42 protein-coding genes, 1 tRNA gene and 1 pseudogene (2 of these 44 cut by a window edge) are annotated in these 57,671 nt (G+C 70.2%); 21 read left to right on the top strand and 23 right to left on the bottom strand.

Annotated elements, in window-relative coordinates; translation table 11 throughout:
* The 4 genes from OG446_RS32810 to OG446_RS32795 all read left to right on the top strand — a co-directional run.
* Nucleotides 1-1,256, top strand: partial view of an N-6 DNA methylase gene (locus OG446_RS32810; RefSeq protein ID WP_328897424.1) — the 3' portion only. Its footprint begins 883 nt before the window's first position; only the last 1,256 of its 2,139 coding nucleotides appear in the window; its start codon lies beyond the left edge, outside the window; the stop codon is at nucleotides 1,254-1,256.
* A gap of 79 nt (nucleotides 1,257-1,335) precedes the next feature.
* Nucleotides 1,336-3,453, top strand: coding sequence for a type I restriction-modification system subunit M (locus OG446_RS32805; protein ID WP_328897423.1), 2,118 nt, complete (start codon nucleotides 1,336-1,338; stop codon nucleotides 3,451-3,453).
* A complete protein-coding gene (locus OG446_RS32800) occupies nucleotides 3,450-4,721 on the top strand; it encodes a restriction endonuclease subunit S (RefSeq protein ID WP_328897422.1) in 1,272 nt (423 codons plus the stop codon). The genes OG446_RS32805 and OG446_RS32800 overlap by 4 nt, the downstream gene beginning before the upstream one ends.
* The gene (locus OG446_RS32795) at nucleotides 4,718-7,903 is read left to right on the top strand and encodes a type I restriction endonuclease subunit R (protein WP_328897421.1); all 3,186 of its coding nucleotides are present in this window, start codon (nucleotides 4,718-4,720) and stop codon (nucleotides 7,901-7,903) included. Before OG446_RS32800 ends, OG446_RS32795 begins: the two co-directional genes overlap by 4 nt.
* An 84-nt stretch (nucleotides 7,904-7,987) precedes the next feature.
* Here the strand turns inward: OG446_RS32795 and OG446_RS32790 are convergent, their stop codons facing one another.
* Together OG446_RS32790 and OG446_RS32785 are read right to left on the bottom strand one after the other, a co-directional pair.
* Nucleotides 7,988-8,188 carry a DUF397 domain-containing protein gene (locus tag OG446_RS32790; protein ID WP_328897420.1) on the bottom strand — a complete coding sequence of 67 codons (201 nt, stop codon included), beginning with the start codon at nucleotides 8,186-8,188 and terminating at the stop codon, nucleotides 7,988-7,990.
* The gene (locus tag OG446_RS32785) at nucleotides 8,185-9,051 is read right to left on the bottom strand and encodes a helix-turn-helix domain-containing protein (RefSeq protein ID WP_328897419.1); all 867 of its coding nucleotides are present in this window, start codon (nucleotides 9,049-9,051) and stop codon (nucleotides 8,185-8,187) included. The genes OG446_RS32790 and OG446_RS32785 overlap by 4 nt, the downstream gene beginning before the upstream one ends.
* Nucleotides 9,052-9,169: 118 nt before the next feature.
* Here OG446_RS32785 and OG446_RS32780 point away from each other — a divergent pair, with 118 nt between their 5' ends.
* The gene (locus OG446_RS32780) at nucleotides 9,170-9,724 is read left to right on the top strand and encodes an ATP-binding protein (RefSeq protein WP_328897418.1); all 555 of its coding nucleotides are present in this window, start codon (nucleotides 9,170-9,172) and stop codon (nucleotides 9,722-9,724) included.
* Nucleotides 9,725-9,857: 133 nt separating this feature from the next.
* Here the strand turns inward: OG446_RS32780 and OG446_RS32775 are convergent, their stop codons facing one another.
* The gene (locus tag OG446_RS32775) at nucleotides 9,858-11,174 is read right to left on the bottom strand and encodes a hypothetical protein (protein WP_328897417.1); all 1,317 of its coding nucleotides are present in this window, start codon (nucleotides 11,172-11,174) and stop codon (nucleotides 9,858-9,860) included.
* Between the two features lie 244 nt (nucleotides 11,175-11,418).
* On the opposite strand from OG446_RS32775, the gene OG446_RS32770 reads away from it, so the two are divergent.
* The 3 genes from OG446_RS32770 (at nucleotide 11,419) to OG446_RS32760 (ending at nucleotide 17,534) form a co-directional block, all read left to right on the top strand.
* Nucleotides 11,419-13,014 (top strand): serine/threonine-protein kinase, encoded by a 1,596-nt coding sequence (locus OG446_RS32770; protein WP_328897416.1) that lies wholly within the window; start codon nucleotides 11,419-11,421, stop codon nucleotides 13,012-13,014.
* Nucleotides 13,015-13,116: 102 nt separating this feature from the next.
* The gene (locus tag OG446_RS32765) at nucleotides 13,117-15,285 is read left to right on the top strand and encodes an AIPR family protein (protein ID WP_328897415.1); all 2,169 of its coding nucleotides are present in this window, start codon (nucleotides 13,117-13,119) and stop codon (nucleotides 15,283-15,285) included.
* 107 nt (nucleotides 15,286-15,392) lie between these two features.
* Complete coding sequence (locus OG446_RS32760) at nucleotides 15,393-17,534, top strand: UvrD-helicase domain-containing protein (protein WP_328897414.1); 2,142 nt, start codon at nucleotides 15,393-15,395, stop codon at nucleotides 17,532-17,534.
* A gap of 58 nt (nucleotides 17,535-17,592) precedes the next feature.
* Here the strand turns inward: OG446_RS32760 and OG446_RS32755 are convergent, their stop codons facing one another.
* Nucleotides 17,593-18,243 carry a hypothetical protein gene (locus OG446_RS32755; protein WP_328897413.1) on the bottom strand — a complete coding sequence of 217 codons (651 nt, stop codon included), beginning with the start codon at nucleotides 18,241-18,243 and terminating at the stop codon, nucleotides 17,593-17,595.
* A 245-nt stretch (nucleotides 18,244-18,488) separates the two neighbouring features.
* Here OG446_RS32755 and OG446_RS32750 point away from each other — a divergent pair, with 245 nt between their 5' ends.
* The 3 genes from OG446_RS32750 to OG446_RS32740 all read left to right on the top strand — a co-directional run bounded on the left by OG446_RS32750 (nucleotide 18,489) and on the right by OG446_RS32740 (nucleotide 23,420).
* On the top strand, nucleotides 18,489-18,968 hold the full coding sequence (locus OG446_RS32750) for a GtrA family protein (protein WP_328897412.1): 480 nt from the start codon (nucleotides 18,489-18,491) through the stop codon (nucleotides 18,966-18,968).
* Nucleotides 18,969-19,111: 143 nt separating this feature from the next.
* Entirely contained in the window at nucleotides 19,112-21,283 is a 2,172-nt protein-coding gene (locus OG446_RS32745) for a hypothetical protein (protein WP_328897411.1), read from the top strand.
* A gap of 421 nt (nucleotides 21,284-21,704) precedes the next feature.
* Nucleotides 21,705-23,420 (top strand): AAA family ATPase, encoded by a 1,716-nt coding sequence (locus OG446_RS32740; protein WP_443050294.1) that lies wholly within the window; start codon nucleotides 21,705-21,707, stop codon nucleotides 23,418-23,420.
* Nucleotides 23,421-23,462: 42 nt separating this feature from the next.
* Here the strand turns inward: OG446_RS32740 and OG446_RS32735 are convergent, their stop codons facing one another.
* Nucleotides 23,463-24,284 (bottom strand): maleylpyruvate isomerase family mycothiol-dependent enzyme, encoded by an 822-nt coding sequence (locus OG446_RS32735; protein WP_328897409.1) that lies wholly within the window; start codon nucleotides 24,282-24,284, stop codon nucleotides 23,463-23,465.
* A gap of 135 nt (nucleotides 24,285-24,419) precedes the next feature.
* Between OG446_RS32735 and OG446_RS32730 the strand changes: the two genes are divergently transcribed.
* The 7 genes from OG446_RS32730 (at nucleotide 24,420) to OG446_RS32700 (ending at nucleotide 33,048) form a co-directional block, all read left to right on the top strand.
* Complete coding sequence (locus OG446_RS32730) at nucleotides 24,420-25,154, top strand: response regulator transcription factor (RefSeq protein ID WP_328897408.1); 735 nt, start codon at nucleotides 24,420-24,422, stop codon at nucleotides 25,152-25,154.
* Between the two features lie 124 nt (nucleotides 25,155-25,278).
* The gene (locus tag OG446_RS32725; RefSeq protein ID WP_443050246.1) at nucleotides 25,279-27,288 is read left to right on the top strand and encodes an ATP-binding protein; all 2,010 of its coding nucleotides are present in this window, start codon (nucleotides 25,279-25,281) and stop codon (nucleotides 27,286-27,288) included.
* A gap of 124 nt (nucleotides 27,289-27,412) precedes the next feature.
* A complete protein-coding gene (locus tag OG446_RS32720; protein WP_328897407.1) occupies nucleotides 27,413-27,781 on the top strand; it encodes a sortase-dependent protein in 369 nt (122 codons plus the stop codon).
* 91 nt (nucleotides 27,782-27,872) lie between these two features.
* Entirely contained in the window at nucleotides 27,873-28,517 is a 645-nt protein-coding gene (locus tag OG446_RS32715; protein ID WP_328897406.1) for a class F sortase, read from the top strand.
* Nucleotides 28,518-28,664: 147 nt separating this feature from the next.
* Nucleotides 28,665-29,648 carry a sphingomyelin phosphodiesterase gene (gene sph, locus OG446_RS32710; protein ID WP_328897405.1) on the top strand — a complete coding sequence of 328 codons (984 nt, stop codon included), beginning with the start codon at nucleotides 28,665-28,667 and terminating at the stop codon, nucleotides 29,646-29,648.
* A 116-nt stretch (nucleotides 29,649-29,764) separates the two neighbouring features.
* On the top strand, nucleotides 29,765-31,372 hold the full coding sequence (locus OG446_RS32705) for an FAD-dependent monooxygenase (RefSeq protein WP_328897404.1): 1,608 nt from the start codon (nucleotides 29,765-29,767) through the stop codon (nucleotides 31,370-31,372).
* A 104-nt stretch (nucleotides 31,373-31,476) separates the two neighbouring features.
* Nucleotides 31,477-33,048 carry a hypothetical protein gene (locus OG446_RS32700; protein WP_328897403.1) on the top strand — a complete coding sequence of 524 codons (1,572 nt, stop codon included), beginning with the start codon at nucleotides 31,477-31,479 and terminating at the stop codon, nucleotides 33,046-33,048.
* Nucleotides 33,049-33,160: 112 nt separating this feature from the next.
* Here the strand turns inward: OG446_RS32700 and OG446_RS32695 are convergent.
* Nucleotides 33,161-33,248: transfer RNA gene (locus OG446_RS32695), tRNA-Leu, on the bottom strand.
* 246 nt (nucleotides 33,249-33,494) lie between these two features.
* Here OG446_RS32695 and OG446_RS32690 point away from each other — a divergent pair.
* Nucleotides 33,495-34,799, top strand: coding sequence for a DUF2254 domain-containing protein (locus OG446_RS32690; protein ID WP_328897402.1), 1,305 nt, complete (start codon nucleotides 33,495-33,497; stop codon nucleotides 34,797-34,799).
* A 60-nt stretch (nucleotides 34,800-34,859) separates the two neighbouring features.
* Here OG446_RS32690 and OG446_RS32685 read toward each other — a convergent pair whose 3' ends face one another.
* The 17 genes from OG446_RS32685 to OG446_RS32605 all read right to left on the bottom strand — a co-directional run bounded on the left by OG446_RS32685 (nucleotide 34,860) and on the right by OG446_RS32605 (nucleotide 56,644).
* Complete coding sequence (locus tag OG446_RS32685; RefSeq protein ID WP_328897401.1) at nucleotides 34,860-36,023, bottom strand: sugar phosphate isomerase/epimerase family protein; 1,164 nt, start codon at nucleotides 36,021-36,023, stop codon at nucleotides 34,860-34,862.
* 49 nt (nucleotides 36,024-36,072) lie between these two features.
* Nucleotides 36,073-37,470, bottom strand: coding sequence for a nucleotide pyrophosphatase/phosphodiesterase family protein (locus OG446_RS32680; protein ID WP_328897400.1), 1,398 nt, complete (start codon nucleotides 37,468-37,470; stop codon nucleotides 36,073-36,075).
* Nucleotides 37,467-38,642 (bottom strand): metabolite traffic protein EboE, encoded by a 1,176-nt coding sequence (gene eboE / locus OG446_RS32675; RefSeq protein ID WP_328897399.1) that lies wholly within the window; start codon nucleotides 38,640-38,642, stop codon nucleotides 37,467-37,469. Before eboE ends, OG446_RS32680 begins: the two co-directional genes overlap by 4 nt.
* 4 nt (nucleotides 38,643-38,646) lie before the next feature.
* Nucleotides 38,647-39,495 (bottom strand): TatD family hydrolase, encoded by an 849-nt coding sequence (locus OG446_RS32670; RefSeq protein ID WP_328897398.1) that lies wholly within the window; start codon nucleotides 39,493-39,495, stop codon nucleotides 38,647-38,649.
* Nucleotides 39,495-40,172, bottom strand: coding sequence for an EboA domain-containing protein (locus OG446_RS32665; protein ID WP_328897397.1), 678 nt, complete (start codon nucleotides 40,170-40,172; stop codon nucleotides 39,495-39,497). The genes OG446_RS32670 and OG446_RS32665 overlap by 1 nt, the downstream gene beginning before the upstream one ends.
* Nucleotides 40,173-40,193: 21 nt before the next feature.
* Nucleotides 40,194-41,048, bottom strand: coding sequence for a sugar phosphate isomerase/epimerase family protein (locus tag OG446_RS32660; RefSeq protein ID WP_328897396.1), 855 nt, complete (start codon nucleotides 41,046-41,048; stop codon nucleotides 40,194-40,196).
* Nucleotides 41,045-41,929, bottom strand: a complete 885-nt coding sequence (locus OG446_RS32655; protein ID WP_328897395.1) for an SCO3242 family prenyltransferase — start codon at nucleotides 41,927-41,929, stop codon at nucleotides 41,045-41,047. Before OG446_RS32655 ends, OG446_RS32660 begins: the two co-directional genes overlap by 4 nt.
* The gene (locus tag OG446_RS32650; RefSeq protein ID WP_328897394.1) at nucleotides 41,926-43,044 is read right to left on the bottom strand and encodes an inositol-3-phosphate synthase; all 1,119 of its coding nucleotides are present in this window, start codon (nucleotides 43,042-43,044) and stop codon (nucleotides 41,926-41,928) included. The genes OG446_RS32655 and OG446_RS32650 overlap by 4 nt, the downstream gene beginning before the upstream one ends.
* A gap of 153 nt (nucleotides 43,045-43,197) precedes the next feature.
* The gene (locus OG446_RS32645) at nucleotides 43,198-46,917 is read right to left on the bottom strand and encodes a ThuA domain-containing protein (RefSeq protein WP_328897393.1); all 3,720 of its coding nucleotides are present in this window, start codon (nucleotides 46,915-46,917) and stop codon (nucleotides 43,198-43,200) included.
* Between the two features lie 382 nt (nucleotides 46,918-47,299).
* Nucleotides 47,300-48,304, bottom strand: coding sequence for a sugar phosphate isomerase/epimerase family protein (locus tag OG446_RS32640; protein WP_328897392.1), 1,005 nt, complete (start codon nucleotides 48,302-48,304; stop codon nucleotides 47,300-47,302).
* Nucleotides 48,305-48,316: 12 nt separating this feature from the next.
* Entirely contained in the window at nucleotides 48,317-49,555 is a 1,239-nt protein-coding gene (locus OG446_RS32635; RefSeq protein WP_328897391.1) for a Gfo/Idh/MocA family protein, read from the bottom strand.
* 68 nt (nucleotides 49,556-49,623) lie between these two features.
* A complete protein-coding gene (locus OG446_RS32630; RefSeq protein ID WP_328897390.1) occupies nucleotides 49,624-50,664 on the bottom strand; it encodes a substrate-binding domain-containing protein in 1,041 nt (346 codons plus the stop codon).
* 76 nt (nucleotides 50,665-50,740) lie between these two features.
* Nucleotides 50,741-51,790, bottom strand: a complete 1,050-nt coding sequence (locus OG446_RS32625; RefSeq protein ID WP_328897389.1) for an ABC transporter permease — start codon at nucleotides 51,788-51,790, stop codon at nucleotides 50,741-50,743.
* Entirely contained in the window at nucleotides 51,787-53,319 is a 1,533-nt protein-coding gene (locus OG446_RS32620; RefSeq protein WP_328897388.1) for a sugar ABC transporter ATP-binding protein, read from the bottom strand. Before OG446_RS32620 ends, OG446_RS32625 begins: the two co-directional genes overlap by 4 nt.
* Before the next feature lie 229 nt (nucleotides 53,320-53,548).
* Entirely contained in the window at nucleotides 53,549-54,730 is a 1,182-nt protein-coding gene (locus OG446_RS32615; protein ID WP_328898489.1) for an ROK family transcriptional regulator, read from the bottom strand.
* Nucleotides 54,731-54,951: 221 nt separating this feature from the next.
* Nucleotides 54,952-55,629 (bottom strand): GntR family transcriptional regulator, encoded by a 678-nt coding sequence (locus OG446_RS32610; RefSeq protein ID WP_328897387.1) that lies wholly within the window; start codon nucleotides 55,627-55,629, stop codon nucleotides 54,952-54,954.
* A gap of 64 nt (nucleotides 55,630-55,693) precedes the next feature.
* Nucleotides 55,694-56,644: a beta-ketoacyl-ACP synthase III gene (locus OG446_RS32605; protein WP_328897386.1), complete on the bottom strand. Its 951-nt coding sequence runs from the start codon at nucleotides 56,642-56,644 to the stop codon at nucleotides 55,694-55,696.
* Between the two features lie 187 nt (nucleotides 56,645-56,831).
* On the opposite strand from OG446_RS32605, the pseudogene OG446_RS32600 reads away from it, so the two are divergent.
* Together OG446_RS32600 and fdhD are read left to right on the top strand one after the other, a co-directional pair.
* A pseudogene (locus tag OG446_RS32600) lies at nucleotides 56,832-56,942 on the top strand (2Fe-2S iron-sulfur cluster-binding protein); the annotation flags it as partial.
* 5 nt (nucleotides 56,943-56,947) lie between these two features.
* On the top strand, nucleotides 56,948-57,671 hold the 5' portion of the coding sequence (fdhD, locus tag OG446_RS32595; protein WP_328897385.1) for a formate dehydrogenase accessory sulfurtransferase FdhD. 125 nt of this gene lie beyond the right edge of the window; only the first 724 of its 849 coding nucleotides appear in the window; its start codon is at nucleotides 56,948-56,950; its stop codon lies off the right edge, out of view.

Below are 57,671 nucleotides of genomic sequence, written 5' to 3'. Positions count from 1 at the left end.
CGCCGCGGATCGAGTCGGAGCTGGCCTGGACGCAGCACGCCCTCGCACATCTGGAACCCGGCGGCTATGCCGCGATGCTGCTCCCGCCGGCCACGTCCACCCGTGCCTCGGGCCGCCGCATCCGTGCGGAGCTCGTACGCAGCGGAGCACTGCGCGCCGTTGTCGGTCTGCCCGTCGGCGCTTCGGCGCCACTGCACATCGGCCTGCACCTGTGGGTGCTCCAGCGCCCTGAGCCGGGGGGCACGGGTGGTGCGTCGGTGCTGTTCGTGGACGTGAGCGGGGACCAGCGCGACGGTGCTGCGGGGTCGCCGCAGGACACGCACTCCCGGCCCCGGACCCGTCGAGGCGGGGTGGACTGGGACGCGCTGTCGGCCGAGGTCCTGAGCCACTGGTCCGCGTACAGGCAGGCCCCGGACTCCTTCACCGATACCCCTGGCACGGCACGCGCCGTCGCGACGATCGACCTGGTCGACGACCTCGTCGACCTCACGCCAGCCCGGCAGGTGCGCACCGCGCCCGCCGACCTCGACCCGGCGGAGGTGGCGGGGCGCGCGCAGGAACGGCGCGCGCTGCTCGTCGCCTCCCTCCCCCAGTTGGAGAGCGCGGCGGGCGTCGGCCCCTGGGAGACGGTCGCCGAGTCCTCCCGGGCCTGGCGCACGGCGACGGTCTCCGACCTCGCCCGAGGCGGCGCGCTCTCCTTGCTACGGGCGGCGGTCCCCGGGACCCGCGGTGAGACCGGGGCCGGGGGCAACGGGGAACGCCTGGTGCTCACCGCGTCCGACATCAGCAGCGGCACCGGCCCCTCGGGCACACCGGAGGACCTGCGCACCGACGCGGCGCACACGGTCGCCCCGGGCGATGTGCTGGTACGCGGCGTAGCCGGCGGCAACGGCTTCATGGCCCGCGTCGCGGACGAGGCGGACGCCGAGGCCCTCCTCGGCCACCACATCCACCTGCTCCGCCCGGACCCGGCGCGGCTCGACCCCTGGTTCCTGGCGGGGTTCCTAGGGGCCGAGGCCAACATCGCCGGAGCCTCCACGGGCAGCACCATCCTGCACGTCTCCCCGGGCCGGCTGCGCGTACCGCTGCTTCCGCTGGAGGAACAACGCCGCTACGGGGCCGCGTTCCGCCACACCCACGAACTCCGCACCGCCGCCCGCCGGACGGCCGAGCTCGCCGAGGCCACGGCCCACGCGCTGCTCACCGGCCTGACGGCGGGGGCGCTGCGCCCGCCGCCGGAAGACCCGTTGGCCTGAACGGCAACGCGGCCTTCACACATCCACCACACTGAAGCGCAACCGTCCCGGCCGGTCCGGGTCCATCGAAGGGAACGCGTTGAACAGCAGTAAGCACACGGAGCTGGCGAACCACGCCTGGTCCGTCGCCGACCTCCTGCGCGGCGATTACAAGCAGTCCGACTACGGCAAGGTCATCCTGCCGTTCACCGTGCTGCGCCGCCTGGAATGCGTCCTGGAGCCGACGCGCGAGAAGGTCGCGGAAGCGGTCGTCCGGTGCAAGGAGCAGGAGCTCGACCCGGACTACTTCCTGCCACGTGCTGCGGGCCACTCGTTCTACAACACGAGCAGCCTGACACTGAAGTCGATCGCCGGTGACCCGGACAACGCGGCGACGAACCTCCAGATCTACATCGGCGCCTTCTCGCCGAACGCCCGCGAGGTGCTGGAGAAGTACGAGTTCGCCCAGCAGATCCGCAAGCTGGACAGCGCGAACCTGCTCTATCAGGTCATCGGCAAGTTCACGGACCTGGACCTGCGCCCCGAGGCCGTGTCCAACCACAACATGGGCTACATCTTCGAGGAGTTGATCCGCCGCTTCTCCGAGCAGTCCAACGAGACCGCGGGTGAGCACTTCACCCCGCGCGAAGTCATCAAACTGATGGTCAGCCTGCTCATCGCCCCGGACGGCGACGCGCTCAGCATGCCCGGTGTCGTGCGTACGGTCATGGACCCGGCCTGCGGGACGGGCGGCATGCTCAGCGCGGCCGAGGACCACATCAAGGCGTACAACAAGGACGCCACGGTGGAGGTGAGCGGCCAGGAACTCAACCCGGAGTCCTGGGCGATCTGCCGGTCCGACCTGATGATCAAGGGCCAGGACCCGGAGAACATCGCGTTCGGCAACTCCTTCTCGGACGACGGCCACAAGCGCGAGAAGTTCGACTACCTGCTGGCGAACCCGCCGTTCGGCGTGGAGTGGAAGAAGGTCAAGGAGGAGGTCGAGTACGAGCACGCGAACCTCGGCGACTCCGGCCGCTTCGGCGCCGGCCTGCCTCGTATCAACGACGGCTCGCTGCTCTTCCTCCAGCACATGATCTCGAAGATGAAGCCGGTGGACGTGAACGGCGGGGGCGGCTCGCGCATCGCGATCGTCTTCAACGGTTCACCCCTGTTCACGGGCGCGGCCGGCTCGGGCGAGTCGGAGATCCGCCGCTGGATCCTGGAGAACGACTGGCTGGAGGCGATCGTCGCCCTGCCGGACCAGCTCTTCTACAACACCGGTATCTCCACGTACTTCTGGATCCTGACGAACCGGAAGGACGCCCAGCACAAGGGCAAGGTCGTGTTGCTGGACGCGCGCGACCAGTGGGTGAAGATGCGAAAGTCGCTGGGCGACAAGCGCAAGGAACTGGGCGACGGTACGGGTGGCAAGCCGAACCACATCGGCGACATCACCCGCCTGTACGGGGAAGCGGTGGCAGCGGCGGCGGACGCGGAGCACCCGCTGCACGCCAAGGTGAAGGTCTTCGACAACACGGCGTTCGGCTACCAGCGGATCACGGTGGAGCGCCCGCTGAAGCTGCGGTTCGAGCTGACGGAGGAGACCCTGGCCGCGCTGCTCGCGTCGAAGCCGGTGCAGAAGTGGGCCGAGGAGCGCTTCCTGCCGCGTGAGCCGGAGCTCGCTGCCAAGGCGAAGGTCCGGCGGAAGCTCACGGAGGATGAGGAGGCCCAGTTCCAGAAGCTGGCCGATGCGGAGGTGTCGGTCCTCGGGGGTGCGTTGAGGCCGCTGCTGGGTAGCGAGTGGGCCACCAAGTCCGAGGCTCAGGTGGCGGTGCGGAGCGCAATGGCGGAGGCCGGCGTGCCGGGGCCGACGGGGGCACCGTTCGCCAAGGCTTTTCGGGATGCGGTGGGGGTGCGGGATCCGGAGGGGGAGGTTCAGCTCCTCAAGGGCGGTGCCCCGGAGCCGGATGCGGATCTGCGGGACTACGAGAACGTGCCGTTGGGTGAGGACGTGGAGGAGTACCTGAAGCGGGAGGTGCACCCGCATGTGCCGGATGCGTGGATTGACTACACGAAGACCAAGGTGGGGTACGAGGTTCCGGTAACTCAGCACTTCTACACATACGTACAGCCGAGACCGCTGGCAGATATCGATGCGGACCTCAAAGCTCTGGAGGCTGAAATTCAGACTCTTTTGAGCGAGGTGACGGGGTGAACACCACCGCACGGCCCTTCCCTCATGACGGCGCTCCACTCAGGCGCTTCGTGACCAGCATCACTGATGGACCATTCGGCAGCTCACTAACCAGCAGCCACTATTCCGATAGCGGCGCAAGAGTGATTCGGTTGGGCAACATCGGAACGGCCAGCTTTCGGAACGCTGACGCTGCATACATTCCGCTCGACTACTTCGAATCCCTACGACGACACGAAGTGAAGGCAGGAGACCTCCTCATTGCAGGGCTCGGAGATCTCAATAACCCTGTTGGCCGCGCCTGCCTGGCACCTAACACTGCGAGTCCCGCAATCGTCAAAGCGGACTGCTTTCGCGTCCGCCTGGACGAATCACGACTCTTGCATCGTTACGCGGCATGGGCTCTAAATTCCGCTCCAGTGACTCAGCGAGTGTCATCACTAGCACGGGGCTCCACCAGGTCAAGGATCAACCTGGAAGCAGCACGGGATATCCGAATCCCAGTACCCTCGATCGAGGAACAATTCCGCATCGCAGACTTCCTGGACACCGAAACGAGGAAGCTCGATAATATCGTCAATAAAAAGCGTCGCCTGCTGCACGTCCTGAATGAACGCATCGATAGCAGAGTGCTTGGGCACGTTGGCAGAAGCCGCCTGACGCTGCCGGAGACGGGCGATCCCACGCTTCCGATTCGCCGTCTGCTAACCAAGGTAATTAGACCACCCGTCGCAAACGAGGGTGTTATCACCGCCTTCCGTGATGGGCAAGTAACCGAGCGAAGTCTCCGCCGCTCAGAGGGCTATACCTTGTCAGCCACTACTGAGCCTCAGGGGCAGCACGTCCAAGTTGACGATGTTGTCGTGCATGGCCTCGATGGATTCGCGGGCGCCATCGGCGTGTCCGAGGCCAGTGGAAATTGCAGCCCTGTCTACCACATCTGCGTCCCTGCCTGCGGGGGCGATGGTCGCTTCCTCGCGAGACTTCTCCGACTCCTGGCGTTGCAGGGCTACCTTGGCAATTTCGCCACCAGCACTCGGGAACGAGCCGTAGACTTTCGAAACTGGGATCTTTTTGGGCGAATCAACGTCCCCGTAGTTCCTGCCGCCGAACAAGTCGAAATCGGGGCATGGATCATGCAGTTGCAACCCCTCTGCACTGCAATCGAAAGCTCGGAGAGACTCGCCTCCGAACGCCGCCAAGCCCTCATCACCGCCGCCGTAACCGGCCAGTTCGACGTCTCCACCGCCAGCGGCCGCAACGTAACGGACGGAGTCCCGGCATCGTGAGCCCCATACACAGCGAGTCCGCCTTCGGCGACGCCATCGTCGCAGCCATGACCGAGCGCGGCTGGCACGAGGCGCGACCCGAGGACTATCAGGCCGACCTCGGCCTCGACACCAACGAACTGTTCACGTTCCTCGGCGAGAGCCAGATCCGCGAGTGGGACGAACTCCTCGCCGTCTACGGCAACGACGTCAACGCCGCCCAGCGCGGCTTCGCCCAGCGCCTCGACAAGGCCATCAGCGAAGAGGGCCTCCTCAAGGTCCTCCGCAACGGCGTAAAGGACCGGGGCGTCCGTCTCCGCGTGGCCTACTTCAAGCCGAATCTGGTCGCCGACGACTCCGTGCTCGACGGCTACCGGGCCAACCGCCTCACCGTCGTACGCGAACTCGCCTACGCCACCAAGCAGGCCGACTGGAACAACCGGCTTGACCTGACCTTGTTCCTGAACGGCATCCCCGTCGCCACCGCCGAGCTGAAGAACCCGCTCACCCGGCAGGGCGTCGAGCACGCCAAGGAGCAGTACCGCGCCGACCGCGACCCCACCGAGCTGATCTTCACCCGCCGCGTCATCGCCAACTTCGCCGTGGACCCGGATCTCGTCTTCGTCGCCACCCAGCTCCGGGGCAAGAACACCCGCTTCCTCCCGTTCAACACCGGCTCCAACGGCGCTGGCCTGCCCGGTGGTGCCGGAAACCCGGCCCCGACCGCGTACGGCACCTACGCCACCTCCTACCTGTGGGAGCAGGTCTGGGCGCGGGACAACTGGCTGGACCTGCTTCAGCGTTACGTGCACCAGCAGAAGACCAAGACGCCTGGCGGCGGGACCACCAAGTCGACGATCTTCCCGCGCTTCCACCAGTGGGACGTCGTCAAGAAGCTGACCACTCATGCTTCCATCCACGGCGTGGGCCAGAACTACCTCGTGATGGCGTCCGCCGGTTCCGGTAAGTCGAACACCATCGGGTGGCTCGCCCACCGCCTGAGCGACCTCCACGCCGACACCGATCCCCGCACACTCGACCCCGACGCGCTCGCGACCGGCCGGATCAAGCCGGGCTCACCCGTGTTCGACAAAGTCATCGTCATCACGGACCGCCGCAACCTCGACGCCCAGCTCCGCGAAACGGTCGGCAGCTTCTCGCAGACCGAGGGCCTGGTCGTGAAGGTCGACGAGAAGCACGGTTCCAAGAGCGAGCAGCTCGCCCGCGCGCTGTCCCGCGACACGGGCAAGATCGTGACGGTCACCCTGCACTCGTTCCCGGCGCTGCTGGACTACATCCAGCGCAACCCGACCGAGATCAGCGGCACCAGCTTCGCGATCATCGTGGACGAGGCCCACTCCTCCCAGTCCGGCGACGCCGCCACGGCCGTGCGGGCTGCTCTCCGGGACCTCGGCCTGGACTCCGACTCGGACGACCAGGGCGCGACGGCCGTCACGCTCGACGAGAAGCTGAAAAAGAAGGCCGCGGAGCGCTCGCAGGCCGCCAACCTCTCCTACTTCGCCTTCACCGCAACCCCGAAGGCCAAGACGCTCGAACTCTTCGGCACGGAAGACACCGTGGACGGCAAGGCGGCCTACCGCCCCTTCCACACGTACTCCATGCGGCAGGCCATCGAGGAAGGGTTCATCCTCGACCCGCTGCGGAACTACGTCACGTACAACACGTACTGGAAGCTCGTGAACGAGAACCCGGACGAGCGCGAGGTGGACCCCTCCAAGGCCAACACCCTGCTCGCCCGGTACGCACTCACCCACGAGAGCACCGTCACCCAGCACGCCCAGGTGATCGTCGAGCACTTCCTGACGCACTCCCGCGGTCGGCTCGGCGGGCGGGCCAAGTCCATGGTGGTGACGGCCACGCGGCAGTCCGCCGCGGAGATGGCGCGGGCGATCAAGAGCTACATCAAGGACCGGGAGTACGACACCAAGTACCCGGACCTCGGCGTCCTGGTGGCGTTCTCCGGCTCCCTCACGGTCGGCGACGACACGGACGAGACGACCGAGGCCAAGGAGAACGGCGGCATCCCGGAGAGAGCACTGCCGAAGGCGTTCGCGTACACCCGGGCCGACGACAAGGCGGTCAGCGCGGGCGGGCGGGGGCAGCAGGAGTACAAGATCCTGGTCGTCGCGGAGAAGTACCAGACCGGCTTCGACCAGCCGCTCCTCACCACCATGTACGTCAACAAGACGCTGACCGGCATCTCCGCCGTCCAGACGCTCTCCCGCCTCAACCGCACGGCCGACCGCAAGACGCAGGCGGACCTGGCGGTCCTGGACTTCGTGAACGACGCGCAGGACATCCAGGACGCGTTCCGTCCGTACTTCGAGGAGGCCAACACCCTCCCCTCCGACCCGAACCTGCTCTACACCGCACAGAGCCGGGTCATGTCGGCCCCGATCATCTCCGAGTCGGAGATGGACGAGTTCGCCACCGCGTACTTCGCGGCGAAGGAGAAGGCGGCCGGCTCGCAGGCGAAGTGGGAGAAGCTGCACGCCGAGCTGTACCGGCTTCTCTCCCCCGCCGTCGCCCGCTTCACTCCCCTCCTGGAGAGCGAGGAGGACGACGATGTGGAGACGGCCGAGGACTTCCGCGCGGACCTCAACGACTACGTGCGGAAGTACGGCTTCCTCGCGCAGATCGTCCCCTACCGCGACCCCGAGCTGGAGCGGTTGCACCTCTACGGCCGCTACCTCCTCAACCGTCTCCCCCGCCGCGCGGACGGTGGCGTCGACATAGGGGAGATCGACCTCAGCCACCTGCGGGTGGAGAAGACCGGCGAGCACGACGTGTCGCTCTCACCCGAGGGAGCCGCCGAACTCCCCGGCTTCGGCGACGGCACGGGCGGTGCGGCGGAGGCGGAGAAGTCGCTGCTGTCTGAGCTGATCGACGCGTTCAACGCCAAGTTCGGCACGGAGTTCACCGAGGACGACGTCCGCAAGCCGTTCAAGAAGACGACCGAGGACCCGAAGGTACGGGCCGCGGCCGTCGTCAACGACGAGGCGAACTTCGGCAAGGTCTTCGACCGCGCCTTCGCCGACAACATGGCCGATCACATCGAGTCGACCGCCGGCATAGGGCGCCAGTACTTCGGCCCCGACAAGGACTTCCGGTCCAGCCTGGACCGCAGTGCTCGCCGGGCGGCGTGGCGGATGATCCGCCGCGAGGAGAACGTGGACGAGTAGTCCCGCCCCGCACGGACACGGGAGGGTCCTCCGTTGCGCCTACGCGGCGCGCGGCGGGACCCTCCCGTCGTCGTGTGGTGTTGGTCAGCCGGTGACGAGGCCGACGAACCCGGCCCACGCTTCTGGACCAACGGTCAGCATAGGGCCGCTGAGCTGCTTCGAGTCGCGGATGTGTACGTGGGTGGCTGCGGCGGCTACCTCGACGCACTCGCCGCCTTCGGCCCCGCTGTAGCTGCTCTTGAACCAAGCCAGCTCCCGCGTGGCAGGGCTACCGGTGGTGTTCATAGTTCTCCCAGCAACTTCTCGATGAATCCCAGCGACTCCCGCGGAGTGAGAGCCTGCGACCGGATGATCCCATAACGCGCCGCGACGGAGCGCACCTCATCCTTGTCGGTCAGCAGGATGCTGCGCCCCTGCACCTCCAGATACGCAATTTGGTCACCACTCTTGCGAGTAAGCAAGGTGAACGGTCCATCCAGTCCGGCATTGTCCTCCCGGTCGGTCGGCATGACCTGAACCTCGACACTGCGGTGCTGACCAACCTGCAGAATCCGCTCAAGGACGCCACGAAGCACTGGCCTACCACCGAACGGCCGGCGCAGAACGGCCTCCTCGACCACGAAGCTCACCAAGGGGGCCGGCCACCGAGTGAGAATCTCCTGACGCGCGATGCGAGCTGACACGCGCAGCTCGATCGTGTCCTCGTCCAGAAGGGGCCGCCGCATCGCCAGCAGGGCACGGGTGTACTCCTCAGTCTGGAGCAGTCCGGGCACGGCACTTACCGCGTACAGAAAGAGCTCCAGCGCTTGGGCCTCCAACCGTGCCGCGTCCCGGAAGAACGGCGGGTACTGCGCCCGCGCAAGCTCATCCTTCAACGCCAGCAACAAGCCCCCGGCGTCCAGCACCGGGTCCGCCTTGTCGATGAACGCCGGCTGCGGGATCCGCCGCCCCTGCTCGAACGACGCGATCGACTGCGCCGCGTAGCCCACCAGCTTGCCGAACTCGGTCCGGTCCAGGCCCGCTCGGAGCCGTAACAGCTTCAGCTGCCGTCCGAACGCCATCATCACTCCGGACCCCGGCTCGCCCTCCGGCCGTTCCCCGGTCTCCGCGCCCGTGCCCGGCTCCGCGTCGCCCCGTACCACCGTCATCGCCACCGCCTGTCCCACGCACCCACGTACGTACACGCAGACCGCCTCCGCGTACAAGCAGTCCGCGACGGCGCGTCACCCCTGGTCACGCTACGCCACTGAGGGCCACCGTGGAGTCATGACCAGCAATCCCTCACTCCCCGTGCGCCCACTTCCGACCGCCCAACGCCGCTTCCCGTGGCACCACTTCTCGATGCGCTTCAGCTCCACGCCCCGCGGCGCCCGCCTCGCCCGGCGGCTGGCCGGTGAGCGGTTCGACGCGTGGGGCATCCCGTACGGCAGCGACACGCATGACGCGCTGACGCTCGTCGTCGCCGAGCTGAGCGCCAACGCGGTGTGCCACGGGCTCGTCCCCGGCCGCGATTTCCGGCTGTGCGTGTCCGCCGAGGGCACCGCTCTGCGCATCGAGGTCACCGACACTCGCGGCGAACGCATCCCCGTCCCCACCGAACCGTCGGACGACTTGGACGGCGACGGCGGCCGCGGTCTCGTTCTGGTAGCCGCGCTGGCGGATCGCTGGGGCTGGTACCCGTGCACGGACGGGCCCGGCAAGACGGTCTGGGCCGTTCTGGGAACGGGGCCGGCGCGCCGACTCGACAGCCGCGCGCACCCGTTGCCCCCTGCGGCGCTCGGCCGCGGATCAGTCCTGCCGGGCGTCGGCGAGGGTGTGTAGCCCCCGTCGTCGCCCGTGCGGCACGCCTCCACGAGCTCGGCCGTGCCCTCGACTTGCCCGGGCAGCCGGATCACGGCGACATGATCCGGCTGCAGGCACACCGACAGCACCCACCCGCGTACTGCGAGCTCGCCTACACCGACGCGGACAGCGCGGGGAACACGACCACCGAGCCGTCCTTCTCGCGGGCGATCTCAATGGCCACATCCGTCGTACGGCTGTCGGCCGCCGCGCCGTCACCCAGCCTGCGGATCCGGTTGGCCGCGCGCATCAGGCGATCGACTTCAGCGTTGGTGAAGACGGGCCGCAGACCGCTCGGGCGTCCCAGCTCCAGCGTCGAAAGGCGTTCCAGGACACCGGTCATGCCCGACTCCAGTTCGTCGAGGCGCTGCTGGTCCTTCTTGAGGGCGCCGGCGAAGTTCCTGAACAGGTTGTCAGGGTCACTCTGGGCGTGCTCCACGGCCTGAAGGACGACGACGCGCCGCTTCAGCGCGATGGCCAGGGCGGCGAGTTCGAGGTGGGCGCGGAATCTGCCGCCTTCCTCGTCGATGCCGGGGAAGGACTTGGTCAGTGTGCCGATGTCCACGACCTTGCCCTCGGGCAGATTGTCGAGGGCGCTCCGCCACCGGGCGAGGCGGCGGTCAGCGGCGCCCAGTGCCGTGTTGATGGCGTGCACCGCCGAGTCCAGACCCAGCGAGAAGCCGAGCTTGCCCTGGTCGAGCAGAAGGGCGGTGGCCTTGTCGATGGCGTCGCGGCAGCCGTCGAGTTCGCTGTGCTCGTCGTCGAGCTTCTGTTCGTGCAGTTGCTCCAGCAGCTCCGTGATGTGCTCGATGGCCTGCTGGCGCTTCTGATCGACGTGCGCGCTCACGCCCACCGCCACGGCCATGAGCACGAGCGGCGCGGCCACGGTGAGCGCCACGCTGCCGCCGACCGCGACACCGGCCGCCGCACCGGCCCCACCGGCCGCGCCCGCTGTTGCCGTACCGACCGGAACGAACGTCGTGCCGGCGACGATCTTGCCCGTGGTGGAGTTCACGAGGGGGCCTCGGAAGCCGCAGACAATCCCCTTGGCCGCCATAGGACGGACGGCGCCCTGGCCGTACTGGGCGGCCACCTTCGCCGGGACCACCATGCGGAACAGGCACTCACCGGAAGCGGTCGCCCTGGCCGCCGCGGAGGATCCGCGCGCCGACTGCGTGATGAGCTGCGACAGGTGCTGCGCCAGGGGACTGACGGCGTCGAGCGACATGCCCTTGCTGCGGTCCAGTTGGCCGGGGAGCGGATGCGCCTCAAGTGTGGCAATCGGCTGGTCCGCCAAGCCGGCCAGTGCGCTGCGCAGTTCGCCCAGGCGCGCCGCTGTCATCGGCTCGTCCCCGACCACTTCGGGCACCCGTACGTCACCGGTCGCCAGCGTCCACACCGGAACGCTCGCCTTGCGGTAGTCAATCATCGTCTCCCCCAATTTTCCGACAACAGCGTACGGCCGACCTCCGACAAGAACGGCATGAACCTTGCGGATTCAACCACGGGGGACCGTTCCCACCCACCTGACCGGAAAGAGGCGTTCCGGACACTCCTGCACCGCCGGCGCTGGACTGAAGATCTCCTCACCAGGGACACTTGCCCTTCACCCTGCCGAAAGCCGGTCCATCCAGCCGCGCGCACCGGCCAGCACACGCACACACGGGGGCAATGTGCCGCAGCAGCAGCCGATCGCAGGTCGGTACGAGCTCCTGGAGCCCCTCGACAACGGCGGCATGGGGGACGTGTGGCGCGGCTACGACACCGTGCTCGACCGGCCCGTCGCCGTGAAGCTGATCCGGCAGCAGTCCGTCGGCGGCTCGCAGCAGCTCGCGGAGGAGTTCGCCAAGCGCTTCCGCCGCGAGGCGCGGATCACCGCGCGCATCCAGCACCCCGGTGTGCCGCAGGTCTACGACGCGGTGCTCGATGACACGTACGAGCGGCTGTTCCTGGTCATGGAGCTGGTGGACGGGGTGTCGCTGTCCGCGTACATCGCCCCGGACCGGCTGCTTCCGGTCAGTTGGGCGGTGGCCGTGGCGGCGCAGGTCGCCACCGTGCTCTCCTACGCGCACGAGGTGCCGGTCATCCACCGCGACCTCAAGCCCGGCAACATCCTGGTCGCCCGCGACGGGACGGTGAAGGTCCTCGACTTCGGGATCGCGGCGATCCTGCGGACCGATGTCACCAAGCTGACCGCGACCGGCACGCCCATCGGCACGTACCAGTACATGGCACCCGAGCAGGTGCGCGGCGGGCGGACCACACCGCAGACCGATCTGTACGCGCTCGGCTGCGTGCTGCATGAACTGCTCAGCGGGCGGCTGCTGTTCACGGCTGACAGTGAGTACATGGTGATGCACCAGCACGTGAACGGCGCTCCCACTCCCCTGCGTGTACTGCGCCCCGAGGTGCCGCAGGAGCTGGAGGATCTCGTCCTGCACCTGCTCCTCAAGGCGCCCGAGGCGCGGCCCGCCGATGTGCAGGACGTGTACGAGCGACTGCGTCCCTTCCTGCCGCCGCCCGGCCGGACGCCCATACCCGGCGAGGCCGGACCGGCGGGGGCGCCGGACCCGACAGGGGTCTTCCGCAACCCGTACGCGCCCCGGGCCCGCGCGGGGGCGGGCCGGCCCGCGCCCGTGACCGCCGATCCGGCTGCCGTACCCGCCGCGCCCGTCCCCGTTCCGGCGCAGTTGCGTGCCGAGATCGAGGAGGCGTACGCGCACTCCGACGCGCTCCTGGAGGAGGAGCGGTTCGCCCAGGCCGCCGAGGTGCTCGGGGAGATCATCGAACCCGCCGCCCGCGCGCTCGGCTCGGAGAGCCGGAGGGTCCTGGAGCTGCGGACCGGACGGGCCGCGATCCAGCTGCTCGGCGGGGACTACCGGGCCGCCCTGCCCGAGTTCGACGCGCTGGCGGACGCCTACGCACGCACCGACGGCCCCACCGGCGAGCGGGCCCGCGCCTGCCGCGCCCAGGCCGCACGCTGCCGTGCCAAGATCGGCCAGGTCACCGACGCGCTCGCCGCGCTGCGTGGCCTCCTCGACGTCGTACGCAATGTCGACAGCGATCTCAGCGAGGAGGCCGTCGAACTGCGCCGCGACATCGGCATGCTGCTGCTCGCCCAAGGACAGGCGACCGAGGCCGGCCGGATACTCCGGCCGTTGCACGACGACCTGTGTCTCGTCTTCGGACCCGCCGACGAAATGACCCAGGAGGTCGGCGAGGCACTGGCATTGTTGGGCCTCGGCCTCGGCCTCGACGATTCCGAGTAGTCGGAAATCTCTAGTACGTCCCGGTGGATGTGGAACGATCTTGCTGGTCAGTCGGTGCGGCGCGCCCAAGCGTGAGGGGTCGGGCCATGGGAGGGGCAGAGCATGAACAATCGGAATGCCGACAAGAGCGACGGCGACGTCATCCTGCAGGTTCGCCAGGTGGAGCAGGCACTGCGCACCGTCTACTTGGAACCGGGGCTGCTCGATGCCAGTGACCTGGAAGGGATGCGGCCGGACGAGCGGGAGCCGCGCCTGTTGTCACGCGCGCTGACAGCGCAGGCCGTGCGCATGGTTACAGGGTTCAGTCCGCGGGAAGCAGCCGGCACGGTTATTGACGGCCAGGCCGACAAAGGCATCGATGCCATCGCTGTCGTCGACGGGCCAGATCCGCACGTCTATCTGGTTCAAGGTAAGTGGAGCAAGAAGGGCGCAGCAAAGGGTGAGCGACTGGCTGTCATGGAGCTGCTGGCTGGTCTGCGGCTCATCGACGACGAGGACTTCGCCGCGTTCAATCCGCGCGGCCGCCAGCTGGCGGAGCTCGCCAAGACCGTCATGTCCAAAGGCCCTGTTCCGGTCACTCAGGTTGTCGTTCTCATGCGGGCAGACGACGTGGGTGAGGGGTTCCGTCATGCCTTGATCGATGGAGAGAAGGAGTTCAACCAGCACGGGGACGTGCTGAACCATCGCATCATCCTTGCCCCGGAAGTCTGGGCATCGGTCCGCAAGGACCTAGCTCCCCGGCCGGTTGAGCTCACGGCCGATCTGTTCCCATGGTTCGCGATCAGCGCTCCGTACGAGTCGTATCAAGGTGTCATCGAGGCTGAGCAGGTAGCCCAGTGGGTAGATCACGGATCTGACCTCTTCAACCTCAACATCCGCAATCCGCTTGGCAGAACTCCGATCAACAACGAACTGATCGACACCCTCAATGAGCAACCGGCTCACTTCTGGTACTTCAACAATGGCGTCACCGTGCTGTGCGAATCGGTTGAGAAGACGCAGCAATCCATGCGAACGCCCCACACGCGACCGCTCAGTCTGACGCTGCACAACGCCAGTGTCGTCAACGGCGCTCAGACCGTCAGATCCGTCGCCGAGGCGGTCGCCGGAGATGATGCCGCCGCTTCGGCGCAGGTCGGCGTACGGATCATCGTGACGGGCAAAGCCGCAGACTTCGCCAGACAGACAACTCAGGCCAACAACCGTCAGAACCGTGTGGAGGCGCGTGATTTCATCGCGCTCGACTCGGTGCAGGCAGCCATCCTTGACGAGATGCGAGCCGAACTCGGGCTGGAGTACAGCGTCCGACGCAGCGAGCTGGACCCGCATCCGGACACCGGCTGCTCGGTCGTCGAAGGGGCGTGTGCACTAGCCTGCGCGCATCCTGACAGCCAGTACGCGGCTCGCATCGCATCAACCCTGGACGTGTTGTGGGAGCGGGGAACGCAGGGGATCTACGACACCCTGTTCCGCCCGCAGCCGAGTGCCTACCTCCTGTGGAACACGGTGCAGGTCCTCAGAGAGGTCCGTCGCAACCTTCATCAACTACGGCCTCGCTACGAGGGACGAGGCGTCGCCCTCACCGAGCATGGGGCCTATCTGCTCACGCACTTGGTCTTCCGCAGGCTCGACACCGAAGCCATCGACGAGCCTGACCCAAAATTGGAGTGGGCCGCTCAAGCGATTGCGCGGACTCCGCAGCTGGTGGGTGAGCTACTGCCCGCCGTAGCCTCCACGATCGACGAGCTCTATACCGAGCGCTCGCAGATCCGGGCCGTGTGCGCGGATGTCGACCGCTGCCGCGAGATCGCGGATCAGGTACTCGGCGCCGCTACGGCGGCGGACGGAACCGCGCCTCCGGACAAGTACCGCCGCACACCTGCGCAGCGCAAGCGTCGGCGCCCAAATGCCGTCTCCGTCCTGATCGACAAGGCTGTGCTCTCCGAGGGTGACCCGCTCACCCTCACGACCGGGTACCCGCTGGAAGCCGAAGCCCTCCGGGATTGGCTGGCTGAGGACGAGAAGCGGTCGCGAGCAACGTGGCGCCCGCACCGCACCAAACCGATTCTCTGGGCCGCCGACGGCAAACCGTACTCACCCTCCGGACTGGTCTCCCTCATGTGGAAGCTCGCGCAGTGGGAGAAACGGCCCGTGGCCAACCAAGGAACAGCACGGTGGTCGACTGCTTCGGGCGAGACGCTCGCCGACCTGGCCTGGCGGATTCTCGACGAACTGGACGAGCCGGACGAAGGTTCGGAGCGCGTCGACTGAGTCTGACGGACGTCCCTGGGTGAGCCGCGGCGCTCCGTCCACATCGCGGCCGCCCAGGCGACCCCACCCGCCACCGCGCCCCGTACTTGAGTATGGAGAACTGAACCATGCCCCACCTCGCTTTCGACGTCGGTTTCTGCGCTCAGCTCGGCAAGCTCCAGGGGAGCGTGAAAGAGGGTGTGTTCAGCGCGTGGGAGAAGTTCGAACACCTCACCCTGGACCAGCTGTTCAAGGACCCCGGGCTGAAGCTGGAGAGTCTGAAGCGCGCCCGTGATCCTCATATCCGGACCATCCGGATCGACCAGGGGACGCGGGGTGTCGTCCTCGCGCCTGACAGCGGCGACACGTTCGTGCTGCTCCGCGTGATGCCGCACGACAAGGCGATCGACTGGGCCGTCAAGCAGAAGGCCAGCATCAACACCGTGACCCGGGCCGTCGAGATCCGCGACATCGCGATGCTCGACGAGCTCACCCCCGCGTACGAGCGCATCGCGCCCGCTCCCGACCAGCGGCTGTTCGCGAAGGTGTCCGACGGGGACCTGACCGCGCTCGGGATCGACGGGACGACGCTGCGTCAGGCCCGCGCCCTCACCAACCTCGAGCAGCTGGAGGTCTTCGCGCCGTACTTTCCACAGGACCAGCGCGAGGTTCTCGAATATCTCGCCGCGGGCTTCACCGTGGAGGAGGTGTGGCGGGACGTGGTGTCGGTCGGTCTCTCTGCCGCCCCCGCGGACACCACGCCCGTGGACACCGCAGACTTCGCGACCGCGATCCACCGCACCGGCACCCGCATCGCCCTCATCACCGCGTCCGACGAGCTCCGCGACATCCTCGACAAGCCGTTCGCCGCCTGGCGGGTCTTCCTGCACCCCTCCCAGCACAAGGTCGCCTACCGGGCCAGCTACTCAGGCCCCGCCCAGGTCACCGGTGGCCCCGGCACTGGCAAGACCGTCGTCGCGCTGCACCGCGTTCGCCATCTCCTCGGGTTCCTGCGCGACGGCGAGCGCATTCTGCTCACCACGTACACCAACGTTCTCGTCGACGCGCTGCGCAGCGGTCTCGCGGCCCTAGTAGAGGACCCGCACCTGCGCGACCGGGTGGACATCACCACCGTGGACGCGCTGGCAAGCCGGGTCGTCGCCACGTCGCGCCGCCCACTGCGGGGTGGCGAGGAGCAGACGCGCTGGGAACAGGCCGCGCGAGCCGCCGGCTTCACCGGCACGGCACAGTTCCTCGCCCAGGAGTACAAGCACGTCGTCCTGGCCCAGAACCTGCGGAGCCTGGAGGAGTACGAAGCCGCCGACCGGCCGGGGCGGGGCAGCCGGCTCCCCGTCGCCCAGCGGCTCGTCGTGTGGCGCACGATCCAGGCGTTCTCCGACGGCCTTGCCGCCGACGGCCTGCGCACCTACCTGGGTACGTGTGCGGAGGCCGCCGACCTCCTCGAAGGGCGGCAACCGCTCTACCGGCACATTGTCGTGGACGAGGCCCAGGACCTCCACCCGGCACAGTGGCGGCTGTTGCGCGCCGCCGCCCCGCCACGCCCCGACGATCTGTTCATCGCCGGCGATCCCCACCAGCGGATCTACGACTCGAAGGTGTCGCTGAAGGCGCTCGGCATCAAGGTCACGGGCCGTTCGACGAAGATGCGGAAGAACTACCGCAGTACGCACGAGATCCTGAGCTGGTCCACCGCACTGCTCGTCGGCCGACCCTTCGCACAGCTGGAGGACGACGACCGCAACGAGACGCTGCTGGGCTACCGCTCCGCACTCCACGGGAACGGTCCGGTGGTACACGGGGCCGCTTCGGCAGACGCGGAACTGGACTCGCTCGTAGCGCAGATCCGTGCCTGGACGGAGGCCGGTGTCAGCCCCGGCGACATCGGCGTCAGCGCACGCTTCAACAAGAACTGCGCCAAGGCGATCGAACGGCTGACGGCCGCAGGCATCCCCGCAGCGCCACTGCGGTCCGGAGCCGCCGAGGACGCGCCCACCGTACGCATCGGAACCATGCACTCCTTCAAGGGGCTGGAGTTCCGCTGCGTGGCAGTGATCGGCGTGCACGACGGGGCCCTGCCCTACCCCGGGGCCGTCACGTCGGCCGATGTGGACCGGCTCCAGCACGAGGCCGATCTCATGGCCGAGCGCTGCCTGCTCTTCGTCGCCTGCACCCGGGCCCGGGACGGGCTGTACGTGTCCTGGTCGGGGAGTCCGAGTCCGTTCCTGGTCGAGGCGGGGGCGGTGGCCTGAGTGACGGGCGTCCCTCCCCGCAGGGCCCGCGCGTCGTGCCGTCCAGGATCGGCCGCTGTCACGTGGTGGGAGACGTTTCGACCTTGAACATGGCGTGCTCCAGAGCCTCGTCGAACTCGAGGACCCCGGGCTGATCGTCGGGCACCATGAGGACTGTCGTGGCACGGACGAACTCTCCGGGCCTGGGTTCCGGCGCGTCGAGGAAGCTCTTCTTCTCCAGCCCTAGTTCGGCGCAGTCGACCCCGATCGCCTGGTCGACGTTCTCGGTCTCGCCGTCCTTGCCGGTCCAGCGTGCGTCGGCGAGGTACGTCGTCTTGAACGTCTGGTTGCTCGTGTTCTTCACTTTGAACTCAAGGCAGATGTACGTCGTCCCCGGATCGGCCGTCGCCGGTGACAGGTACTCACCCTGCGGGATCCGATGCGCCTGCTTCACGTCCGTCAGTGTCACCTCGGCTGAACTCGCCGGGATGTCGAGCACCTCGTTGGGCGTGACCGCCACAGGCAGGGTCTTGCCCTCCTTGAGCGTCCGCACGTCATCCGGGGGCGGGGTGGCGGAGGATGCCTCGGCCACCGGAGCGGCCCTCTCGGTTCCTGGCGCTGGTCCTGCGGCAGCCTCCGGCCCGCCGTACCCGACCAGCATGCAGCTTGCGGCGGCCAGCGCCATCAGCAGCGGGACACGATTACCGGGCCTGCCTCGTCCTTGGTACATGGCAAGGTTCCTTCCGACCATCCACCAGTCTGCGCCTGTGAGGCGCTCGCCGCAGTTCGGAGGCTCGACTGTCCGAGTCCGATCCCGTCCGGTCCCGCCGCTCGGGTGGGGGTTGTCCCCCAGGGCCCCTGGGGGACAACCCCCACGAAGGTAGGGGAGAAACCGGGTCGTGCGGAGGACGCCTGGTCCGTAGGTTCTGGAGTGGAATAGGCGCACCGCTTCACACAGCCTTCGGAGGCCCACTCGTGACCGCCCCTTCGCCCCACCCGACGCGCACGCTTCACCCGGCCCTGACGGCCTTCGTGCGCTTTGTCATCTGTGGTGGCGGGGTCGGGGTCGCCTCCAGTGGTGTTCTGGTCCTCCTCCACGACCGGATGCCGCTGGTGCTCGCCAACGCACTCGTCACCGTCGTGTCCACCGTGATCGCGACCGAACTGCACAGCCGGATCTCGTTCCGCAGCGAGCGCCGCGGGTGGGGTGTCCACCTTCAGTCGGGCTTGACCGTGGCGGTGAGTTACGCGTTCACGACCGGGGCCCTGTTCTGCCTGTACGCGGTCCGGTCCGAGCCTTCGGCCCTCGTTCAGCAGACCGTCTACCTGTCCGCGTCGGGGATCGCCGGCGCCGGGCGGTTCGCGTTGCTGCGGGTCGTCGTCTTCGGGGAGCGCACGGCGGGCGGGACCCGGAAGGCTCCGTTCGGCAAGGCTTCCGTGGCGATGGCTGCCTGAGCGCGACACCGGTCGGTGGATCAAGCCGCCGGCCACCTCGGGCGCATCCCCTGTCCTCGCCGCCGTTCGCGTCAACGAGGCGGTCGAGCGAGGCGAAGGAAACTCCTGTGCGTCAACTCGTACACCTCTGCGATCATCCACGGATGACGCACAGTCTCGAATCGCTGGTGATCCGGCACACCCACCGGCTCCCCCTCCCCAAGGCCTCTACCGGGGAAGGGCGCGCCGCCGCGCGAAGCCTCGATGCGGCGCTGACGTCCGTGGGCTTCAAGCTCTCGGCGGAGTTGCTGGAGCGGCTGTCGGAGCTGCCCGAGGCCACGGTCGTGCGGACTGCCGAGCAGACGCTGCTCGCCGTGTGCGAGATGGCGGGCGACCACGTCCGGCACAACGCGTACTTCATCGACTTTCCGGCGAACGTGCCGGGCACCGAAGAGTTCTGGATGTCGTGTGTGGCGAAGGCGCTCGGCGATGACACGACCCGCGAGAACGTGCTGACGCAGCTGGCGAACGGCGTGCTGGACCTGCTCAGTCTCCCCACGTACGGCCGCTACCAGCACACCTACGAGGAGATGCTCGCGGCACAGGACGAGCTGATCGCGTCCGCCGGTGACCGGGTGACCGTTCTGCACCTCGGACGGGAGCTGGAGGAGGAGGTCACAGGCCTGTACCTGGCCCTGGCGGGCAGTACGACGCCGCTGGGCGAGGAGCACCTGCGCGACCTCAGGACGCTCGCCGGGCATTGCGCACGCGGCCCCCAGCCGGAGTCGATCCCGGTCCGGGAGAACCGGGCGGTCGTGAACGAGGCCCGTCTCGCCGTCGGTTCCGACCTCCTGCTGGACACCGTCGTCGATGTGCTGCGGCTGGCCTGCGCGCTGTCGGGCGGCGATGTGACACTGCAGCAGCCGACCCGGTTCCGGGCCCTCTCACGGCCGGTCCGCCGTGCCCTGCTCGCCGGCCTCGACGCCGTGATCGCGGCGAACCCCGCGAAGCTGGCCGATGTGCACGCGTACCGCGAACCCTTCAAGCGGCTCGGCGAGCGCCTTCACCCGCACGAGTACCCGCGCTGGCCGCACGCTGCCGACGTGTTCGCGGTGGCGCGGGGCGAGAAGGAAGCGCGGACCTTCGACAGTCGTGTCGAAGAGCTCCTCGACTCGTACGACGTCCTCGGGGCAACGCGGTTGCTGAAGTCCGCACCCGGCAGGCTGTTCCGCGCCCTCGACCTCCTGCTGCGCATCGCCGCCGACCAGGAGGTACGGGACGCGGTGGTGGCCGCCGCGGTGGAGGTCGCTCCCGAGGTCTCCGGGCGGGTCGTGCTGTCGGTCCGCGAGCACTTCCAGAACCGGGAACACGAGACCGCCGCGCCCCGGATCTTCGTCAACCGCCGGGGTCGCGGCTGGGTCGATCACGACTTCCGGCCGCCGGTCCCCGCCGCCGACCGCGATCGGCTGATCATCGCGCTCGACGCCGAGATACGCCGCAGGCTCCCGGCACCGGGCCGGCTGCTGGTCGACCCCGACGTGCTCGACGTGGCGCTGCCGCTCAGCGGCAGGGCGACCGCGGGCGGCCTCGGCGTGCTGCCGCGCGGTTCGGTCTCGGCGGTCGACGGCGACCAGTTGCGCTTCTTCGTGTACTGGAAGGAGACCGGGAACCGGACCGACTACGACCTCTCGGCGCTGCTCCTCCACACCGACTACAGCACCGACTCCTGGCTCTCCTACACCTCTCTCACGGCTGTCGGGGGCGAGCACTCGGGCGATGTCACCGAGGCGCCCGAGGGGGCCTCGGAATTCATCAGCCTGTCCCTGGACCGGGTACGCAGCGCCTGCATCGTTCCGCAGGTCAACATCTTCTCCGGCGAGAACTTCGAGGAGGTCGAGGAATCGTTCTTCGGCTTCATGCTGCGCGACGGCGAGCAGAAGGGCCGGCCGTTCGAGCCGCGCACGGTACGCATGAAGTCGGACCTCCGTGGTGCGGGCCGGGTGGCGCTGCCCCTGGTGTTCCGGCGCGAGGACGACGGCCGCTGGCGTGCGAAGTGGCTGCACCTGTACCTGAGGGGCATCTCGTCGGCCAACCGGGTCGAGGAGAACCAGGTGTCGGTGTCCAAGGTGGTGCGCGCCGTCGTGGAGCGCGAGTACCTGACCGTGAGGTATCTGATCGGCCTGAGGCCGGCCGGCTCCCCGGCCGTGGATCTGTGGGACGCCGGGCGGCCTCCGGAGGAGCCGGTGACGTACATCGGCCTCGAACGCCCCGAAGGACTGCACCCGGACTCCCTGGTCATCACCCCCGAGAATCTGCGCGACTTGATCCCGGGCTGAGTGCTAGCGTTGGCCACGGCCAGGCCATGAAGGGGCTTCCTTCTCACTCCTCTCTGACACCGAGTTCCTTCGCTTTCCCGGCCCTCGACATCGCTCCGGGCGGCGTCCGCGTTCACCGCGCGAGCGCCGCCCGCATCGTTTTCCGCCCCGCTGCCCGCAGCGGGGACGGCCTCTCCGCTCCTGGACCCGTACGGCACCGTCACAGCCGGACCGGGCGGCGTGTGTCTGCCCCGCGCGCGACGGACACGCGCAGGAACCCGACGCGCGCACGTTGTTATCCTGACCAGCGTTCCAGGTCATCAGGGTGGGCCCCGTCGGCCGCCGGAGCGGGCTGCGCGCCCGTCGAGGGGAGAAGCCAGTGCAGGGTCCAGCCGCGAGCCGGGGTTCGGTCAGGAAGGCCGAGCAGGCGTGGAGCCAGGCGATGGCCCTGATGCAGCGCGGGGACACCGCGGGCGCCGGCGCGCAGTTCGCACTCGCCGCGACCCACGATCCCTCCGCCGCCGACGCGTGGCTGGGGCTGCACGCGACCGGTCAGCGGCAGGAGGAGGCGCTGGAGGGCATGCTCCGGTGTTCCGGGTCCTTCGGTGCGTTGCGGACGAAGTTCGGGCTGCCGCTGCGGTCCACGTTCCAGATCGGCCACTACGTCACCTTCCGTCTGGAGAACGCACGCGACCTGTGGCTGGCGGCCATGTCGTCGCTGCTGGACAAGAAGCGGGTCGACGAGGCGTGGGACGGCCTCAGGACCGCTCAACTCGACTGCGACGAGACCAAGTTCGTCTGCACGCGCTACGCGTTCGTCAAGGAGGACTGGGCCCTCGTACTGCGGTTCGCGACCGGGATCGGTGACGCGTTCCTGTACGACGAGGCGCAGTTGTACGTCGGCGCGGCACTGTTCGCCCAGGGCGTCTACCACGAGGCGCTGAACGTACTGGCGCCGCTGCCGCGGAAGCTGGAGACGGGCAGCAGGTTCGACGCCGAGACCAAGTACTTCATGGGGCGGTCGCTGGAGGAGCTGGGGCGTCAGGAGGAGGCGCTCAAGCGGTATCAGTACGCCTTCCGGTGTGCGCCGGGGCTCTTCGACGTGGATGTTCGCGCCCAGGCCCGGCCGGCTCCCGCCCCCGCAGCCCCGGCTCCCACGGCTCAGGACCTGGTTCCGCCGAGGCCGGCGCAGCCGGCCGCCCCCTCGCCCACCGTCCCGGCCCCGGCGGGGCCCCAGCCGTCACAAGGGAGTTCGGACAGCGCGGAGCCCGACGCCGAGGCGCGGGCCAGGCTGCTCGCCGAGGCGCAGAAGTCGCTCGACGGCATGATCGGCCTGGAGCCCGTGAAGCGCCAGGTGCTCACGCTGATCGCCCAGTTGCGCATGGCCGCGCTCCGTGAGGAGCAGGGGCTTCCCGGCGGGGCGCGGCCCCGGCACTTCGTCTTCGCAGGTCCGCCCGGGACGGGCAAGACGACCGTCGCCCGCATCATCGGCAAGGTCTTCGCCGGGCTCGGGCTGCTGAGTTCGGGGCACGTCATCGAGGCCCAGCGCGTCGACCTCGTCGGGCAGCACCTCGGGTCCACGGCCATCAAGACCAGCAAGGTCATCGACTCGGCGCTGAACGGGGTGCTGTTCATCGACGAGGCGTACGCCCTGTCCAACAGCGGGTACAGCGGCGGCGACGCGTTCGGTGACGAGGCGTTGCAGGTGCTCCTGAAGCGGGCCGAGGACGACCGGGACCGGCTCGTCGTCGTGCTCGCCGGATACCGCGAGGAGATGGCCGGCCTGCTCGCCGCCAACCCCGGGCTCGTGTCCCGCTTCACCACGCGTGTCGACTTCCCGTCCTACTCCGCGCAGGAGCTGGTCCTCATCGCCCGCTCCGTCCTGGCCTCCCAGGGCGACGAACCGGATGAAGGGGCGGTCGAGGTCCTCGGGACGTTCTGCTCGGCGATCGTGGACGGCGGGATGGCCGACACGGTGGGCAACGCCCGCTTCGCGCGGGAGCTGTGCCAGAAGGCCTCCGCGCAACGGGATCTACGGCTGTACGCCACGCATGCGAACAGCACGCCGACCCGTGCGGAGATGGTGACCGTGCTCACCGAGGACGTGGTGGCCGCACACCAGGAGCTCATGGAGTCGCACGAGAACAGCGGCGCATAGGGCTGCCGAGGTCGAGGATCCGCGCCCGTGTGTTCACTTCGCTCAGGGCGCCGTGAAGTACGCCGGGAACCGGGGCCCGAGCCACGGCTTGCGGCCCCACGCGAAGACGCGCCCCCGGGCCATGGCAGCCACCGGCGAGCTGCGGCCGAGCCCCATCAGCAGGAAGGTGACCGGCTCGATGGAGATCGTGCAGTCCGGGCGGTCGGGCAGCTCGTGCCCCACGGCCGCCGTGCCGTCGGTGAACGTCACGCCGAAACGGCCGCCGCCCCACAGCCGTACCGCGTAGCGGGCGTTCAGTCCTGCCGTGGTGGTGGCTTCGGTCACCCGGGGCATGGCCCGGACCATGAACGGGAGCGTCAGACGGACCCGGGCGGCGTCGACCATGTGCGGGCGCTTCAGTGCGCGGGCCAGGTCGTAGCCGTGGCCCAGCATGTGCGTCAGGAGGTACGAGCCCAGGACCGCGCGGTTCATCGGCCCCATCGGTGTCATCAGCGTCTCGTCCGCGGGGTGTCCGGTCGCCGCGTCCAGGCAGGCGGCCGCCTGCGCCACGATCATCGCCGCCAGGGGTTCCGCCGCGCGCTCACCGAATGCCGCGAGGGCCTCCTCGTTGGCCGCGGCGATGCTCTGTGGGCTGCCGTCGCCGTGGGCGTGCGGGTGCCCGGCCGCCACGTCGGCCATCAGCGCGTTGGCCTGCGCGAGGTGCGCGGCCACCTCCCCCACCGTCCAGGTCAGCCCCGGTACGGGAGCGCCGGTGTCGGGAGCGGTGCGCAACAGCTCCGCGATCTCCTCGGCCGTCGTGCGTATCGCGTCGGCCAGTCCCTCGGGCAGCACTCCACCCCTCTTCTGCCCCGCCTTCGGCTCCACCGCTCCACCGTCCTTCCGACGCCGCCCACGCGTCCGCCGTCCACTGCGGTTACCTGCGGGTACACAAGAGCAGTTCGCGGGTCCTCCCGGCAAGAGGTCGACGCCCACCGTTCGAACCCCTCTACGATCGGACGCGTGTGCGCCCATGTGATCATCGCCGAGGACGACGTGAAACAGGCGGAGCTTCTCCGCCGCTACCTCGAACGGGAGGGCCATGACGTCACCGTCGTCGGCGACGGCCTCGCGGCCCTCGACGCGGTCCGGCACCAGGAGCCCGACCTGCTGGTCCTCGACGTGATGATGCCTCGTGCCGACGGTCTGGACGTGGTACGCGTCCTGCGCGCCGAGCACCGGGAGTTGCCGGTGCTGATGCTGACGGCGCGCTCCACGGAGGACGATCTGCTGCTCGGCCTCGACCTCGGCGCGGACGACTACGTGACCAAGCCGTACAGCCCGCGCGAACTGATGGCCCGGGTCCGCACGCTCCTGCGCCGCAGCCGGCGTGCGTCGGACGCCGGGGAGACCGCGCCGGTGGACGCTGCCGTCCTGACGGTGGGGACCCTGGTGGTCGATCCCACCCGGCACGTGGTGTCGGTCGGAGGCGAGGCGGTGGAATGCACTCCGGGTGAGTTCAGGATCCTCGCCGCACTGGCGGCCGAGCCCGAGCGGGTCTTCACCCGCCAGCAACTGCTCGCGGAGCTGCACGGCTTCGACCGGTACATCAGCGACCGCACCGTCGATGTTCACGTCATGAACCTGCGGAAGAAGATCGAGCGCGCGCCGCGCCGGCCCACCCGGCTCCTGACCGTCTTCGGTGTGGGATACAAGCTGACCGACCCGGCGAAGGCCACGGCACGTGCGTCGTCGTAGCGAGGGGCGCCCCCGGCGCGGAACGCGCGGAGCGGCAACGGAGTCCGGGGCGTCGCGGGAGTCCGTTGCCGCACCGGAGTCCGGTGGAACCCCCGCCCCCGCCACGTCGCGGGCACGGCTGCCCTTGCGCAAGAGCCTGTTCGCCCGGCTGCTGGCCGTATCGGCGCTGGTGGCGGCGTGTTCGGTCGCCGCCACGGCTTGGCTCGCCGTACAGACGACGTCCGGCGCGATCCTCAAGGAGCAGGGGCAGAACCTCACCGCCGACGCCCGGATCTACCACAGCCTGCTCGGCTACGCGGCGGCTCATCCCACCTGGGAAGGTGTCGAAGGGACCGTGCGCGACCTGGCCGAGCAGTCCGGCCGGCGGATCGCGCTGACCACCGAACAGCGCACGCCGCTCGCCGACTCGGCCGCCCCGGAGAAGGCCGCGGCGCTGCCGGCCCAGGCGTCGGCGATCGTGGACCCGCTGTCGGTGGACACCGCGCTGGCCGCCGAGAACGCGGGCCCGTCCGGCACGCCGGCGGACCGGGTCGATCCGCGAGCCGTCGGGCCGTTCCGGCTGCCGGCCGCGGAACGTACGGCGTTGCGGCAGATCGCGGACCGGGGCGTGGCCTGCCTGAACGAGGCCGGGATCGCCTCCGACGTCGTCCGGACCGAGAGCGGGCGCCCGGTGATCCAGGTGGTGGGCAACGACCCGGAAAGGATTCAGGGAAGCCGCTGCACCACCGATGCCCTCGACGCACCCACCGCCACGGAAGAGCGGGCCCTGAAGGCCCTCAACCAACTGGCCGACGCCTGTCTGAAGCGTCAGGACCGCAGCGGCGTCCACCTGAAACTCGACCTCTCCTGGGGGCAGAGCGCGGAACCCGTGCCCACGGCGGTCCCCACCACGCCGCCGAGCGAGGCGCCGGGCCCCGTCAGCGGCATCGAACCGGAGGCCGCGCCGAGCCCCGCGCCGACCGAGACACCCAGCGTCATGGCGAGCACCGCGCCCTCGCCCGCCGTCGGCACCGGGGAGGACGACCGGGCCATCGCCTCCTGCGTGGGCACCGCCCGCCGGGAACAGCTCAGCTCGTACGTCGCCTCGCCCGCCCTGCTGTTCATCAGCGACACCGGCGGCACCACCGTCCCCGGTTTCGACCTCTCCCCGGCGAACACCGCCAGGATCGCCGGAGCGGCCGCCCTCGTCCTGGCCCTCACCGTGGGCGCTTCGGTACTCGTCGGCGCCCGGCTCGTCCGGCCCCTGCGCGCCCTGACGGGCGCCGCCCAGCGGATGCGGGACGGGGAGGACACCGCACCGGTACGGGTCACCGCGGACAACGAGATCGGGCGGCTCGCCGCCACGTTCAACGACATGTCCGCCCACCGCGCACGGCTGGAGTCCCAGCGCAAGGCCATGGTCAGCGACGTCGCCCATGAACTGCGCACCCCGCTCAGCAACATCCGGGGCTGGCTGGAGGCGGCGCAGGACGGGGTCGCCGATCCGGACCCGGCGTTCATCGCCTCCCTGCACGAGGAGGCCGTGCAGTTGCAGCACATCATCGACGACCTCCAAGACCTCGCCCAGGCCGACGCGGGCGCCCTGCGGCTGCATGCGGAGCCGGTACGGATCGAGGAGCTGCTGACCCAGGTCGCCGCAGCGCACCAGGCCCGCGCCGAGACGGCCGGGGTGGCCCTGACCGTGCCGCCGCCGTCGCGACCGGACCGCCCCGTGCCGGGGCTGACGGCCGATCCGGTCCGGCTCCGCCAGGCCATCGGCAACCTGGTGTCGAACGCGGTGCGCCACACCCCGGCCGGCGGCCGGGTGACGCTGCGCGCATACGGCTCCGCGTCGGGCGACTCGGTCCTCGTGGACGTGGCGGACACGGGCACCGGCATCCCGGCCGAGGACCTCGTCCATGTCTTCGACCGCTTCTGGCGCGGTGAGAAGTCCCGCAGCCGCCGCACGGGCGGCAGCGGGCTCGGTCTGGCGATCGTACGGAAACTGACGGAGGCTCATGGCGGGACGGCGACGGCGGCCAGCGTGCCGGGGGAGGGCTCGGTGTTCACCCTGCGCCTTCCGGCCGATCGACCGGAACACGCCCCCGTGGACGGTCCTGGCGCTGCCCCCGCGGACCGTCCCGGGCAGCCCTGATGCGATGACCACAGCGTTCTGACAGCTTCTTCATAACTTCGCGCCAGCCTGTCGGCACGCCTCGCGCCGCGGTGCGCCCCGCACCGCGGCGCCGTCGAGGCCGACCTGGAACGGAGCCATGTTCATGCCCCTGCGTACGTCTCTGCGTACCGCCGTCCTCACCGCTGTCGCGGTCGGCGCGGTCTGTGTCCCCGCCACCTCGGCGTTCGCCGACTCCTCCCCCACGCCCACGGCCACGCCCTCGGTCGCTCCCGCGTCGCCGAGTTCCGAGCCCTCCACCGCCCCGGCACCTCCCACCGCCACCCCGTCGGCCATGCCGTCGGAGGCCCCGTCAGTCATGCCCCGGGGCGGAGTCGCCGCCGGTGAGGAACCGTCCGGTGGCTCGGGCGACAACACCGCCACCGTCATGGGTTCCGCCGTGGCCGCCCTGCTGATCGGTGGCGCCGGAACGGTCGTTCTGCGCCGCCGCCACGCCGGCCGCAGCAACGGCTGACCACACCCGCAGCCGAACAGCCCGCAGTGGCGCCGCCCTTCACCTGGGCGGCGCCACTGCCGTCACCCGATCGTTTCAGGAGCCCGCTCTCATGTCCCGTACGTTCTCGTCCCTTTGGCGTGTGCGCGCCGCGCTTCCGGTGTACGCCTGCCTCGCGCTGGCCACGCTTCCCGCACTGACGGGCTGCTCCGACACCTCGCCGTCCAAGTCACCGGCCGCCGTCGCGCAGTCCCCCACCACGGCCGGCACCTCTGGCGCCGAAGCCACGGACACACTCCCGGCCAAGAAGCCCGCTCAGCCGCCGGCCCACGTCTCCATACCGTCCCTCGGGGTGGACAGCGACATCATGCGCCTCGGTCTCAACACCGACGGCACGGTCGAAGTACCGCCCGCCGAGAAGGGCATGACGGTCGGCTGGTACACCGGAGGCTCCGTACCCGGCGAGCCCGGGCCCGCGATCCTGATCGGCCACAACGACACCCATCTCGGCCGGGCCGTCTTCCACGACCTCAAGAAGATCACCAAGGGTGCGGACATCACCGTCCGCGACGAGGCCGGCGCCACGGTCCACTTCAAGGTCACCGGCCGCGAGACGGCGAGCAAGAACGCGTTCCCGACCGCCCGGGTCTACGGACGCACCGAGGACCGGGCCCTGCGACTGATCACCTGTGACGGAGCGTTCGACGCCCAGGGGCACCCCGTGGACAACCTCATCGTGTACGCGAAGAGAGTGTGACGGGTGAGGGGGCGGAGGCAGGCATCTGATGGACAGCGGTAGGAGGAGTGCCCGGCACTCGCCGTCTACCCATCGGTAACTCCCCCTGCTTTCATGGGGCCCGTACCTCACCACCCCCCAACTGCAACAGCAGAATCAGGAGTCCAGGTGCCCCACTCCGCGCTTCGCCGCATCTCCGGCGTGACCCTGTCCGCCGCGCTCGCCGCCGTCACCCTGACCATCGGCGCCCCGCACGCGTCGGCCGCCGCCGGCACTCCGTCCCTGCGGGTGCTCACGTACAACACGTTCCTGATGAGTACGAGCCTCTACCCCAACTGGGGCCAGGCCCACCGGGCGGCCGAGATACCGAAGACCGCCTTCTTCCGTGGCAACGACGTCGTCGTGCTCCAGGAGGCGTTCGACAACGCCTCGTCGGACGCGCTGACGGCCGGCGCCTCGGACCGGTACCCCTACCACACCCCGGTGGTCGGCCGGAGCAGGAGCGGATGGGACGCCACCAGCGGGTCCTACTCCGCCGCGACGCCCGAGGACGGCGGCGTCACCGTCCTCAGCAAGTGGCCGATCGTCCGGCAGGAGCAGCACATCTACAAGGACGCCTGCGGCAGCGACTGGTGGTCCAACAAGGGCTTCGCCTATGCCGAACTGGACGTGAACGGTGCCCGGGTGCACATCGTCGGCACCCACACCCAGTCCACCGATCCGGGATGCGGTGCGGGCGAGGCGGCGGAGATCCGGGGCCGGCAGTTCCGGCAGATCGACGTGTTCCTCGACGCGAAGGACATTCCCGCGTCCGAGCAGGTCATCGTGGCGGGCGACCTCAACGTCGACTCCCACTCCCCCGAGTACGCGTCGCTGCTGGCGAACGCCGGGCTGACCGGGGCGGACGCCCGCACCGGGCACCCGTACTCCTTCGACACCCAGGACAACTCGATCGCCGCCGACCGCTACCCCGACGACCCGCGCGAGGACCTCGACCACGTGCTGCACCGTGCGGGCCATGCGAAGCCGTCGGGGTGGACGAACGAGGTGGTCAAGGAGGACAGCGCGCCCTGGACCGTTTCCAGCTGGGGAACGGACTACACGTACACGAACCTCTCGGATCACTACCCGGTCGTCGCAGCCGCGCGCTAGGCGGCCGGACGGATCCGGTGCCGCCCCCGGCCCCCCGCTCCCCCGGCTCGCCGCCCGTTCGGCGTGGGGCGACCATGGAGGAGGGACCGGCAGGGGGCGAGGCGCGGGAGGCATCCATGGCGCACGACCACACCACTGACGTGATCGTCGTCGGCGCCGGACCGGTCGGGCTGAGCGCGGCCGCCGAGCTGCGCCGTCGCGGGGTGGCGTGCCGCGTCGTCGAGCGGCTGAAGGCCCGGCTCCCGTACGCCAAGGCCGTCGGCGTCCAGCCGCGCACGCTGGAGATCTGGGACCGGATGGGTCTGGTGCGGACCGTGCTGGAGGCGGCCGTTCCGATGCGTGGCCAGCTGATCCACGTCAACGGGAGCGAGGTGGCGCGGATCGGTCTCACGTTGCCTCCCGAGGTGCCCTACGGCTTCGCCGCGCTTCCGCAGTACGAGACCGAGCGCATCCTCGAGGAGTACGTGGCGGGCCTGGACACCCGCGTCGAGCGCGGGACCGAGCTGGTGTCGTTCACCCAGGACGCGGACGGGGTCACGGCACGGCTCAGCAGCGGTCCCGGGGGCGACGAGGAGGTCCGCTGCCGGTTCCTCGTCGGCTGCGACGGCGCGCACAGCACCGTGCGCAAAGGGCTGGGGCTGGCGTTCGAGGGCGGGGCGTTCGCCGAGGAGTACATGCTGGCCGATGTCGTGGCCGACTGGGACCTGCCGTACGGCTACGGGGTGCGCGCGAGCCACACCGGCGACGACGGTTCCACCGATGACCTGCTGGTCTGCATCCCGCTCCCGGGCGACGGCCGCTACCGGATGTCCATGCTGGTGCCGCCCGGACTCTCCGCCGGGGCGACGGGCGGAAGCGAGGTGGCGCACGGGCTGGAGGGCGGACGCGTGCCGGCGCTCGCCGACATCCAGGCCGTCGTCGACCGCCTGGCTCCCCGGCCGGCCTCCCTGTCCGGGATGCGCTGGGCCTCCGTCTTCCGCATCAGCCACCGGATCGTCGACCGGTACGGCGAGGGCCGGGTCTTCGTCGCGGGCGACGCCGCCCACATCCATCCGCCGACCGGGGCGCAGGGCATGAACACCGGCATCCAGGACGCCTGCAACCTGGCCTGGAAACTCGCCCTCGTCGTGCGCGGGGAAGCCGGTCCCGCCCTGCTCACCAGCTATGACGCCGAACGCCGCCCGGTCGGCGAGGAGGTCGTCGGCAGGACCGTCCGGCATGCGACCCGGGGCATCGAGAACGACGCCGACGACATGACGACGCTGATGCTCCGCGAGGCCCAGCTGCTCGTCGGCTACCGGGACGGGCCGATCGTGGGCGCCCCGTACGGTCCCGCCGACGCACCCCAGCCCGGCGACCGGGCCCCGGACTGCGCGGGGCTGACCACGCCGGTGGCCACCTACCCGCTGCGCCTGTTCGACGTCCTGCGCGGACTCACGGGACACGTGCTGGTGCGGTACGTGCGGGAGTACTCGGACATCGGGGAAACGGACGCGGGCGCGGCGGGCGGACTCCACACGGTCACCGTCGTGGGGCGTGACTCCCCGCCGGACGCTCCTGCGTACCGCGATGCCGCCGGTGAGTTCGCCAGGCTCTACCGCCCCGGAGGCCCGACCGGCTTCATCGTGCGCCCGGACGGGCAGCTCGGCGCACGCTTCCCGCTCCCGGGCACCGCGAAGGCCGTGTCCGGCTACGTCGCAACCCTCTCGGACCCCGCGCGGTGATGTTCCCGGGCCGGCGTACCCGAACGATCTTCCCGCCGTTCCCCTCCTGTTAGCCCTGCCTGGCTACTGTCCAGTCGCCCGGTCCGGCACAGGAGAGGTACGTCATGAACACCCCGGTCCACCGCACTCCGACCCGGCAGTCCGTGGCTGCCCCTGCTCCGACCCGGCAGAGCGGGAACCCGAGCCGGGCCGGAAGCGCGTCCCGCGTCCCGCTGGAGCGCCCGCTCCTCGAGATCCAGGCCGGGATAGGCAACCGGGCCGCGACCGCGGCGGTGCAGCGCGCGAAAGACGCGGCGGAGGGCAAGGCACCGGAGAACGCCGGCGCGTCCGCCGGTTCCCAGGGTTATCGCGACCGGATCGCCGCCGCCCTCGACAAGGCCAAGAGGCATCTCGAGTTCATCGACACCTTCGTCAAGGGCGTCCATGTCCCCGCCAACGCGGGCTTCTCCCAGCAGGCCTCCGCGACGGCGAACGACGGGCTCAAGCACTCCGCGGGTTCCTCGGGGGCCGCCGCCGCGTCGGAGAACCTGGTCACGGAGACCGCAGGGGCCGTGCTCAGCGGCATGGAGGCGGCCAAGTCCAGGAAGGACGCCGCCCAGCACAAGAGCGGGGCGGCCTTCCACGTCGCGGACAAGAAGGCCAACACCAAGACGGCTGACGCGGTCATCGGGGCCGCCGGGGCGGCAAACTACGCCCTCGGTATCGCCAAGGAGCTGACCAAGGCCCAGAAGGCCGCGCATGCCATGGGCGTCTCCGAGGCCGGCGGCATCGGCTCCGGTGTCGTCGGCGCGGTGAAGGGCGCCCGTGCGGCAGGCCGCGTCGGTCTCACGGCCCGCAAGTACCGTGCGTTGAAAGGGCTGGAGAAGCCCGACCGTACGGACGAGGGGGCACTGGCCCGGCTGAACCAGGCCCGGCAGACGGCCGAGTGGGCCGCGGCCGAGGCATACGTCACGATGGATGCCCACTGGGACCACGAGGGCGAGGACCGGGCGGAGCGCGTCTCCGAGGCCATCGAAGTGGCCTGGGCGGCGATGGGCACCGTCCGGGACGCCGCCAGGGAGCTCCGGCAGGCCGAGGACGCGAACACGCTGAACACCGTGCACACGTACGCGCTCGGCAAGCAGCGCAACAAGATGGGCAAGCAGGCGTTCACCGCCGTGGGCGAGTCCACCAAGGCCGCGGGCGGCATCGTGACGGCGGTCGCCGCCACCGCGGGAGGAGCCGGACTGGCGAGCAATCCGGTCGGCTGGGGCCTTGCCGCAGGTGCCGCGGGCCTCATCCTCGGCGTCACCGCCTACAAGGCCGGGCGCGCCGGCATGAAGCGGTACGAGGGGGCCCGCCACCCCGAGCGCTGGGCAGAAGGTGAGAACCAGAAGGAACCCGCCTCCCGGGAGGACGCGCTGAAGGAGGCCCTGAAGTTCTGGAAGAAGGTGGAGAACGGTGAACGCCAGGCCATGGCGCGGAAGATCTACGGATTGGCGGCGGGAGCGGACATCGCCGGGAGCGGCGACACGGCGGCCGGCCTGCGCGACTCGGCCAGGGCCCTTCTCGTTGCCCTCAAGGCGGGCCCCGCCCAGCAGCGGCTGACACCGGAGGAGTGGGCGGACTCTCTCAACGATCCGGCGAAGAGCGCCGTTTGGATCAAGGAGATCGCAGAACAGCTGTCCTCGGCCTGAGGGCAGGGCCAAGCCCCGGTGAAGCCGCCCCGCCCCGAACCGTCCCCGGGCGGAGCCGCCCCGGACCGGACCAGGAAAAGCAGAAGGACCCCTGACGAACAGGGGTCCCAGCTGGTGTCCGAGGGGGGACTTGAACCCCCACGCCCGATAAAGGGCACTAGCACCTCAAGCTAGCGCGTCTGCCATTCCGCCACCCGGACCAGGTGGTCGGCCCCGGTTTCCCGCGGCGACAAAGAAAACAATACCAGGGGTTCGGGGTCGCTCTCACCTGCTTATCCGGTGGTCTTCGCCCAGGTCAGTGCGGTGCGGGGGCCCCGGCGGGAGACAGACGGGATCCCCGGGCCTCGGTGCGCACCCTGCGTCGGCGGTCGCGCACAGACAGTACGACCGGAGGGTCGGCGACGGCGTCCGCCGTCGAGCGGCCGGGCCGGGTTACGTTCGCGGGCATGAGTGATCGCGGCTACCGGCCACCCCGCGCGTTGTCGCCCTTGCGTGAGCATCTGCGTGAAACGTTCTGGTTCGCTCCGACCCTGACGCTGATCTGCGCCGTCGTGCTCTGGCTCGTCGCCTCGGCCGTCGACGAGCAGATCGTGGCCTACCTCCAGGACCAGCGGGCGTACGACGAGATCTCGGACCTGGTCTCGATCGCCGAGGACACGAAGACGATCGTCGTCACCGTCAGCTCGGCGATGATGACCTTCATCGGTGTGGTCTTCAGCATCTCGCTGGTGGCCGTGCAGATGGCGAGCGGGCAGCTCACCCCCCGGGTCGTACGGATCTTCGTACGCAGCCGGATCAGCAAGCTCACGCTCTCCGTGTTCCTGGCGACCTTCGTGTTCTCGCTGCTGGTCCTGAGCTCCTACGAGAGCACGGTCGATCCGCGCCGCGTCGTGTCCGTCCCCTTTCTGCAGAGCATCCTGACCGCCCTGCTCGTCGGGCTCAGCCTGCTGCTCTTCATCGCCTACGTGAGCTCCACGCTGCGCCTGATGCAGGTCGGCCCCGTCGTCGACCGCATCACCCGGGACTCCTTCCATGTGCTGCGGCGGATGCCCGTCGGCGGGCCTCGGGAAGGGGTATTGCCCGCCGAGAGCGGGCAGATCCCGCACGAGGGACAGGCCGGTGTGCTGCGGGATGTGAACGTGGCGCGGCTGGTCCGGGTCGCGCGGAAGCAGGGTGTGGTGCTCCGGCTCATCCCGCGGCTCGGGGACTTCGTCGTGCCGGGCAATCCGTTGCTGGCGGTGCACGGAGGGGCCGCGCCCGCCCGGCGCGCGTTGCGGTACACGGTGTGGGTCGGGGTCGAGCGCACGCTCCACCAGGATCTGGCGTTCGGGCTGCGGCAGCTGTCGGACATCGCGCTGCGGGCCCTGTCGTCGGCGGTGAACGATCCGACCACCGCTGTGCAGTGTCTCGACCGGATCGTCCAGTTCCTCGCGGCCGTGGCGAAGCTTCCGCTCGGCGTCGTCCACCACCGGGACCGCCGGGGGGAGGTACGGCTCGTGCAGGACGTACCGGGGTGGGCGGACCTGGTGGATCTCGGGTTCGAGGAGATCCGGCGGTGCGCGACGGACAGTCCGCAGGTCACCCGGCGGCTGCTGGCCGGGATCGACGACCTGGTGGCACTGGCCGGCCCGGAGAGGCAGGGGCCGCTGCTCCGGCACCGTGCCCTGCTGGTACAGGCGGTGGAGCGCACGGTGCCGGATGCCGCCGAGCGGGACTTCGCCCTGCTGCCCGACCGGCAGGGGATCGGCTGAGGGGACGGGGTGCGGGTGCGGCCCGCCCCCCCCATGGGAGGGGGCGGGCCGCCGTCGGTTCTACTTGCGCAGTGCCGCCATGCCCTCGTAGCTGATCCGCGCCTGCTTCAGGGACTGCGCGGGGTCCGTGGAGCTCGGTGCGGTGTCCTGCTCGACCATCGGGTTGCGGTACTGCGCCTGCCCCACGCGTCGGAAGAAGGTGCGGTAGTCGATGACCCCGGTGCCGAACGGGACCATGTCGTAGCCCTGGCCGTTGGCCGTGTTGATGATGCCGTCCTTGGCGTGGAACAGCGGGTAGCGCTTGTTGTGGCTGCGGACCACGGCCGCGGGGTCGAAGATGTTCTCCTGAACCGATCCGTCGAGCGCGGTGTAGGTGTGGAACTTGTACTGGGCGACGTGCGCCCAGTAGACGTCCATCTCCAGCCATACGGTCTTGGGGTCGGTGACCTTGAGGAAGTACTCGAGCTTGCGGATGCCCGAGCTGCGGGTGGGCCGTCCCTGGGCGTCCAGCGGACCGCCGTCGAGCAGGAAGCCGTAGGCCGCGTCGTGGTTGTGCGTGTACAGCTTGATCCCCGCACGGTGGGCGATCTGCCCCAGCGCGTTCCACTTGTCGGCGGCCACGTCCCAGTCGGCGCGGAAGGCGCTGCCGGTGGGGTCGCCACCGGTGCCCATGTGGTCCATGCCGAGGATGTTGGCTATTTCCAGGTGCCGCTTGAACTGGTCGAGGTCGCTGGAGCTCAGGGGCCAGGACCCCGGGATGAAGCCGTGGTTGCCCTGGGCCCGCAGTCCGTACTCGTCGAGCCAGGAACGCAGCAGCTTCGCGCCTTCCACCGATTCCAGGTTGTTTCCGCCCGGTGCGTTGGCGTGCTGGCCGTACCCGGCGAACTCGACCTGCTTGTAGCCGTAACGGGCCAGCTCCTTGAAGACCGCGCGGAATCCCGAGGGAAGAGCGGTGCTGAGCGGGTCCCGGCCCGTGGCGTCGCGCACGGTGTACAGGATGATTCCGCGCTTGTGCGCCGGGACCAGGTCCTGACCGTGACCGTGACCGTGGTGGTGCCCCGGACCGGGTGCGGGCTGGGCGAAGGCCGGCGATGCGCCGAAGACGGGTGCGGCGATCGCCGCCGCGCCGACGGCGGTGCAGGTGCTGAGGAAGCGACGGCGGTCGATGCCGAGGCTGCGGCGCAGGGCGCCGTCCGTTCCGGATGCGTCGTTGTACACGGTCACGGTCTCTCTCCTTCTCGAAGATGCTCGCAGCGCTGTGAACGGGCCGGTCTCATTCGAGGCCGGCCAGCGTGAGGAGCAGGGACTTCACTTCGGTGGCCCGGACGGGTCCGGTGAACGCGTGGGGGGTGGAGCAGAGGATGAGCGGCCCTTCTTCGTCGCTCGGGGGGAGGCGGCCGTGGCTGCCCCGGATGGGTGACGGGTCGAGCGGTACGACCGCCATGCGGTAGCGCATGCCGAGCTTCTTGCGGGCGACGGCCGTGACCGCCTTGACCCGGACATAGGGGTCCTGGGGGTCCATGAAGAGCTCGACGGGGTCGTAGCCGGGTTTGCGGTGGATCTCGACGAGCTGCGCGAAGTCGGGGGCGCGGTCGTCGTCGAGCCAGTAGTAGTACGTGAACCAGGCGTCCGGTTCGGCCACGGCGACCAGCTCGCCGGAGCGCGGGTGGTCCAGGCCCTGCGCCTTCTTGCCCTCGTCGTCGAGGAGTTGCTCGATGCCGGGAAGGCCGGCCAGGGCTTCGCGGGCCGCTTCGAGGTCCTCGGGACGGCGTACGTAGATGTGCGCGATCTGGTGGTCGGCGACAGCGAAGGCGCGCGACGCCATCGGGTCCAGGTACTCCATGCCGTCCTGGGTGTGGACTTCCAGGAGTCCGGCGCGGCGCAGCGCCCGGTTGATGTCGACGGGCCGGTCGACCCGGGTGATGCCGTACTCGGACAGCGCGACGACGGTGCGTCCCTCGCGGCGGGCGTCGTCCAGGAGCGGGGCCACGGCCCGGTCGAGGTCGGCGGCGGCCCGGAAGGCGCGGGGGTCGTCGGGGCCGTAGCGCTGGAGGTCGTAGTCCAGGTGCGGGAGGTAGCACAGGGCGAGGTCGGGGTGGCGGCTGTCGAGGATGTGGCGGGTGGCGTCGATGATCCACTGGGAGGAGACGAGGTCGGCGCCGGGTCCCCAGAAGTGGAAGAGGGGGAAGGTGCCGAGTTTTTCGGTGAGTTCGTCGTGGAGGGCCGGCGGCCGGGTGTAGCAGTCGGGTTCCTTGCGGCCGTCGGCGTAGTAGACGGGGCGCGGGGTGACGGTGTAGTCCGTGTCGGCACCCATGGCGTACCACCAGCAGATGTTGGCGACGGTGTAGCCGGGGTGGGTCCGCCGGGCGGCGTCCCAGAGCTTGTCGCCGGCGACGAGTCCGTTGTGCTGGCGCCACAGGAGGACGTCGCCCAGCTCGCGGAAGTACCACCCGTTGGCGACGATGCCGTGTTCGGCGGGGGTGGTGCCGGTGAGGAAGGTGGACTGGGCGGCGCAGGTGACGGCGGGCAGCACCGTGCCGAGCGGGGCCTGGGTGCCGGACTGTCCCAGGGCCTTGAGGTGGGGCATGTGGTCGAGGAGGCGCGGGGTGAGCCCGACGACGTCGAGGACGAGGAGAGGGGTGGGTTGGCCGGCCGCCCAGGCGGTGGTCATGGCAGCTCCTTGAGACCGAGGTCGACCAGGAGGTCGCGGGCGAGGGTGAGTTCGGCGGCGATGCCGTCGGCGAGCTGGGCGCGGGTGCGGGGGCGAAGTTCCGACGGGAGCGCCTGCCAGGTGTACGTCTCGACCTCCAGGTGCCGGGTGAGTGGGTGCGCACCGCCGACGAGCCGGCTCAGCGTGGCGCGCAGGACGGGAAGGGTGGAGGTGAGCGGGGGCGCGGGCGGTGCGTGCAGGGGTACGTGGAAGTGCGCGCGCCACGGTGCGCTGTCGGGCAGGGCCTCGCCGGTGACGGCTTCGTCGAGGTCGTCGGTGCCGCGCAGTCCGGCTGCGGTGGCGATCCGGGTCTGGTGCAGGAAGCGGGGTTCGGCGAAGGCGGCGAGGGCGGTGCGCACTTCGGGGAGGTGGGGGTGTTCGGCGTGCAGGGCCGCGGAGAGCTGGGCCTTGACGGCGGGGATGCCGGCCGCGGTGAGCGCATCGACTGCGGTACCCGGGTCCTCGAAGGAGGTGGCGAGGTGGCAGGTGTCGATGCAGACGCCGATGCGGGGGTGGCCGACGGCGGTGAGGGGGGCGATGGCGTCGGCGGTGGTCTCGACCGTGCATCCGGGTTCGGGTTCGAGGCCGATCCGGATGGACTTGCCCGTGAGTTCGGCGAGTGCGTCGAGGCGTTCGCCGAGGGTGGTGAGTGCGGCGAGAGCGGTGCGGGCCGCTTCGGGGTCGCCCGTGTACGGGGTGCGCCAGGCGAGCGGGAGGGTGGAGATGGTGCCCTCGGTGACGTCGTCCGGCAGGAGCGTGGCGAGGAGCCGGGCGAGATCGGTGGTGTGGGCCAGGCGCTCGGGGTCGGTCCAGTCGGGCTTGTACACCCGGTACTTGACCTCCTCGGCGCCGAACCCTTCGTACGGGAAGCCGTTGAGGGTGACGACTTCGAGGCCGCGGCGGTCGAGTTCGGCGCTCAGGGACCGCAGCTGGGAGGGGTCGTTGATCAGGGTGCGGGCGGCGTCCCGGGCGAGCCAGAGGCCGATGCCGAGGCGGTCGCGGCCGAGCCGTTTGCGTACGGGTTCGCAGTGGTCGCGCAGTTGGGTGCGGACGCCGTCGAGGGTCTCGGCGGGGTGCACGTTGGTGCAGTAGGCGAGGTGTACGACGGAGCCGTCGGGGTGACGGAAGCGCATGGCCTCACTCCCCGCCGCGGAGAATGGAGTTGCCCTCGTGGAGCGGCTGGGGGGCGGCCGTGTCGAGCTGGAGGCGGCCGCTCTGGCCGTAGAAGGCGACGGGGTTGCGCCACAGGACCTGGTCGACGTCGTCCTCGGTGAAGCCCGCGGCGAGCATCGCGTCACCGACCCGGCGGGTCTTCAGCGGATCGCTTCTGCCCCAGTCGGCGGCGGAGTTGACGAGGACCTTCTCGGTGCCGTGGAGCCGGAGGACGGCGACCATGCGGTCCTCGTCCATCTTGGTGTCGGGGTAGATGGAGAACCCGGCCCAGCACCCGCTGTCGCGAGCGTCCTTCACGGTCGTCTCGTTGAGGTGGTCGAGCAGCACCCGTTCGGGGGCGAGGCCGGATTCGCGTACGACGTCGATGGTGCGGCGCAGGCCCGCGAGCTTGTCGCGGTGCGGGGTGTGGACGAGCGCGGGCAGCCCGTGGTCGGCGGCGAGCTGGAGCTGGGCGGCCAGTGCGTGGTCCTCGGCCGGGGTCATCGAGTCGTAGCCGATCTCCCCGACGGCGACGACGGAGTCCTTGACGAGGTAACGGGGCAGTGCGTCGAGGACGGGGGTGCAGCGGGGGTCGTTCGCCTCTTTGGGGTTGAGGGCGAGCGTGCAGTGGTGGGCGATGCCGTACTGGGCGGCGCGGAACGGCTCCCAGCCGAGCAGGGCGTCGAAGTAGTCGAAGAAGCTGGCCGGCGACGTACGGGGCTGGCCCAGCCAGAAGGAGGGTTCGACGAGCGCGCGGACCCCGGCGTCGTACATCGCCTGATAGTCGTCCGTGGTGCGGGAGGTCATGTGGATGTGGGGGTCGAAGATGCGCATCAGGACTCCTGCGTCGAGGCCGTGGGGACCGTGGGTGCGGCGGGGCCGGGGGCCGTGAGGGCGAGTACGTGGTGCAGACCGGCGGGGACGGGGCGGCCGGCCGCGATGCGTTCGGACGCGAAGTCGCCCAGCATCCTGGCAAGTTCGGCGTCGCCCCGCGATCTTCGGGCCAGCTCGGCGACGGCCTCGACCGGGACGCCGGTGAACAGGCACTTGAGGACGGCGTGGCGCCAGCTGTGCGGGTCGAGGTGGGCGGCGGCGTAGGGGCCGACGGCCGCGGCGATGAGGGTGGTGTCGTTGGTGCGCAGGGCGTCCTCGACGAGCGGCAGGGCGGTCGGGCCGAGGTCCAGTGCGGGCAGGGTGCGCAGGACGGCCCGGCGTTCGGCGGCGGTGCCCTGTTCGTAGAGGCGGGTCAGGGCGGGCAGCCCGGCGTGGGCCTCGGTGAGCAGCAGGGCGCGTACGGAGTCGGCGTGTTCGAGTCCGCAGTGCCGGCCGGCGGCGGCGTACCGCAGCTCCCACGGCGGTACGGCGTAGCTGTCGGAGGGTTCGGTGTCCGCGTGGGCTGCGGCGTGGGCGGCTTCGGCGAGGGCTTCGTCGAGCCAGGCGCGTGCGGCTCCGCCGAGCGAGGTGTCGAGTTCCTTGCGGGACAGGAGCGGGGCCGTCGGGTTCTGCGTCATGGTGTGCTCCCTTCGGCGGTCTCAGTTCGGTGGGCGGTGCTTGTTCAGGAAGTCGAGCGAGGTGCGGGCGAGTTCGGGGCCCGCGTGGGAGTGGCGGGGCAGTTCGACGACGGTGAGGCCGGCGTATCCGCTCCTCCCGAGGGCGTCGAGTGCGGCGAGGACGGGCGGGAAGTCGATCTCGCCGTCGCCGAAGGGCAGGTGCTCGTGGACACCGCGGCGCATGTCCTCGATCTGGACGTGGCGCAGCCAGGGGGCGGCGTCGCGTACGCAGTCGACGGGCAGCGCGGGCTCCAGGCACTGGCAGTGGCCGATGTCGAGGGTGAGCCCGAGGGGTTCGGGGTCGCCGCTCAGGACCCGGAGGTGGTGGAAGTCGGCGAGGTTGGCGAGGAGGTGTCCGGGCTCCGGCTCGATGGCGAGGGGCACCCCGGCCCGGTCCGCCGCGTCGAGGACCGGGGCGAGGGAGCCGGTGAGCCGCTGCCAGGCGGTGTCGGGTGCGGTGTCCGGGGGCGTGACGCCGCTGAAGCAGTGCACGGCGTGGGCACCGAGGCCGGCGGCGACGTCGACGGCCCGGACGAGCATGGCGGTCCTGGCCGCGCGGGCGTCGGGGTCCGGGTCCAGGAGCGAGGGGCCGTGCTTGCGGCGCGGGTCGAGGACGTAGCGGGCCCCGGTCTCCACGGTGACGCCGAGCCCCAGCTCCTGGAGCCGGGCCGCGACGTGGCGGGTGCGGGCGGCGAGGTCCGGGGCCATCGGGTCGAGGTGCATGTGGTCGAGGGTCAGGCCGACGCCGTCGTAGCCGAGGTCGGCGAGGAGCCCGAGGGCGTCGTCCAGGCGGAGGTCGGTGAGACCGTTGGTTCCGTAGCCGAGGCGGAGGGTCATGTGGGGCTCACCTTCCGGGAGAGAGCGCGGGCGAGCGGGACGAGGCCCATCACGGCGAGCGCGGAACCCGCTGCTCCGGCGCGGGCGGCGAGCGCGGCCTGGAGCGGGATCATCGCCCGGATGCCGCTGCCGACGGCGCGCTGGGTGAGGGGCGGCGACGGGTTGAGCGCGGCGTGCACGAGGGGGCGTGCGGCGGTGCGGAGGTAGGCACCGGTGAGACCGGTGAGCAGGAGCCGGCCGGGGGCGTTCCGGGGGCCCTGCCGCTCCTGCACCACGGCGCCGCCGATCCCGGCCACGGCCGCGAGTGCGGCGAGCGGCGCGGTGGTGGAGCCGCCCTGCGTCTCGTGGCGCGAGACGGCGGTGACCGCGTAGGTGTGGGTGCTCAGCAGGGCGGCGGCGGTCAGCGCGGCGCGGGCCGATCGGGCCGACGGGGCAGCTCCCGTGGCCGCCGCGCCCAGCAGCAGGTCCAGGCCACGCGCCGCCGCCATGGCGGCCGGGCCCGCCGGGGTGTGCTTGAGGCGCAGGTCGTACGCCCAGACGGTGGCCGCGAGGCCGGTGGCCGCGGCGAGGGCCGGGCGGCCCGCGCGGGCGGCGAGCACCAGACCGGCACCGGTCAGGGCGCCGGCCGCCGTGAGGGCGGCGCGGGGCGAGATCCGGCCCGAGGGAATCGGCCGGTGCGGGCGGTCGATGGCGTCCTCGTCGCGGTCGGCCCAGTCGTTGAGGGCCATGCCCGCCTCGTACAGGCAGAGCGAGGCGCCGACGGCGAGGGCGGTGGAGCGGTTGGGCCGCAGACCGACGGCCGCCGCGCCCGCGAGGGCGTCGCCCGGCACGGTGAACAGGGCGGAGATCCTGAGCAGTTCCGCCCAGGCGCGTACGGTCACTGCTCGCCGCGCAGCTGTTCGGCGAAGGCGAGCAGCGCCAGGTACTGCTCGGAGAGCGCGGCGGGACCGCCGTCCGGGTCCTTGAAGTAGAAGCCGAGTTCGGGCCGCGGGCCGGTCAGGCCCATCTCGTGGGACCGGGCCAGCAGCCGGGCCAGGTCGAGCACCAGGGGCGCGGCGAGGGCGGAGTCGCAGCCCTGCCAGGTGGTCTGGAGCACCATGCGGGCTCCGAGGAACCCGTCGAACGCGATGTGGTCCCAGGCTGTCTTCCAGTCGCCGAGCGCCGGGACGTCGTCGATGTGGACCTCGCCCTCGGGGGCGGCGCCGAGGGTGTCGGCGAGGACGCGTTCCTTGCCGGCGTTCTTCGCGGCGGCGGCGGCCGGGTCGGCGAGCGCCGCGCCGTCCCCGCCGCCCAGCAGGTTGGTGCCGGACCAGGCGCGTACGGGCAGGGCGCGCTGGACGAACATCGGGGCGAGAACGGAGCGCAGCAGTGTCTGGCCCGTCTTGCCGTCGCGGCCCGCGTGAGGAAGTCCGGAGGCCGCCACGGCGTCCTGGAGGGCGGGTGCGTGCAGCCCGGTGGAGGGGGTGAAGTTCACGTACGGGCAGCCGGCCCGGAGCGCGGCGGCCGCGTAGAGCGAGCTGGCGGGCAGCCGTGTGGCGTCGGGGGCGGGTGCCGGTTCGGTCGAGGAGACGTTGACGACGACGGTCCTGGCCAGGCGGTTGCGGCTGCCGAAGTCCATGAGGTCGGCGGCGAACGCCGCGATGAGCTCCTCGTCGGTACGGGTGTCGCCGGGGAGGGGGCCGCCGGTGCGTATCTCCGCGTCGGCGGAGGCGAGTTCGGACCGCACGGCCGAAGGGAGACCGTGCGGGAGCACTCCCCCGGCGGCGAGCGCCTCGGCCCGTTTGGGGAGGGGGCAGTCCAGGGTGTCGTGGCCGCCGAAAACGAGGGAGGCCACGGGTGGCAGGCCGCTGTCGGCGAACGGGGCGGTCTCCGTGACCATGCCGGCGGCCGGGTGGAGTCCCGCCGCGACCGCTGCGCACCCCGCCGTGGCGGTGGTGGCGACGGAGCCGCGTGCTCCGATGAACCAGACTCCGGTACGAACGGCGTGTGCTGACACGGGCTGCCTCCCTGGCTGGGGGTCCTGGCTGGGCAGAGCTGGTGGCGCTGTACGTGAGGGCCGCGGGCGGCGGGCGGGGTGTGCTGTACGTGAGGGGCCGCGGGCGGCGGGCGGGGTGTGTGTGCCCCGCCCGCCGCCGGCTGGGTGGGTGCCCTACGCCGAGGGCAGTTCCTTCAGCTGGATGTTGCGGAAGGACGCCTGGTCGTCCGCCCCGTGGTTCTGGAGGCCGATGTAGCCGTCCTTGAGGCTGCGGACCGGGTCGGTGTTGGTGAAGTCGTTGATCTTCACTCCGTTGAGGAAGATCTGGAGCCGTTCACCCTGGACCTTGATCTCGTAGCTGTTCCACTGGCCGGGCGGCCTCAGCACCTGGTCGCGTGCCTTGATGTTGGCCGCCTTGAAGGTGTAGATGGAGCCGGTGGTGCGGTCGACGGCGTCGGAGGCGTCGATCTGGACCTCGTAGCCGTTGTTCACCGCGGACCAGGGGTCGTCGGACTCCGGGAAGCCGACGAAGACGCCGGAGTTGGAGTCGCCCGTCAGCTTCCAGTCGAGCTTCAGGGAGTACGACTTCAGCTCCTTGGCCTGGTAGGTCAGCAGGCCCATGCCGCCTTCGGAGCGCAGTTCGCCGTCGACGACGTTGAACTTTCCGGGCCCTGCCTGCTTCCAGCCTTCGAGCGTCTTGCCGTTGAACAGGGACCGGTAGCCGGTGTCGGGCTTGCAGTCGCCCTTGACCTGGCCCGCGGCGTAGCGCACGCCGCCGAGGAGGAGCTGCCGGAAGTCCGCGTCGGCGTACGACTCCTTGGTGTGGCCGAGTCCGGTGTAGAAGGAACGGCCGCCCTCGTAGGCCTGGCACCAGGTGATCGGGTGGTCACCCTTCATGGTGCCGCCGGTGTAGGTGGTCTCGTCGAGTGTGGCGAGGACCTTCACCTTGTCGCGCGGGTTGGTGCGGTAGTTGTACAGCTCGTCGGTCCGCTCCCAGGCGTCGCCCAGGTGGGCGGTGGCGGGGTGCTTGTGGTCCTCGACGCGGACCGTGACGGGCTGGATGGCGGGGTGGCCGGCGAAGTACGCGCCGACGAGTCCGCCGTAGAAGGACCAGTCGTACTCGGTGTCGGCGGCGGCGTGGACGCCCATGTAGCCGCCACCGGTGGCGATGTAGTTCTCGAAGGCCTTCTGCTGGTCGGCGTTGAGGACGTCACCGGTGGTCGACATGAAGACGACGGCGTCGTAGCGGGCGAGGTTCGACGTGGTGAACTGCCCGGCCTCCTCGGTGGCGTCGACCGTGATGTTGCTGCTCTTGCCGAGTTCCTTCAGTGCGGCGATGCCCTCGGGGATCGCGTCGTGGCGGAAGCCGGCGGTCTTGGAGAAGACCAGGACGCGCTTGGCCGTCTTGTCGGGCGGGGTGTTGGAGAGCTCGAAGTTGTCGATGTCGTAGAGCGCGCCTTCGCCGCCCTTGAACACCAGGAAGAGCTCGGTGGCCTTCTTCGGGACGCCGCGCAGGGGGACGTCTATGTCCTGGAAGGTCTCCCAGCCACCGGTGACCGGCACGGGTGCGGAGCCGAGGATCGTCCCGGTCGCCGAGCCGGAGCGGACTTCGAGGAAGCCGCCCACGCCGCCGGAGGAGATCCGGGCGGTGAGCTTGGTGGAGTCCCCGAGGATGTACGGCTTGAAGGAGATCCAGTCGTCGTTGTGGATGTCGCCGACGGTCTTGCCGCCCTCGGCGTTCGCCTTGTCGAAGGTGTTGATGCCGGACGAGTTGCTGAAGTGCTCCGCCTGGCGGTGGCGCGGCTGGAGCTGTGCCTGGTCGTGGCCGGTCAGTGCGGCCTGGCCGCCGCCCCCGCCGTCGGTGTAGGAGGCGTCGATGACTCCGAAGATGTCCGCGTTGGGGTCGTGCCCGCCGTCCATCTTCGTCGTGATGGTGCCGGTGCAGCCGTGTGCCGTGGTGATCGGGTGGCCGTGGCTGTCGTGGCCGAGGACGAAGCGGACCTCGACCTTGGAGCAGTCGATCGTGCCGTCCTCGGGATCGGTGACGGTCACCTTGAACGGGACCTCGTCGCCGAAGGCGAACAGCTGCCCGTCACCGGGGAGCTCCAGGTTCACCTTGGGTGCCGTGTTGCCGACGGTCACATGGACGCTGGCCGCTCCGGTGCGCCCCGTGGGGTCCTTCGCGGTGACGGTGGCGGTGTAGGTGCCGTTCTTCCTGTACGTGTACGCGGGGTTGACGGCCGTGGAGGTTCCTCCGTCGCCGAAGTCCCAGGCGTACGTGAGTGCGTCGCCGTCACCGTCGGTGGTGCCGGCGGAGGAGAACTGCACCTTCAGCGGTGCGACGCCCGAGGTCTTGCTGGCCGCGGCCTCCGCGATCGGAGAGCGTCCCCCCGTGGCGTTCTCGATGCGGTAGAGCGCGGAGTTCTCGTCGCCGCCGAACCAGGAGAGGCCGTAGTCCAGGACGTACAGCGCCCCGTCGGGTCCGAAGGCCATGTCCATGATCTGGGTGCCGGACCACGGGATGTCGTTGATGGACTGGACCTTGCCGTCGGCGTCCTGCTCGATCCGCTTGATCCACTGGCGGCCGAACTCGCCGGCGAAGAAGTCTCCGTCGTACGCCTCGGGGAACTTCACGGGCGAGTCGAGGTCCGCGTCGTAGTGGTAGACGGGTCCGCCCATCGGGGACTCCGAGCCGGTGCCGAACTCCGGGACGGACGCGCCGTCGTACGGGATCCAGGCGGCCTGGGCCGGGGGCAGGTCGACGAGGCCGGTGTTGTGCGGCGAGGTGTTCTTCGGGGCCGCGCAGTCGAAGGCCGCGCCGGAGGTCTTGGTGGCGAAGTCGTAGTCCAGGTAGGGGTCGTTGTCGCCGGTGCAGTACGGCCAGCCGAAGTTGCCGGCCTTGGTCACCCGGGCGAACTCGACCTGCCCGGCCGGTCCGCGCTTGGGATCGGCCGCGCCGGCGTCCGGCCCGTAGTCACCGACGTAGACGATGCCGGTCGCCTTGTCGACGGAGAAGCGGAACGGGTTGCGGAAGCCCATCGCGTAGATCTCGGGGCGGGTCTTGTCCGTCCCCGGCGCGAAGAGGTTGCCGTCCGGGACGGTGTACGAGCCGTCGTCGGCGACCTTGATGCGGAGGATCTTGCCGCGAAGGTCGTTGGTGCTGCCCGCGGAGCGGCGGGCGTCGAAGGCCGGGTTGCGGTCCGGGCGCTCGTCGATGGGGCTGAAGCCGTCGGAGGCGAAGGGGTTGGTGTCGTCGCCGGTCGACAGGTACAGGTTGCCGTCCGCGTCGAAGTCGATGTCGCCGCCGACGTGGCAGCACATGCCGCGTGACGTCTTGACGTCGAGGACCTTCTTCTCACTGCCGAGGTCGAGCGTGCCGTCCTCGTTGAGGACGAAGCGGGAGAGCCGGTTGACTCCGTCGAACGGGGCGAAGTCGGCGGCGGAACCGGTCTCGGGGGCATCCCCGGCGGGTGTGTCCAGCGGGGGCGCGTAGTAGAGGTAGATCGCCCGGTTCTCGCTGAAGTGCGGGTCGACCCCGATGCCCTGGAGGCCTTCCTCGTCGTGCGAGTAGACGGGGATGACACCGGAGATCCGGGTGTTGCCGGCGCTGTCGGTGATGCGCAGCTCGCCGCTGCGCGAGGTGTGGAGGACGCTGCGGTCGGGGAGCACGGCCAGCGACATGGGCTCGCCGGTCTCGGCTGCGCCCTTGGCGAGGGTGACCTGCTGGAAGTCCTCGGCCTCGGCGGCCTGGGCGGGATGGTCGTCGTGGGCGGCGGCTGTGCCCGCTGTGGCGCTGATGCTGAGAGTGGCGGCGGCGAGGAGGCCACCGGTGAACAGGGCGAGGGATTTGCGGAGGCGGAGCCTTGTTCTGGCCTTGCTGCGGGTTCTGTGCACGAGTGTCCTCCGGAGAGTGCCGGTGGTACGGGCGGGTACTGCCGTGCCGTTAGCGCGGGGACTGCCGCGCAGGTCAGCCGGTCAATGTCATGTACACGTCTTGGACGGTAGACCTGTTCGTCCTGGACGGAAAGCCCTTGTGCAGCGGTGTTGTTGAACTTTTTCCTTGCCCAGGACAAAGAGCGGCGTGGGCAGGGGGGAGCGGCCCGGCGGCGTGTACGGGTGCCGCCGGGCACGTCCGAGCCGCTCCGGCGATCGAGGAACGGGGGTGCGGGGGTGCGGGGGTGCGGGGGTGCGGGGGTGCGGGGGTGCGGGGGTGCGGGGGTGCGGGGGTGCGGGGGTGCGGGGGCGGAGCCCCGGGAGGGCCCGCGCCCCCGGGGGCTCAGTCCTTGCCGCCGAACGCCGCGTCGAACGAAGCGCTGGGCGGGTCGAAGTCGAAGCGTTTCAGCGAGGTCAACGCCTCCGGCGCGCCCGCGAGGCGGTCCATGCCGGCGTCCTCCCACTCCACCGAGACCGGCCCCTCGTAGCCGATGGACCGCAGCATCCGGAACACGTCCTCCCACGGCACGTCCCCGTGCCCGGCCGAGACGAAGTCCCAGCCGCGGCGCGGATCGCCCCACGGGAGGTGGGAGCCGAGCCGGCCGTTGCGGCCGTCCAGGCGCTTGCGCGCCTCCTTGCAGTCCACGTGGTAGATCCGGTCCCGGAAGTCGTACAGGAAGCCCACCGGGTCCAGGTCCTGCCAGACGAAGTGGCTCGGGTCGAAGTTCAGCCCGAAGGCCGGACGGTGGTCCACCGCCTCCAGAGCGCGGTGCGTCGTCCAGTAGTCGTACGCGATCTCGCTCGGGTGCACCTCATGGGCGAACCGCACACCCTCCGCGTCGAAGACGTCGAGGATCGGGTTCCAGCGCTCCGCGAAGTCCGCGTACCCGCGCTCGATCATGTGCGGCGGGACCGGCGGGAACATCGCGACCAGATGCCAGATCGACGAGCCCGTGAAGCCGATGACCGTGTCCACACCGAAGGCCGCGGCGGCCCGTGCGGTGTTCTTGATCTCCTCGGCGGCCCGGCGGCGCACCCCCTCGGGCTCCCCGTCCCCCCAGATCCTGGCGGGCAGGATGCCCTGGTGTCGCTCGTCGATCGGACTGTCGCAGACGGCCTGGCCGACCAGGTGGTTGGAGACCGCCCAGCACTTCAGCCCGTACTTGTCGAGCAGTTGGTGCCGGCTCTCCAGATAGCCGGGGTCGGCCAGAGCCTTGTCGACCTCGAAGTGGTCTCCCCAGCAGGCGAGTTCGAGTCCGTCGTAGCCGAAGTCACGGGCGTACCGGCAGACCTCCTCCAGGGGCAGATCGGCCCACTGACCGGTGAACAGGGTGAAGGGACGGGGCATGCGCAGGACCTCCTAGAGCTGTACGGGGGTGAGTACGGAGTTCTTCGCGGCGCTCTCCTCCACCGCCGCCAGCACCCGCTGCACCTGGAGCCCGTCGGCGAACGACGGTACGGGGTCGGCGCCTTCGGCGATCGTCCGCACCGCGTCACGGGCCTGGTGGATGAACGTGTGCTCGTAGCCGAGCGCGTGCCCCGGCGGCCACCAGGCCTCCAGGTACGGATGCTCGGGCTCGGTGACCAGAATGCGCCGGAAACCGGCCGTGGTGGCGGGCTCGGTGTGGTCGTGGAAGGACAGTTCGTTGAGGCGTTCCAGGTCGAAGGCGAGCGAACCGAGCTCGCCGTTGATCTCCAGGCGCAGCGCGTTCTTGCGCCCCGCCGCCATCCGGGTCGCCTCGAACGAGGCCAGCGCGCCCGAGGCGAGCCGGCCGGTGAACAGCGCCGCGTCGTCCACCGTCACCGTGCCGTACTCCCCCGCGGCCGCGACGCCGCCCAGGCCCCCCGAGGGGCCGGCGAGGAGCGGGCGTTCACGGACGAAGGTCTCGCTCACCGCGGAGACACCGACCAGCAGTTCCCCCGCCAGGTACTGGGCGAGGTCCACGATGTGCGCGCCGAGGTCGCCGAGCGCGCCGGAGCCCGCGTGCTCCTTCTTCAGCCGCCAGGTGAGCGGGGACGCGGGGTCGACGAGCCAGTCCTGGAGGTAGGTGGCCCGGACGTGCCGCAGGGTGCCGAGCCTGCCCTCCGCGATGAGCTTGCGGGCATAGGTGATCGCGGGCACCTTGCGGTAGTTGAAGCCGACCATCGCGACCTGGCCGCGGGCGGCGGCGCGCGCCGCCGCCTCGGTCATGGCCTCCGCCTCCGCGACCGTGTTGGCGAGGGGTTTCTCGCACAGCACGTGCTTGCCCGCCTCCAGGGCCGCGATGGCGATCTCCGCATGGCTGTCGCCGGGGGTGCAGATGTCGACGAGCTGGACGTCGTCCCGGGCGATCAGTGCCCGCCAGTCGGTCTCCGCCGCCGCCCAGCCGTGCCGGTCGGCGGCGGCCTCCACCGCCGTCCGGTCGCGGCCGCAGATCGCGGCGAGCACCGGCCTCATCGGCAGCTCGAAGACATGGCCCGCGGTGCGCCATCCCTGCGAGTGGGCGGCGCCCATGAACGCGTATCCGACCATGCCGACCCCGAGCGTCGGTGCGCTCGCCATCGGCCGGTACGTCGGCGGCACGGCCGCCTCCTGCTCCGTCTCTTCCCTACGGGCCATCCGGGCTTCCTCCTCGTCGGTGGTTCGGTGGGTGCGGCGGGAGGGTCAGTACCCTCCCGCGAGACGGCTCAGCTGAAGCCCGTCGGAAGGTACTGGTCGATGTTCTCCTTGGTGACCACGGCCGAGTACAGGGTGAGATTGGTCGGGATCTCCAGCTCGGCGAGCCCGGCCACCCCCTTGGCCTGGCCGAGCGCCCGCGCGAGGTCGATCGCGGACGCCGCCATGGTCGGCGGGTAGAGAACGGTGGCCTTCAGCACGCTGTTGTCCGCCTTGATGGCGTCCATGGCGGACTTGGCCCCGGCGCCGCCCACCATCAGGAACTCGTCGCGGCCGGCCTGCTGGATGGCGCGGAGCGCACCGACGCCCTGGTCGTCGTCGTGGTTCCACAGGGCGTCGAACTGCTTCTGGGCCTGGAGGAGCTGGGACATCTTCGCCTGGCCGGACTCGACGGTGAAGTCGGCCGCCTGACGGGCCACCAGTTCGATGTTGGAGTAGTTCTTCAGCGCGTCGGCGAAGCCCTTGCTGCGCTGCTTGGTCAGCTCCAGGTTGTCGATGCCCGCGAGCTCGACGACCTTGGCGTTCGGCTTGTCCTTGAGCTGTTCGCCGATGTACGTACCGGCGTTGAGCCCCATGCCGTAGTTGTCCCCGCCGACCCAGCAGCGGTAGGCCTGGGGCGAGGCGAAGATGCGGTCCAGGTTGATGACGGGGATGCCCGCCCGCATGGCCTCAAGGCCGACCTGGGTGAGTGCCTTGCCGTCGGCCGGGAGGATGACGAGGACGTCGACCTTCTTGTTGATGAGGGTCTTGACCTGGCCGATCTGGGCGGCGGTGTCATTGGAGCCCTCGGTGGTCTCCAGGGTCACCTCGGAGTACTTCTTCGCCCGCGACCTGGCGTTCTCGTTGATGGCGTTGAGCCAGCCGTGGTCGGCCTGCGGTCCCGCGAAGCCGATGGTGACGGGCTTGCCCGGCTTGTCGTCCGCGGCGGGCGCGTTGCTCTGCGCGGCGGTGTCCTTCTCCTTGGGGTCGTTGCTGGTGCAGGCGGTGAGCAAGGCGCCTGCGGAGATGGCTGCGGTACCGAAGAGCAGTCCTCTGCGGCTGGTTTCTGGCATGGCTGTCAAACCCTTCATCCGGTGTGCGGCGTGGGAATGCGTAACAGGCGGGGATCGGGCGGGTGGAGACGGAGGGTCAGGTCTCTCCGTGGGCCGACGTCCGGCGCTGGACGAGGACGGCGGCGACGATGATCGCGCCCTTGGCGATCTGCTGGACATCGCTCTGCAGGTTGTTGAGCGCGAAGATGTTGGTGATCGTGGTGAAGACGAGGACACCCAGGACGGAGCCGACGATGGTGCCGCGGCCGCCGCTGAGCAGGGTGCCTCCGATGATCGCGGCGGCGATGGCGTCGAGTTCGTACAGGTTGCCGTTGGTGTTCTGGCCGGAGCCGGACAGGATGATCAGCATGAAGGCGGCGATGCCGCAGCACAGCCCGGACAGCAGGTAGAGGTAGAGCCGCTGCCGGCGTACGTCGATCCCGGCCAGCCGGGCCGCTTCCGCGTTGCCGCCGACGGCGACCGTGCGCCGGCCGAAGGTCGTACGGTTCAGCACCAGCCAGCCGACGACGGTGACCACGGCGAACATCATGACCAGCGGAGGGATACCGAGGACGTACGCGTCCGGCAGTCCCAGGTCGAGGACCGACTTGACGGTGACGATCTGCGTCTTGCCGTCCGTGATGTTCAGCGCCAGTCCGCGGGCGGACGCGAGCATCGCCAGCGTCGCGATGAACGGCACCAGCCTGCCGTACGCGATCAGCACACCGTTGACGAGTCCGGCGCCGAGGCCGACCAGGACGGCGGTGAAGAGGATGCCCGCGAAGCCGAAGTCCTGGGTGGCGAGCGTCGTCGCCCAGACGGAGGCGAGGGCGACCATGGCGCCGACGGACAGGTCGATGCCGCCGCCGATGATGACGAAGGTCATGCCGACGGTGACGACGCCGATGACGGACGCCTGGGTCAGGATGAGCTGGAGGTTCCCGGTGTCCAGGAAGCTGTCGGGTTCGGTGATGCCGCCGACGACTATCAGTGCGGCGAGGACGCCGAGCAGGGAGAGGTTGCGGACGTCCGCGCGCAGCCCGAAGGCACGCGGGGGCCGGTCCTTCTTCGGGGACGCGGGGACGGACACGGGCACGGCGCCCTTGTCCGGCCCGCTCTGCTGCGCCGAGGAGACGGGCTGCGTCATGACGTCGGGCTCCCTTCCATCACGAGGTCGAGTACGCGGTGCTCGTCGAGCTCCCCGGCGTCCGCCGTATGGACGACGCGCCCTTCACGGAGGACCAGCACCCGGTCGGCGAGGCCCAGGACTTCGGGCACTTCGCTGGAGACGAGCAGAACGGCGAGGCCTTCGTCGGCCAGCCGGCGGATCACGGCGTAGAGCTCGGCGCGGGCGCCGACGTCCACTCCGCGGGTCGGTTCGTCGAGCAGCAGCACCCGGCAGCCGCGCAGCAGCCAGCGGGCGAGGACCGCCTTCTGCTGGTTGCCGCCGGAGAGCGTGCGAACGGGGGTGTCCGGGTTGTCGGGGCGCAGGGAGAGTTCGCGGGTGGCGGAGCGGGCCGCCTTGCGTTCGGCTCCCCGGTCGACCCAACCTGCCCTGGAGAAGCGGGACATGGAGGACACGGAGACATTGCGGGTGACGGATTCGAGCATCAGCAGGGCCTGTGCCTTGCGTTCCTCGGGGGCGAGGCCGATGCCGGCGGCGACGGCGGCGCGTACGCTGCCCGACCGCAGCGGCCTGCCCGCGACCGTGACCCGTCCGGCGGTGGCCTTGCGGGCGCCGTAGATGGTCTCCAGGATCTCGGAGCGTCCCGAGCCGACGAGTCCGGCGAGGCCCACGATCTCGCCGGGCCTCAACTCCAGGTCGACGGGGTCGAACTCGCCCTTCCGGGTGAGGCCTTGGACCGTGAGGACCGGAGCGGGCACGGGCCTGCCGTCCTCGGGGGCGGCTTCGGGCCGGGGCGGGAAGACGTACTCGACGTTGCGGCCCGTCATCATGGCAACGATGTCGCGTGTAGGTGTGGACTCGGCGGGGAGTCCGACCGCCACGGCCCGACCGTCCTTGAGCACGGTCACCCGGTCGCCGATCCGGCGGATCTCCTCCAGGCGGTGCGAGATGTAGACGACGGCGACTCCGTCCGCGGTCAGCGAGGCGACGATCCTGAAGAGGTTGTCGACCTCGTCGGGGTCGAGGGCGGCTGACGGCTCGTCCATCACGATGAGGCGTACGTCGTGGGAGAGCGCCCGGGCCATGGACACGATCTGCTGCTGGGCCGCGGAGAGTTCACCGACCGCGCGGGCCGGGTCGATCTCCGGGTGGCCGAGCCGTTTCAGCAGGGCGGCCGCCGACGTACGGCCTTCGCGGGTACGGACGACGAAGCCGGCGCTGGTGGGTTCATGGCCCAGGAAGACGTTCTCGGCGACCGACAGCCCCTCGACCAGGTCGAGTTCCTGGTAGATGGTGGCGATCCCGAGACGCATCGCGGTGATGGGCGACTTGAGTACGGCAGGTGCGCCGCACCAGGTGATCTCGCCGTCGTCGGGCTGGTGGGCCCCGGCGAGGACCTTGATGAGCGTGGACTTGCCGGCGCCGTTCTGGCCGAGGAGGCAGTGGACTTCGCCGGCCTGGACCTCCAGGTCCACGCCGTCGAGGGCGCGCACACCGGGGAAGGACTTGGTGATGCCGGACATGGTGAGCAGCGGTGGTTCTGGAGCCATGACAAATCCCCTCGGCGGATGGGGTGCCCCTGCGCGGGCGAGTCCGGAAGCAGGGGAAGGGCCGGTGAGCGGGCAGGGCGCAGTGCGGTCCCGGGGGTGTTCCCCGGACCCCGGCCTGAGCGCGGGGCGGTGCCTTGGTGCCGTCGGGCCTCGATGCGGGCCGGTGAAGGGTGGGGCGGGTGCGGGATCGTACGAGGTCAGGAAGGTGCGGGAACAGGCAGGTGAAGGATCAGGCGGGTGAGAAGAGGTGGTCGCTGATGAGCCTGGCCGCGCCGATGACTCCGGCTGCGGGTCCCAGCTCGCCCAGCACGATCGGGAGGTTTCCGGTGGCCAGCGGCAGGGACTGCCGGTAGACCTGGGTCCGGACGCTGGCCAGCAGCGTGTGGCCCAGTCCGGTCACCCCGCCGCCGATCACCACCAGACCGGGGTTGAAGAAGCTGACGAGTCCTGCGATGACCTGTCCGACCCGGTTGCCGCCTTCGCGGATCAGGTCGAGCGAGGTGGGGTCGCCGGCGGCCGCGGCGGCGGCGACGTCGGCGGCGGTGAGTTTGCCTGACGCCTCCAGCCGGGCCGCGAGCTCCAGGGACTGACCGGCACGGGCCGCGTCCTCGGCGTCGCGGGCCAGTGCGGCGCCGCTGAAGTGTGCTTCCAGGCAGCCCCGGTTGCCGCAGGCACAGGGACGGCCGTCGGGTTCGACCTGGATGTGGCCGATGTCGCCGGCGCTGCCCGTCGTACCGCGGTGGACCTCTCCGCCGACGACGATGCCGCAGCCGATACCGGTGCCGATCTTGATGCACAGGAAGTCGCCCACGGAGCGGGCGACGCCCGCGTGCTGCTCCCCCATCGCCATCAGGTTCACGTCGTTGTCGACCATGACGGGGCAGCCCAGTTCCTGGCTGAGCGCCTCGCGGACCGGGAAGCCGTCCCAGCCGGGCATGATCGGCGGTGCGACCGGGATGCCTTCGGGGAAGCGGACCGGTCCCGGTACGCCGATGCCCGCGCCGTCGAACCCTTCGGCGAGCCCGGAGGCCCGGAGCTTGGCCGCCATGGACAGCACCTGCTCGAAGATGGCGACGGGGCCTTCGCGTACGTCCATGGGGTGGTTGAGGTGCCCCAGGACCTCCAGTTCCGCGTTGGTGACCGCCACATCGACCGAGGTGGCGCCGATGTCGACGCCGAGGAAGCGCAGCGCCGGGGCGAGCCGGATGTTGTGCGAGCGACGCCCGCCGCGGGATGCGGCGAGTCCGTCGGCCACGACAAGGCCGGTCTCCAGCAGTCTGTCCACCTCGACGGCGAGCTTGGAGCGGGAGAGATCGACCTGATCCCCCAGCTGTGCCCGTGAGTTGGGCCCGCCGTCGCGCAACAGCCGGAGCAGTCGCGCCTGATGCGCATTCGCGGGTCGTGCCGTCATTCGTCTCACGCGCCCCTCCCCGCCACATCGGCCTGTCCGTCGGGCTTTGGAGGGGAACGTAGCAGCGGTTGCCGGGAGTGGGAAGAAGTTGCGCAGGAATCCGCTACAACTTTCTCCACCCTGAGGACAAAGGGGGATGCCGGGCCCGTCCGCCGGGCCGGGACATGGAAACGTCCCCGACCGCGGCGGCGCCGGCGATCGAGGACGTGAGCGGTGAGGTTCTACGCCTCTTCGCGCTGGTGGTACGTCTGGCGGGTGTGCTCGGTGTGGGCCCGCATGACCGCCGTCGCACGCTGCTCGTCGTGCGAGGAGATAGCGGCGATCAGGGAACGGTGCTCGATCCAGGACTGCGTACCGCGCTGCCGGGCGACGGGGGTGTAGTACCAGCGGACCCGTCGGTCCACCTGCCCGGCCAGTTCGGCGAGGACGACATTGCCGGCCAGCTCCATGACCTTGGCGTGGAAGGCGGCGTTGGTCGCCACCGCCAGGTCCACGTCGTCGTCGGCGACGGCCCGTTCACCCTTGGTGCAGAGCTCCTCCAGCGCGGCGATGCCCGCCGGGGTGGAGTGGGCTGCCGCGAGCCGGGCGGCCTCGGCCTCCAGGAGCATACGGACCGAGAGCAGCTGGTCCGCCTCCTGCTCCGTGGGCTCGTGGACGAACGCACCCTGGGCGGGACGCAGATCGACCCATCCCTCGGTGTTGAGCCGTTGCAACGCCTCACGCACCGGCTGCCGGGACACGCCCAGATGCCCGGCCAGCTCGCTCTCGACCAGATGCTGGCCGGGACGGAGCGCCCGGGTGGTGATGAGTTCGAGCAGCGCCTCGTAGACGCGCTCGCGCAGCGGACCGGGCCGTTCCAGCTTCGGCACAGCCCCCTGCGGCAGTCCTGTGGACAACATCGCGGTCCCCCTCCGGGCGACGAGCAATTGCTTATCGTCTACAGTCTACCGATCTCACCGTTCCTCAGGGACAGCGGATGACCTGTCCCGCGTAGCTCAGGTTCCCGCCGAAGCCGAAAAGCAGCGCCGGAGCACCGGTGGCGACCTCGCCCCGCTCCACCAGTTTGGACAGGGCCATCGGGATCGAGGCCGCGGACGTATTGCCGGAATCCACCACATCCCGGGCGATGACCGCGTTGACGGCACCGATCTTCCGGGCGACGGGTTCGATGATCCTCAGATTGGCCTGATGCAGCACCACCGCGGCGAGATCCTCGGGGGTGATCCCCGCCTTCTCGCACACCTTGCGCGCGATGGGCGGCAGCTGGGTGGTGGCCCAGCGGTAGACGGACTGCCCCTCCTGGGCGAAGCGGGGCGGTGTGCCCTCGATCCGTACCGCGTCCCCCATCCCCGGCACGGAACCCCACAGGACCGGCCCGATCCCGGGCGAGCCGGCCGCCCCGGAGTCGGCGACCACGACCGCGGCACCGGCGCCGTCGCCCATCAGCACACAGCTGGAGCGGTCGGTCCAGTCGACGATGTCACCCATCTTGTCGGCGCCGATCACGAGCGCACGCGTGGCGGCCCCCGCCCGGACGGCGTGGTCGGCGGTGGCGAGGGCGTGGGTGAAACCCGAACAGACCACGTTGATGTCCATCACCGCGGGCGAGGACATGCCGAGGCGTGCTGCGACCCTGGCCGACATGCTGGGCGAGCGGTCGATCGCGGTGGACGTGGCCACCAGGACCAGATCGATGTCGGACGGCTGGAGGCCTGCGGCGGCGAGCGCCTTGGCCGCCGCGTGCGCCGCCAGCTCGTCCACCGGCTCGTCGGGGCCGCCGAGGTGCCGGGTCTTGATGCCGACGCGGCTGGTGATCCACTCGTCACTGGTGTCGACCATGGCCGCCAGATCATGGTTGGTGAGCACCTTGGCGGGCTGATAGTGGCCGAGCGCCACGACACGTGAGCCGGTCATATTCAGGTTCCCCTCGCTACATATGGCAGGAACCATCCAGTCTTGGTCGCTACCGTCCGGTACAAGGGCACGTGATCCCACAGGAATACCGCCCGGAGGTTGGAGGCTTGACAACAGCCCCGGCCGAGGCATCGGCATACTGTAGGCAGAATTCTGTCGACTTCAGGGTGCTGCCGACCCCCCGCTCGTGCAGGACAATGACATCGTCGAGGTCACCTCGCCGCACGGGACCCGTGATCACGGCATCCTCTGCATCAAGGGCCGTTTCGGCTTCCCTCACGCACAGAATCGGGGCTGACTGTCATGGGACGGGTCACCGAGCGCCGCCGCACCCTCCGCATCCGGGACGGAGCCGTCTCCACCCGCCCGGACACCCTCGTCGCCGAGGAGCCCCTGGAGATCCGGCTGAACGGCAAGCCGCTCGCCATCACCATGCGCACCCCGGGCGACGACTTCGCGCTCGCGGCCGGCTTCCTGGTGAGTGAGGGCGTGATCGGTGAGGGCTCCGAGGTGCAGTCGATCGTGTACTGCGCCGGGGCGACGGCCGACGGGGTGAACACGTACAACGTGGTGGACGTGAAACTCGCGCCCGGCGTCGTGGTCCCCGACATCACGCTGGAGCGCAACGTCTACACGACGTCGTCCTGCGGTCTGTGCGGCAAGGCCAGCCTGGACGCGGTCCGCACCACGACCCGGCACCCGGTCGCCGACACTCCCCCGGTCCGGGTCGCACCCGAGCTGCTGGCCGCCCTCCCCGACCGGCTGCGCGCCTCGCAGCGGGTCTTCGACCGGACCGGGGGCCTGCACGCGGCGGCGCTGTTCTCCGAAACGGGCGAGCTCATCGACATACGGGAGGACGTCGGCCGGCACAACGCGGTCGACAAGCTGGTCGGGCGGGCCCTGACCGACGGCCGGCTGCCGCTGTCCCGGGCGATCCTGCTGGTCTCGGGCCGGGCGTCGTTCGAGCTCGCACAGAAGGCGGTGATGGCCGGTATCCCGATGCTGGCGGCCGTCTCGGCGCCGTCGT

This window comes from Streptomyces sp. NBC_00236 (assembly GCF_036195045.1).
Lineage (GTDB): Bacteria > Actinomycetota > Actinomycetes > Streptomycetales > Streptomycetaceae > Streptomyces.
Note: the sequence above shows the minus strand (reverse complement) of the source record. Positions and strands in the feature narration are given on the sequence as shown.

Coding starts and splice junctions, on each gene's coding strand:
- OG446_RS32790 (WP_328897420.1), bottom strand. CDS start 8,188: ATGAACACCACCGGTAGCCCTGCCACGCGGGAGCTGGCTTGGTTCAAG.
- OG446_RS32785 (WP_328897419.1), bottom strand. CDS start 9,051: ATGACGGTGGTACGGGGCGACGCGGAGCCGGGCACGGGCGCGGAGACC.
- OG446_RS32780 (WP_328897418.1), top strand. CDS start 9,170: ATGACCAGCAATCCCTCACTCCCCGTGCGCCCACTTCCGACCGCCCAA.
- OG446_RS32775 (WP_328897417.1), bottom strand. CDS start 11,174: ATGATTGACTACCGCAAGGCGAGCGTTCCGGTGTGGACGCTGGCGACC.
- OG446_RS32765 (WP_328897415.1), top strand. CDS start 13,117: ATGAACAATCGGAATGCCGACAAGAGCGACGGCGACGTCATCCTGCAG.
- OG446_RS32760 (WP_328897414.1), top strand. CDS start 15,393: ATGCCCCACCTCGCTTTCGACGTCGGTTTCTGCGCTCAGCTCGGCAAG.
- OG446_RS32755 (WP_328897413.1), bottom strand. CDS start 18,243: ATGTACCAAGGACGAGGCAGGCCCGGTAATCGTGTCCCGCTGCTGATG.
- OG446_RS32745 (WP_328897411.1), top strand. CDS start 19,112: ATGACGCACAGTCTCGAATCGCTGGTGATCCGGCACACCCACCGGCTC.
- OG446_RS32740 (WP_443050294.1), top strand. CDS start 21,705: ATGGCCCTGATGCAGCGCGGGGACACCGCGGGCGCCGGCGCGCAGTTC.
- OG446_RS32720 (WP_328897407.1), top strand. CDS start 27,413: ATGCCCCTGCGTACGTCTCTGCGTACCGCCGTCCTCACCGCTGTCGCG.
- OG446_RS32715 (WP_328897406.1), top strand. CDS start 27,873: ATGTCCCGTACGTTCTCGTCCCTTTGGCGTGTGCGCGCCGCGCTTCCG.
- OG446_RS32705 (WP_328897404.1), top strand. CDS start 29,765: ATGGCGCACGACCACACCACTGACGTGATCGTCGTCGGCGCCGGACCG.
- OG446_RS32700 (WP_328897403.1), top strand. CDS start 31,477: ATGAACACCCCGGTCCACCGCACTCCGACCCGGCAGTCCGTGGCTGCC.
- OG446_RS32690 (WP_328897402.1), top strand. CDS start 33,495: ATGAGTGATCGCGGCTACCGGCCACCCCGCGCGTTGTCGCCCTTGCGT.
- OG446_RS32680 (WP_328897400.1), bottom strand. CDS start 37,470: ATGACCACCGCCTGGGCGGCCGGCCAACCCACCCCTCTCCTCGTCCTC.
- eboE (WP_328897399.1), bottom strand. CDS start 38,642: ATGCGCTTCCGTCACCCCGACGGCTCCGTCGTACACCTCGCCTACTGC.
- OG446_RS32670 (WP_328897398.1), bottom strand. CDS start 39,495: ATGCGCATCTTCGACCCCCACATCCACATGACCTCCCGCACCACGGAC.
- OG446_RS32665 (WP_328897397.1), bottom strand. CDS start 40,172: ATGACGCAGAACCCGACGGCCCCGCTCCTGTCCCGCAAGGAACTCGAC.
- OG446_RS32660 (WP_328897396.1), bottom strand. CDS start 41,048: ATGACCCTCCGCCTCGGCTACGGAACCAACGGTCTCACCGACCTCCGC.
- OG446_RS32640 (WP_328897392.1), bottom strand. CDS start 48,304: ATGCCCCGTCCCTTCACCCTGTTCACCGGTCAGTGGGCCGATCTGCCC.
- OG446_RS32635 (WP_328897391.1), bottom strand. CDS start 49,555: ATGGCCCGTAGGGAAGAGACGGAGCAGGAGGCGGCCGTGCCGCCGACG.
- OG446_RS32630 (WP_328897390.1), bottom strand. CDS start 50,664: ATGCCAGAAACCAGCCGCAGAGGACTGCTCTTCGGTACCGCAGCCATC.
- OG446_RS32625 (WP_328897389.1), bottom strand. CDS start 51,790: ATGACGCAGCCCGTCTCCTCGGCGCAGCAGAGCGGGCCGGACAAGGGC.
- OG446_RS32620 (WP_328897388.1), bottom strand. CDS start 53,319: ATGGCTCCAGAACCACCGCTGCTCACCATGTCCGGCATCACCAAGTCC.
- OG446_RS32615 (WP_328898489.1), bottom strand. CDS start 54,730: ATGACGGCACGACCCGCGAATGCGCATCAGGCGCGACTGCTCCGGCTG.
- OG446_RS32610 (WP_328897387.1), bottom strand. CDS start 55,629: ATGTTGTCCACAGGACTGCCGCAGGGGGCTGTGCCGAAGCTGGAACGG.
- OG446_RS32605 (WP_328897386.1), bottom strand. CDS start 56,644: ATGACCGGCTCACGTGTCGTGGCGCTCGGCCACTATCAGCCCGCCAAG.